The following is a 52,067-nucleotide window of genomic DNA, read 5'->3' as shown; positions in this document are numbered from 1 at the left end:
CCCCAGGGCCCTTGCGGTGTCGGGGCGGTACGGATCACCACGTCGGACAGGTTGTTGCAGTACATCACGAGGTACTGCTTGAGATAGGTGTTGTACTGCACCGACATCTCACCGACCGGGCCGGGAATGATCGGCGAGGCCGCAGCGGGGTTGTTGGGCACCCAGGACTGGCTCTCGTTGTTCCAGTACTCGTACTTGCTCATGTCCGGCAACAGGTTCTGCGGCACCCGGGACACGTAGGCGTTTCCGACTCGGCCAGAAGGGGTTCCGTAGGAATAGATGTAGCCGTCGCTGCCCTTCAGGAAGGCGCCCTGCTGGAAGTTCTCGTTCCCCGGCAGGTACGCCACGCGCGACACACTGTCGGGCGCCATCGGCCGGACGCTGCTGGGGTACACACCCCAGTTCTGGCCGTTGTCGTTGGAGACGGCGATCGCCGAGTAGTTCGTCGTCCACGCGCCGGCGCTGTCCCAGTTCTTGATCGACATGAAGCTGGCGTATTGCGTCTTGCCCACGGAGACGCCGGAAGTCGGGATGATGCCCTTCTCGACCGGCGCCCACCGGATGGTCGGGATGGTCTGCTTGGCCAGATTCGGCTGCCACTCGGGTGAGCCCGAATAGGGGTTGGTCACCGAGCCGGGTGGGATGTGGATGCCGTGCGACAACGTGCGGTCGTTGGTGCGGAACATGGTGTTGTAGCGCCATTGCTGATTCGGGGTGGCGCAGTAGCCGTAGGTGTCCCCGAACATCATCAGCACCTGGTTGTTCACCGGGTCGCCGTTGTCCCACATGATGCCGAGGTCGGTGCCGGAGATGCCGAACCGCTGCAGGGTGTCGCCACCCGCGCTCTGGTCGCCGGTCACCCAGCCCACCAACGACGTGGTGCCCGCGTCGATGGCGGGCGCCGGCTCCGCTCCGGGCTGAGGTTGCGCCGCGGCGGGGGCGGGTTGTGCCGCGCGCGGTTGGACCGGCGGCTGCGGCACGCGGGGCTTGCCGGGCAGTACGCCGGCCTGCTGTTGCACGGTGCCCTGGGTGAAGGCGCTGAGCAGCGACCGGGACAACTTGCCCAGGGTCGGCAGCGGGGCCTTGTCGTTCGCGTTGCTCGGTCGGTGGCCGCCCGATGGCGGCCGCATGACGCCGCTCGAGGGCACGCCGTTCGGCGGCAGGACGCCCGCATTCGGGCCGGTGCACGGTTCGGCGGCTGCGCGCGGCGGCGCGATGCCGACTGCTCCACCGAGAACGACGGCAGCCGTCAAAGCCACCGATGCAATGCGAGGACGCGGCGACACGGTCACACCTTTCGGATGGCAGGCGGCGCTCGGACGCCAGCGAGGGGCTGTTGTGACCATAGTTAGCAATGAGGCTGTTGAGGCCCCCGCTGTGCGGATGGGTACCCATCTGTAACCACGTCGCGATCGTTCACCTGGCGTTTGCCTGGCGAAGGTGACCCGCGTCGCAGCCTGAACGCAGCGCTGGTGCCGCGCCGCCTGGGCACCGGCCGACCTAGACTCCAGCCATGACTGTCGCCCAACGGGAACGCGCCGCACTCGTCGAATCGCTCCGCGAGCACGGCCCCGATGCACCCACATTGTGCGAGGGCTGGACCGCTCGTGATCTGGCCGCGCACCTGGTGGTACGGGAACGTCGGCTCGACGCTGCGCCCGGAATTCTGGTGCCGCAACTGGCCGGCTACACCGAACGAGTACAGGCGCAGGTGGCCGCATCCACCGACTGGGAGAAGCTGGTCGACATGATTGCGGCGGGCCCGCCGCTGTACTCGCCGTTCAAGCTGCTCGACCCGTTCGTCAACGTGGCCGAGATGTTCATTCACAACGAGGACGTGCGCCGGGCCCAGCCGACGTGGGAGCCGCGGGAGCTCGACGACCGGCTGGTGTCCGCGTTGGCGGGGCAGGTCGCGACCATGGCGCGCATGGGGATCAAGAACGCCCCGGCGCGGATCGTGCTGGTGACACCGGACGGTCGCCGCCTGGCCGCGGCCGGCCGCGGCGCCGAGGTGACGGTGACCGGCGCGCCCGGCGAGCTGCTGCTCTTCGCGGCAGGCCGCGGCCCGGCTCAGGTGGCCTTCACCGGACCTGACGACGCCGTCGCCGCGGTCCGGGGTTCGAACCGCGGATTCTGACGTTCAGCGTCCAGAAAGCACAACGCGGCTCGATCCCGAAGGATCGAGCCGCGTCGAGTTGGCTTCTGCTCAGAAGTTGTTGCAGGTGTTGGCCACGTTCAGCACCAGGTCGGTGTACTGAGCGGCACCCGGGGTGTTGTACGCCCGCGTGATCAGGGCCTTGCGCTGCTGCGGACCGGAGGCGATCAGCTGGTGCAGGTAACCGACGCCGATCGGGTTCGCCTGCAGCTCGGCGGCCGCACCCGGGTCGAGGGCGGTCAGAGCGGCGATCACCTGCGGGTAGGTGCAGGTCGAGTACATGATCGGGGTGGGGTCCGGCTGAGCGGTGGCGACTGCGCCGCTGGCCATGACAGCGACCAGTGCCGAGCCCGCGCCGACCATCATCCGAGTGGTGAAAGACATTGTGTATTCCCCTCCCGCACCAGCTAACCGATGCGACCAAAGTGATTGATGACTACGTTAGCAGTTCTATCGACCGTCTGTGGCTGAGCGTTACAGCGTCCGAACAAGCAGTCCGCACGGGTTCTGGATGTGTCGGCGGCCGTAGCGGTGACGTCCGGTGGGCAGGTAATCGACCAGGTGCCGACACCCTGATGTAGGCAAACCTAACCTAAACAAAATCGGGTAGGCTCCCCGCTGAAATGACCGAGATTGATCAGGGGCCGGTGCTACCGCGCGAGTTGACCTCACTGTCCGCTGAAGTGCGAGCGGTGGGCGCACCACCCGTGCCGCGGCTGGCAAGCCCGTGGGCGGTGCGCCTTGTCGACGCCGATGCCGACGCCGAGATGCTGTCCGAATGGATGAACCGGCCGCATCTGGCGGAGGCCTGGGAGTACGACCGACCGCCCGAGTGGTGGCGGCGGCACCTGCAGGCGCAACTCGACGGTGAGTACTCGCGGCCGCTACTGGTCAGCTACCAGGACAAGGCCATGGGCTACCTGGAGCTGTATTGGGCCGCCAAGGATTCCATCGCGCCTCGATACGATGCCGATCCCTACGATCTGGGGCTGCACGCCGCGATCGCGGACGAGCGCTTCGTCAATCGTGGGCTGGGACCGCTGTTGATGCCCCAGGTGTTGGCGAGTCTGTTCGAACTGGTGCCGTCGTGCCGTCGGGTGATGTTCGATCCCGACCATCGCAACACCGGCGCGCGACGGCTCGTCGAGCATGGCGGCGCCGAATTCCTCGGCGAACATGACATGGCCAACCGCAGGATGGCGCTGTACGCGTTGGCGCGCCCATCCAGCTGACGCCGAACCCGCCCTGTATATAGAGGGAGTGGCAAAAAGGCTTCTGCTGTTGCTGGCAGTGCTCGCCGTTGTGGGGGTGTGCGCGGGACCGTGGTTCTACCGAACCCAGATGGAAGGCGCACCGGCGCCGGCCCTGAGCCTGCCGTCCACGCACCGTCCGGCCAGCACGAACCTCGACGGTAAATGGATCGTTGCCGCGGGCCCCGACGACGAGGCCAACCGTTCCCAGGCGGGTTACCGCGCCCGGCAACAACTGCTGTGGGAAACCGTGACCGTGACCGGACGGACCAACTCGGTCAGGGGTGACGCCACGGTTACCGGTGGCACGCTGCAGGCGGCGAGCTTCGTCGTCGACGTGGCAACCATGCAGTCGCCGCACCGCGGCCGCGACGACAGGTTCCGCGGCACCGACGTGATGGATGCCGCCAAGTTCCCGACGGCCAAACTCGCGGTCCTCGATCCGGTCGATCTGTCGTCGGTCTCCGGCGACGGCATGCCCACGACAATGGAGGTTTCGGCGCAGCTGACGCTCAAGGGCGTCGCCCGCCAGGTCGCGGTACGGCTGGATGTGCAGCGGTCGGGCAACGGGGTTGTGGCCGTGGGCCAAATCCCCGTCACCTTCGCCGACTACGGCATCGTCCCGCCGGCGCCACCGGTGGGACTGCTCGCCGTCGATCCCATCGTCACCATCGAGTTCCTGGTGAATCTGGTCAAGCGATGAACGGTGACGACGTCACCGCGTCGTATCCCTCGTAGTCGGGCCGCATTCCCGCCGCCACGAGCTCCCAGAGCACCTCGTCGGTGCCGCCGCCGACCCGGGCGAGCTTCATGTCGCGCCACCACCGGCCCAACGGTGTCTCGTCCACCAGATATCCGGCCCCGCCGAAGATGTGCATGCATTCGTCGACGACCTCGACACCGAGCCTCGCCGCGGTGACCTTGATGGCCGCGGCCGCACGCAGATCCATGCGCCCCTGCGCGGCCAGGCCCGCCAGGCCGTAGCGCAGCAGATCGACCCGCGCGTGCAGGTCGGCCAGTCGCATCCGCAATGCTTGATGCTCGTACAAGGTATGGCCGAACTGGCGCCGTTTCATCATGCGGGCCAACGTGATTCCGATGATCCTGCGGCAGTTGGCCTCGATCTGACCGGCGACGGAAAGCCGCTCCTGCGCCAGTCCCCAGGAGATGGCGGCCAGGCCGGTACCCGCCCGCGCCACCAAAGCGTCGGCCGGCACCCAGGTGTCGATGTGGACCGCCGCGGTATCGAGGGGCCCGGCGCCCACCTTGCGATAGGGCGTGCGTACCTCGACCTGCGCCGTCGGCACGGAGATCACGACGACGCTGCCGTGGCGGCTCTCCGGATCATGGTCGACGCTCCGGGCGACCACCATGATGTGATCGGCGATGGGCGACAGCGACACGAACTTCTTGGTGCCGCGGACCTCGAAACCGCCACGCGCGGAGACGACTTCGGTCTCGACGATCTGCAGATCGGAACCTCCGGACTCTTCCGACGCGCCGATGCACAATACGGCATCGCCCCGGATGGCCTGCTCGGTGATATCGCGCAGATAGTCGGACTTGCCGAACCTGCGCAGGATGGCGATGGCCGAGTCGTGCAGGCTCACCCCGACGCCGATTCCCGCGGATCCGAGCTTGCCCAACTCCCCGGCGAGGGCGAACACTTTTGCCACGTCCGGATGTTGGCTATCGCCCCACTTGGCGGCGAAAACCTCTGACCGGCCCAGGTATTCGATGAGCTTGCGCGGAAAGCGGTCGGTTTCTTCGGCTTCCGCGGTCCAGTCGCGGACCCGGTCGTCGAAGACCTCGCCCAGCAGTTCGCGATAGGCCTCGATGGTGCACGACTCGACCGTGGTCATGATCCCACCGTTTCCAGGGTGCGTCGGACCTCGAGGCGACGGAGTTTCCCCGACGAGGTTCGCGGCAGGGCGCCCGGTTTGAGGAACACCACGTCTGCCGGCACGATGCCGCACTCGGAGGCGACCAGGGACACCACTTGGCTGCGGGCGGTCGACTCGTCGTCGCCCTTGAACTCCGCGGCGATCACCAAACCCTGTCGGGCGCCGGAGCCTTCGGTGCCCACCGCCACGACGGCGCCCTCGCGCACGCCGTCGGCGCGGGCGGCCACCTGCTCGACCTCGGTGGGGAAGATGTTGCGTCCGGCCACGGTGATGAGTTCTTTGCGCCGGCCGCACACCACCAGGCCGTCGGCGGTGAAGTAGCCGAGATCGCCCGTGGCGAACCATTCTTCGCGATCGATGCGGTCCTGTCCGAGATAGCCCGCCATCATCGAGGTGCCGCGCACCTGTACTTCGCCCACTTCGCGTCCGGTGAGCTCGTGGGGCACGTCGGTGGGGGCAATGCGGACTTCCATGCCGTCGATGGGCCGGCCGAGCACCGCGTACCTGCGCACCGCGGTGTCGCCGTCGATCGACACGGTGACATCGTCGCACCGCAGTCCGCCACCCGGGGCGGGAACGGTTACCGCACAGGTTGATTCGGCGAGCCCGTACGACGGGCACAGGGCGTTCGCGTCGAAGCCGAACTTGGCCATCTCGGTCGCGAACCGATCGGTGCCGTAGCAGTCGACGGGTTCGCCGCCGTTGAGAGCGAATCTCAGTGCGCCCAGGTCGACATCGGTGACCAGGCGGGCGTACTTGCCGAGCAGCCCGAACGCCATGTTGGGCGCCGCGGTCATGGTTGCCTTGCTCTCGGTCAACCACTTGAGCCAGTTGAACGGCGACGCGGAGAACGCGGTGGTCGGCGCCTGCCACAGCTCGCCGCCGCCGAGTGTCATGGTGAGCATGAACGCCAGGCCCATGTCGTGGTAGATCGGCAGCCACGAATGTCCACGATCGGCGTCGGTGACATTGATCCGCGCGACCAGTCCACGCAGGTTCGCCAACGCCGCGTCCGCGGGGATCTGCGCCGTGCGGGGCGTGCCGGTCGATCCCGCCGTGCCCTGCAGGATGCCGAAGTCGGCGGTGCGAGAAGGTACGAAGGTTGTCGAACGACGTTCGTGGGCAACGGCATTGACGTCGTGCAGTTCCACATCGGTGGCGCCCGTGCGCAACAGGTCGAGATGCTTGCCGTGGCTCAGCACTGTGCCGATGCCGATACCGGCGAACCTGTTCAGGGTGGTGGCGGCCCAGGTGGCCGTGTCGGCGCCGCGTACCGGCCCGGGCAGGATGGACACTGCGGCGCCGGCGAAGATCGCGCCGTAGATGGCTGCCAGGAATTCCGCCGTGGGCTCGCCGACCAGCCCGATGCGGCTTTGTCCGTCGATGTGTGCGGCGACGTTCTCGGCCCGGGCGTGCACCTCCTGCCAGGGATGCCGTTGCCAGTCACCGGTTTTCGGATCGAGCGTCACCAGGTCGCGCGTGGACCGCGTCATCACCGCGGACAGGGCGGAGGCGAGGCTGGAGGCGCTCATGAGCGTTGGGCGGTAGGGAGTTTCGCGGCGATCGCGTCTTCGAGGTCGCCGACGGTTTCGCTGCTGAGCAGGTCTTCCTCGGACAGTGCGACGCCGAAGCGGTCTTCGATTGCGACCATGCCCACGGCGAATGCCACCGAGTCCAAACCGACATCGTTGATGAGCCGTGATTCGCGGGTGACGCGTTTGATGTCCACGCCCATGTCGTCCCGCATGATCTTGGCCAAGCCACTGCTTACCGATTCAGTTGTCTCCATGTCGAGGGACCGTAGTCGACCGAAGGTGTTTAGGCTAGGCTTACCTTCTAAGTGGGGAAGTGGCCCAGACTGGTACCGCCGTCCCGGTTTCCGTTGTCGATGGAGACCAACGCCGGCACGCGTTCGCAGGTGACCACTCCGTGCTCGGCGGTCACTTCATCGATGAGATCGAAAGCGGTAGAGATGTTTTCCGGAGTATCGACCACGATGGTCGTGACGGGAACCTGACGGCCGAGCTGAAACAATCTGTCGCCATGCGGCTTGCGTCGGTCATGGAAGCCCCAGATACCGCGCAGGACGGTGACGCCGCGGCTGGCCTCGATGCCGCGCAGGCGGCGCACGATCTCGCGGTGCACCGGCTCGCCGCCGTGCAGCGTGTCCTCGGTGGTGTACACCATGAGCTTCTGCCACAGCGGAGTTCCGGCGGCGTCGTACGCCGGAAGCGCACCCGGGCGGGCCAGTAGCGCCCCCGCCTGCTTGCAGAGCTCGGCCCGCTCGACCGTCACCAACGGGTCGGGCAGCAGCCGCTCCAGCTCCGGCAGGACCGCGGCGGCGCGGTCGCCGTCGCCGACCGCGATGATCATGACAAGAACGTCCAGGTTGCGGTTCAGGAAGCGGGCGCGCTCACGGCGGCCACGGACCGTGCCGTCGACTCCGAGAAAGACCGAGGCGCAGGCGAATCCGTTCCGGTGGAGCAGGTCGCACACCGCGATGTGGGCCGGCCGGCCAGCGATCCGGTGCTGGCGGCCGACATAGACGGTGAGCTTGGTGTGGTGGGGCGAGCGAAGCGACGGGAATGAGCTCGCGCCGGACTTTGCGGTGGTGAGCAGGCGAGCGCGTTCGAGCGTGACCAGTCCGCGCGTCGTCAGTTCCGCTGTTTGCTCGGCCAGTGCGGCGATCTTGTCGGCGGTGTCCACCGCGGCGATGGCGACCGGCAGGTCCTCGGACTGACTCAAGGTCTGGTCGGTGCGCAGCTGGTGCCGCGGCCCGAATCCCGCGATGCCGCGCAGCACCACGCTGGTGGCGACGTTCTCGGCGGCGTACAGGTCGAGCAGCTCCTCGGCCAGGAACCGGCCGGAAATACGTTGCCGCTCACCGAAATACGTCGTGAGTTTCAGGTAGTCCGCAGCTTCGCTCACAGCAGGCCACCCATCCAGATTCCCAGCGCCGCGGCGGCCAGGCCCAGCACCACGCTCGCCACGATGTTGGCCAGGGCGAACCAGACCTGTCGCTCCTCGCCGAGGCGCTGGGTTTCCAGCATCCACGTCGAGAACGTCGTGTAGGCGCCGACGAACGCGGTGCCGGCCAGCAGTGCGACATTGGGACTCAACGCCAGGCCACCGAAGAAGCCGAGCAGCCAGGCGCCACTGAGGTTCACCACGAAGGTGCCGAACGGGAAACTGCTGCTCTTGCGTTTCGACACCGCGCGGTCCACGAGGAACCGCGACACGGCTCCCACGCCACCGATCAGCGCGACGCCCAGCCAGATGACCGCCGTCATGCCCGCACCCGAACCCGTCGCACCAGGACCGTGGCCAGGTACACCGCGGCCAGTCCGGCGACGATGCTGGCCACCGTGTAGCCCGCGGCCAGTCCGTAGGCGCCGTGCTGGAGCATCCGCACCGTCTCGACCTGCATGGTGCTGAATGTGGTCAGGCCACCGCACACGCCCGTGCCGAGCAGGGGGCGCTGGTAACTCGACACCGGCAACCGCTCCAGCAGCCGGGTGGTGAAGTAGCCGAGCAGGAAAGCGCCGACGATGTTGACGACGAACGTCGGCCAGGGCCAGTGCGCGGGATGGGGTGCAGCGAAGACGGCGAGTGCGGCGCGCGCGACGGTGCCGATGGCGCCCCCGACGAAGACGGCGGCCAATTCTCGGTTGTCGTGGCCGAACATAGGGCAAAAGTATGGTGGCCGAACGCCGACCGGTGCACACCGGGGGAGAAGCGGTAGCAGAATCGAGGCCATGACGGCCAACCCGCGCGCCGGCCAACCGGCCCAGCCAGATGACCTGATCGACGTGGCCCACGTGGTCACCGCCTACTACACCGTGGCGCCCGATCCTGAGAACGTCGACCAGCAGGTGGTCTTCGGTACGTCGGGCCACCGCGGTTCGAGCCTGGACGCGGCGTTCAACGAGCCGCACATCCTGGCCACCACACAGGCGATCGTCGAGTATCGCGCCGCGCAGGGCATCACCGGACCGTTGTTCATCGGACGTGACACGCACGCCCTGTCCGAGCCGGCCTGGGTCACGGCGCTCGAGGTGCTGGCCGGCAACGAGGTCGTCGCGATGATCGACGCGGCCGACCGCTACACGCCGACGCCGGCGGTCAGTCACGCGATCCTGACCTTCAACCGCGGCCGTGAAGGCGACCTCGCCGACGGCATCGTCGTCACCCCGTCGCACAACCCGCCGCGCGACGGTGGCTTCAAATACAACCCGCCCAACGGCGGTCCGGCAGACACCGATGCCACGAGTGTGATTGCCAAGCGCGCCAACGAGATTCTGCGCGACGGGCTGCGCGACGTGAAGCGGATACCGCTGGCCCGTGCGCTGGGCTCCACGGAGCGGCACGACTACCTCAATGCCTATGTCGAGGACCTGCCGAATGTGGTCGACCTGCACGCCATTCGCACCGAGGGCGTGCGCATCGGCGCGGACCCGCTCGGTGGCGCGAGCGTCGACTACTGGGCTGCCATCGCCGAGCGGCATCAGTTGGACCTCACGGTCGTGAACCCTCTGGTCGACGCGACGTGGCGGTTCATGACGCTCGACACCGACGGCAAGATCCGGATGGACTGCAGCTCGCCGAACGCCATGGCGTCACTGATCGCGAATCGGGACCGCTACCAGATCGCCACCGGCAACGACGCGGACTCCGACCGGCACGGCATCGTCACGCCCGACGGGGGCCTGCTCAACCCGAACCACTATCTCGCCGTGGCCATCGACTACCTCTACACGCATCGAGCGGGGTGGCCGGGTTCCACCGCGGTCGGCAAGACCGCGGTCAGCTCGTCGATCATCGACCGGGTGGTCGCCGGACTGGGGCGAAAGCTCGTGGAGGTGCCGGTCGGCTTCAAGTGGTTCGTCGACGGATTGCTCAGCGGCACAATCGGATTCGGCGGCGAGGAGAGTGCCGGGGCGTCGTTCCTGCGCACGGACGGGACCGTCTGGACCACCGACAAGGACGGCATCATCCTGGCGCTGCTGGCCTCGGAGATCCTGGCGGTCACCGGTAAGTCGCCGTCGCAGCGCTACGCCGAGCTGACGGAAAAGTACGGTGCTCCGACCTACGCTCGCATCGACGCGCCGGCCAGCCGCGAACAGAAGGCCCGCTTGGCGAAGCTGTCGGCCGAGCAGGTCACCGCGACCGAGTTGGCGGGCGAGCCGATCGTCGCCAAGCTGACCACTGCGCCGGGCAACGGCGCGCCGCTGGGCGGGCTCAAGGTGACCACCGAGAACGCCTGGTTCGCCGCGCGGCCCTCGGGGACCGAGGACGTCTACAAGATCTACGCCGAGTCGTTCAAGGGTCCGGAGCATCTGGCGCAGGTTCAGGCCGCGGCGCGGGAAGTGGTGAATACAGTCATAGCGTGAGCGCTGTCACGGAGGGCGACTGTCCGACCCCGACCCGACTGCCGGCCGAGATCTGGGTGCTGGCCGGCGCCAACATCGTCATCGCACTCGGCTACGGCGTGGTGGCCCCGGTACTGCCGGCGTACGCCCGCAATTTCGGTGTCAGTATCAGCGCGGCGACCTTCGTCATCACCGCGTTCGCCGCGATGCGGCTGATCTTCGCGCCGCCCAGCGGCCTGTTGGTGCAGAAGCTCGGTGAGCGGCGCGTCTATCTCACCGGCCTGCTGATCGTCGCGTTGTCGACGCTGGCCTGCGCGTTTGCGGAGACCTACTGGCAGCTGTTGGTGTTCCGATCCCTCGGTGGTGCGGGCTCGGCGATGTTCACGGTGTCGTCGCTGGCGCTGATGATCCGGCTGTCGCCGTTCGACGCCCGTGGCCGGGTGGCCGGGTTGTTCTCGAGCGCATTCATGATCGGTGGCGTGGCCGGGCCGGTGGTCGGCAGCCTGACTGCGGGGCTGGGTCTGTCCGTACCGTTCGCCATCTACGGCATGGCGCTTGTGGTCGCCGCGGTCGTCGTGTTCGTCAGCCTGCGGAACTCGACGCTGGCCGCTCGCGACGAGGAGGTGATCGGGCCGACGGTGTCGGTGCGAACCGTGCTGCGTAACCGTGCCTATCAGGCCGCCCTGCTGTCGAACCTGGCGGCCGGATGGGCGGCGCTGGGCCTGCGGGTGGCGCTGGTGCCGCTGTTCGTCGTCGATGTGCTGCACCGCAGCGCGGGCATGGCCGGCCTGGTGCTGGCGATGTTCGCGATCGGCAACGTCTGTGCCGTGATTCCCAGCGGGCACTTGTCCGACCGGGTGGGCCGCCGCAAATTGATGATCGTCGGCTTGACGGTGTCGGCCGCCTCGACGGCGCTGCTCGGCTGGACCACGTCGCTGCCGGTGTTCCTCGTGATCGCGTTCGTGACGGGTGCGGCGAGTGGCGTCTTCGTCTCGCCACAGCAGGCGGCTGTCGCGGACATCATCGGCAACCGGGCGCGCGGCGGCACCGCCGTGGCGACCTTTCAGATGATGTCGGACCTCGGCACGATCGTCGGCTCCCTGGCCGCCGGACAGATCGCCCAGCACGTGTCGTTCACCGCCGCCTTCGGCGTCGGCGGGGTGATCCTGCTGGCGGCTGCGGTGTGTTGGTCGCTGGCCCCGGAAACGCGTCATTCCGGTGACGAAGAGGAGACCCCGATCTGTCCACTGGGCCACGAGCCGGTGGAAGGGTCCCTCTGACCAGCCGTTTTGTCGACCGTGGTGCCAGTGGTGTAGCTTCATCAGGCACCACTTAAGGGGCTATGGCGCAGCTGGTAGCGCACCACACTGGCAGTGTGGGGGTCAGGGGTTCGAGTCCCCTTAGCTCCACCGATTGACCTGGGAAAACGCACGGGATTATCGCCCGTCATCAACCCTAGTCATCACGGACCGGGTTTATGCTGGTCACATGGACTCACACACTTGGGGTAAGTCATCGGGAAACCGCGATGGCCTGGGTTAAACAGAGAGCCAAGACTGACGGCACCCCCTATTGGTGCGTCTTCTTCCGCGAGCTCGACCACGGAACCGGCAAGACCCGCCAAGCCTCCCTGTCCTGGGACAACCCCGCCGACGCCGAACAAGCACGGCAACTCATCGACCAGCTCGGCCCCGAGAAAGCCCGCGAAATCCTCAAGATCGTGCAGGCGCCGGCACGTGCGCAGACACTCGCCGAATACCTCACCCAGCACATCCGCGAACTGACCGGCATCAAACCCGGCACCGCCGCCCGGTACAAGGCGTACATCAACAATGACCTGGCCGGCATCGGTGACATTCCATTGACCGCACTCACACGCAGTGACTTCGCCGCGTGGGTGGTCAGGCTCAGCGAGAAGAACGGCCCCAAGACCGTCAAAAACAAGCGCGATTTCGTTTCCGGAGCACTCAACACGGCCGTCAAGGCCGGCGCGATCAAAACCAACCCCGCCGAAGATGTGAAAAGTCCCCGGTGGGTGCGCGCCGAGATGGTATTCCTTACCCGCGATGAATTTCAGACGCTTCTCTCCGAGGTGCCGCCGTACTGGAAGCCGCTGGTGCAGTTCCTCGTCGCGTCCGGCTGCCGCTGGTCTGAGGCCACGGCATTGACTCCTGCCGACATTGACCTTGACGCGCGGACGGTGCGCGTCACCAAGGCGTGGGAGACCGGGGCTGGCGGTTACACCCTCGGGACACCCAAAACGGTCAGGAGCGTGCGCACTATCAACGTTCCCGCCGCGACACTCGACCTCCTGGACCTGTCGGGGGAGTGGGTGTTCACCAACAGTGGGCGCGGCAAGGGGCAGTTCGCCGACGGCATGATCCGCGACGACCCTGGACCGGTGCGGATCCACTCATTCCGTCCGAATGTGTGGGTGCCCGCGATTGATCGCGCCAAGAAATCCGGCCTCCGAAAAAGGCCGCGCGTTCACGACCTGCGGCACACCTGCGCATCTTGGTTGATCCAAGCCGGTCGGCCACTCCCTGCCGTCCAGGCGCACATGGGGCATGAGTCGATTCAGACCACCTCGGATGTGTACGGGCATCTGGACCGGTCGAGTGGGCAGGGCAACGCCGATGCCATCGACGCGATGCTGGCCTAGGGGCAGACGGGATATATCCGCATCGCTGTCGACACAAACTGGTTTGCCTTGGCGATGTCTGCGTCCGTCCATGGCGGCGGCGCCGCGTCGGAAAGCATGTGCTGTACCACTGCGGTCTTGGTCGCGCCCTGCTGGAGTGCGCCGCACACCTGGTGCGCCCGCAGGGTCATCACGGCTGGGTTGGACACAATCCAGCCTTGTTCCTGCATCGCGGATATGAATTCAGGGTCGGCCGCCACGGGGGTTCCGACAGGCACCTGCGAGGGTTTGGCTTCCTGCGTGACCGTGCTTGGCGGGGCCTGCACGATGACGGTGGTCACGGTCGGTGCAGCAAGGGTGGGCGCCACGGGCGGGGTGACTTGAGCCGTACTTGGAGCGGCCACCGGTGTTGGGTCCGCGTGCTTGAGGTGGCCGCCGATTAGGACGGCACCGACGCCCAATCCGGCTGTCGCGATAATGGCGGCCGCAATCAGCCCCACTCGCACCGGTGATGCCGATTCTGGGTAGTCGAGCGTCGGCAGCTCCTCGCTGTACGCGAGCTGCGGGCCGGTCTCGGGTATGACCACACCCAACTCTGTTGCGCCGCACTGCGTCAGCGCCTCGTGGTCGACTGGCTCGGTCATTTCGAGGCCGCGTTGATGATCTCGATGATGATTGCGAACGGTATCCATACGCCGCACGTCAGGAAGATCAGGACGATGTGCAGGAGGATTCGGCCGCCGTCACCGCCGCCGGTCCGGATGTTGTTGTACACGACGGCCGTCGCTTGGGGTGTGACGGCGGATCGGTGTTCAGTCCACTGCCAGCCGTCCCAGTAGCGCAGGATGCCAGGGGATTGCGGGTCGGGATGCCAGCCAGCGGGCGGTCCCGACTGGACGTAGGGCACGACCTGCTCGTAGTTGGCCGGTTGGAACACTTGTGGGTAGGTTTCTGCGGCTGGTGGCCGAGCATCCCCCTGGCTGCTGGACATGGGGCTGATCCTAATTGTCGCCAGGGTCACTGGCTGGTGGTTTCCCGAAGGTGGTTCGGTTGAACGTTCTGGTGGGTTTGTTCAGCGATGTAGCTACCTGGATAACGATTGCATAACGGCTGGGCAAACGCTGGCAATATAACCGACTGGTACGTAAATTACCGGGCAGGCCGGGGAGCCTTCATAACTCTGAAAACCGTAGGAACGCAATGGATTCCGCATGCCCGCATACCGCCATTTGGCACCTTCGTTGAACCTCAGCGCGGATGGACCCTCCAGACCTCGACCAGCTACGAAACGATGTAGCGCTCCGCTTTGAGCAACACCCACACATGCAGTGGTCGGCAGCGTTCCTACGCGTCCTTCGAGATGTCTTCGACTTGGAGTTTGGGCCTCCCCATGTCGACGGCGGCCCCGAGTCTGGCGGACGCAGATTGACCCTCGTCCGCTAGCTCGTCGGGGTTCTTCTCGTGCGGCGGCGCTTTGCTCGATGCAGCCTGTTCCTTCGCAGCTTCCAGTGCATTTCGTAGTCCTTTCATCCGTAATCCAATCGCCTCCAGTAGCTCACTGTCGGTGAAGTCGTCCACCCCTCGGTGAATCTCAATTGCCTGCCCCGCGTCGTCGGCGCTGAGGATGCCTGCCGCGACTAGCGCTTCTACCGCCGGGCGGCCGTAGGCTCGGGCGAATGCGATGACGTGCGGGGCCTCCGGCTTGTTGGTGCCGTTCTTCCACCGTGAGAACGCGGTCTCGCTGATGCCGGTGTCGGCAGCCATCTTCTTTTGCACCTCGGTCTTCGCGATGCGGACCACGTACTCCCACCAGATCGACATGTGCACATCGTATTGCGCCCACGCAATCATGCGACCCGACAAACGGTAGTTGCGTCTACGCAAGAGTCCTGTTGAGCAAGTTACAACCCTGTGTTTCTGCACTGCACAGGCGCAATTCTTGCCTGTTATCAAATCGTTACCAATAGTGATTGCGTTAGCGCTATCGCGGGCGTAGCGTCAATCGCGTTACCGCAAGGCAGCAGGCCAGGGGCACAACTAAGGAGGTGAGTGGTGTTGGCAACTCTCGAAGTCAATCGGCCAGGACTAGCCAAAATCCGCCGTCTCGCTGGCATCGAGCACGACCACCAGTTCGCGAGTCGCATTCACGTCGATGCGACAACCGTCTCTCGAGTCCTAACCGGCAAGAGCGCTCCCGGACCGAAATTCATCGCCGGATGCATCGAGGCGTTCGGAGCTGACTGCTTCACAGACCTATTCGTCGTCATCCCGAGCGACGACGAGAACCCAGCCGCATAAGAAAGGCCCGCCGGATCAGGGCGGGCCTACCGACAACCCGAGTTAGGAGCTCGAGATGCCAGACACCAAGGATACCGCGACGGTGGTGCTCACCACCAAGGAGCGGCACCTCATCACCCGGCTGCTGCTGGCTGATTGCCCGACCGAGGCGCAGATCGAGGTCGCCAAGAGCGGCAACAACGCCGAATACCTGGCCTACCTGGAGGGCGACTACCAACTGCACACCAGCCTGATCGCCAAGTTGGACGAGGCGTACCTCGCATCGGTGCGTGAGGCGGTTGCCCGATGAGAGCCAGCACTGAGCTTGAGCGCGCCGACGCGGCCGACGACGTGATGTCGTTCGCGTTCGACGGGCATGTCATCCGGGCCATCCTGGTCGACGGCGAGCCGTGGTTCGTGGCTGGCGACATCGCCCGCGCACTGGGCTACCGCGACGCGCACAACATGGGCCGTCGACTCGCGGCCGACGAGAAGGGTACTCACTCAGTGAGTACCCCTGGCGGAACTCAAGTAGTCGCCATTGTCAGTGAGCCAGGACTGTACGTCGCCATCCTGGGAAGCCAGGTCGAGGGCGCACAGAAGTTCAAGCGCTGGGTCACGCGCGAGGTACTGCCCGCGATCCGCCACACGGGAAGCTATGGCCGGTACCCCGCCGCGCCCGCATCGGCCGCACTGCCGTCCAAGCGTGAGCTTGCCCAGTGGGTGATCGAAGCTGAGGACCGCGCTGACCGAGCAGAGGCAAAGGTTGCGGAGCTTGAGCCTAAGGCCGAGTTCTACGACGAGCTGATGGAAGCCGATGGCACGTACTCGTTCCTGGCGGCATCGAAGATGCTCGGCTGGGGCCGCACGACGATGATGTCCCAGCTCCGTCGACTGGGAGTGCTGCAGGGCAACAACCTGCCCTATCAGCGGTACGCGCATCACTTCAAGGTGACGCCGGGAACGTACACGAATCGCAAGACCGGCGAGACGGTTCCGACTGCGACGACGACGGTCCGGCCGGCTGGTATCGACTTCCTGCGTAAGAAGCTCACTCGCTCAGCCGAATTGGTCGAGGTGAATTCATGAGCACTGAAGCAGAGTCGGTCTCGGAACCCAGTGTTGGCACTCAGTTGCGTGCGTTGGTTCGCCAGGTGATTGCGGACCATCCGGGCGCATCGGTCCGTGAACTCGCGGAGTATGTCGAGAAGCTGACGCCGAAGGAATTGGTCACCGACTTCTACGTCGAGGTCTTGTCTTGCTTTGTTGCTGATGTTCTGCGCGGTGATCGCAATCGCGCGCTCGATGGCGTCACGAATCCGACAGGCAAGAATAAGTCGCCGAAGTTGGAGCAGCGCCGCAAGTGGTGGGCTGATCTGCTCGCTTCCCGCGTTGCTGTCGCTGGCAAGTCGATGAGACTGGGCGATTGCACTGTTGACGACCTGCAACTGTGCATCGACGAACGCCGCGCCCACATCGCGCACGTTGAGGGTCAAATCCTGAACTACCAGAAGCTCATTCAGCTGATGACGAAGAACGGCGCGCGTCATGTCGCCGACCTCCCGGAGCAGTCCGCCTGGGGTGAATCATGACCACCAAAGACAACCGGACGCCCATAGTTGCCCCGCAGCCCACAGGACAAACGGCGTCCGGACAAAACTCGCAGCCGACCACAACCGCAACGGAGCCCATCCAGCCTTCGTCGGCTGCACCCAACCTCCCCGGCGGCCAAGTCACTACCGAAACCCATGGTGGTTGTGTCGCCGGGGACCAGACCACCAGCACCGACCATCTGACATTCGACTCCCAGGAGTTCGACGTCGGCGCTGGTTCCAACTTCCCCACCAGCCAACGTAGCAGCGAGCCCCAGGATGGAATCGCTGGCGGGGATCAGCCACCCGGACGCCATTTGAGCATCGAACCCCATGTTGCAGTCGCGTCCGGGCCAGACTTCACCAACACCCAACCTCGTAGCGATACCCAATGGGCCTGCGGTGTTGGTGACCAAACTCCCCAGGGCGACCAGCCACGATCCGAGACCCAACCTCTGTGTGTCGCCCTGGGACCAATCCTCGCGTCACCACTTCTCGGCATGGCAGCCGACGTTGTGGACGACCTCGAACGCGTGCGGATCGCGAACGAAAACCGTTACCGCACACTGACAGCCGCAGACGAGCATGGACACGGACTGTCACCCGACAACCCTGACGTAGCGCGACTATCGGCCATCGTGGATGCACTCACTGATGCCGAGAGGCAGGCCGTGAAGAACCTTCAAAAGGTGATGAAGGCGCACGCACTCGGGCCGTTCGTCAAAGCTCAAGCCGGGGTTGGGGAGAAGCAAGCCGCCCGACTCCTGGCTGTCATTCGAGACCCGTACTGGAACGACCTTCACGACCGGCCGCGCACCGTGTCCGAACTGTGGGCGTACTGCGGGTTCCATGTTCTCCACCCCGCCGGCCACACGCACGGCGATACCCAAGGAGTAGGCGCTGGCGGGGTGGCACCCAAACGTCAACGCGGACAAAAAGCCAACTGGTCAGAAGACGCTCGCAAACGCGTCTGGCTGATCGCCGCAAGCTGCGTCAAACAACCAGCCGAACGCAGCCGCTACCGACGCGTATACGACGCCACCCGCGCCAAATATGCCGACGCGGTCCACGCCGGCGAATGCGTCCGCTGCGGCCCCAAAGGCAAACCAGCACAACCCGGCTCACCGCTCTCACTCGGACACCAGCACGCACGGGGGCTCCGCGCCGTCGCCAAGGAAGTCCTGCGCGACCTCTGGATCGAAGCCAAACGACTGCATGCCGAATCCGCAGAGGAGATAGCCGCATGAACCACATCATCGAGGCAATCTCCCTGCCGCTGTTCATGTTCGCCATGTGCGTGCTCGGCGTGCTGTCCAGTATCCGTACCGAGAAGGGCCGCAATAAGTCTGGGAGGTTCCGGCCATGACGCAACACTTTTCGCCGCCTCCGAAGCTGCGGCACTTCACCCCGAAACCGAAACCCCCTGTATACGTGTCGAAACCGAGGAGCAAGCCGTGAAGACATTTTCGCTGGAGGAGTACGCGGACGCCGTTCGTGGCTCGCATGACCCGGTCGATGTGTTGTGGTTGGAGCGGCAGTTCCGTAAGGGTGGCCGGCTGGAGGGTCTGGCGTTCAAGTCGGGCCGTAAGTGGCGGGGGACTGCCGACCAGATCGACGCGGCTATCGAGCGGTTGACGCCGAAACCAGTTGCTGTTCCGAGCGTTCCGTCGACGTCGGGGATGTGCAAGACGACGCAGCGGAGGTTGTCCGCGTGAACTCGTCTGTGTTGCCGTGGATTAAGAAGACGGTGTTTGCGCACACGGAGTCGGATCAGTGTGTTGCTGATCGTGAGCGTCTTGAGCATGAGTGTGCGGTGTTGCGTGAGGAGAACGCTGAGTTGCGTTGCCGCATCGAGGAGCTTGAGGCGTCGGTTGAGTTTCATTCGGAGCAGCGGCTTCAGGCGATTGCGCGGGCTGGTATCGAGCGGGTGCGGTCATGAGCACTCTTCAGCAGGCGGTGTTCTGGTCGGCCGTTGTGGGTTTGTTCGTCCTGGCTGCGTTCTGTTTGGCGTCTGAGGCGTTGCGGGCGGCTAACTCTCAGCTTCGTCGGAGTTTGTCGGTTCTGGATGATCCGGGCGACGATCACCCCGAAGACGACTGGGCGGCATCATGAGCGAGGACGAATGGTTCGCTGAGCATCCGTGGCTGAATCGCGAGTGGTGGTTGTCGATCGATCACACCAACTGCGCCCAGTACCCCGATCAGTTCAACTTCAACTTCGACGCACCGGCATACCAGCGCTGCGGAAGTATGCATTGCCCTAAGTGCAACAAGGCAACTGGAGCGCAAGGGCATCGAGATTGCGCGGAGGCTGCATCATGAGCGCCGAGCTCACGCGCGGCGATTTGGTTGAGCGGATCATGTTCGCCGTTGATGGCTACCGGTTCGGCGAATGGTCACTCGCCGACGCAGGTGCCCGCATCCTCAAGCTGATTGAGCAGAACCCCGAGGCCGCATTATGATCCGCCGGCTTCGTTACGTCCTAACCATTGTCCGTGATCTGTCCATGATCCTTTGTCCTGCTTCGGCTTCGGTGCGTGCTGAGGTTGTTGCTCGTCGGGCTGCTGATCGTTTGACCGAGCGTGAGGCTGCCGTGGACGTCACGGAGCCGTGGAGTTTTCCTGCCGCTGGGGTTGCGGCGGGAAGTGGCCCCGAGGTGAGTGCACCCCCGATCGCGCCCACCTCGGGGCATCCCGTCGAGGAGCTGGTCGAGTTCCATCACGTCGCATCCATCACTGGTGACGGCATCTACTGCGCGTGTCATCGCCGGTCGAAGAGTTTCCATCAGCACGCGAAGCATGTGGCCGGGTTTGTCCTGGCGATGGTTGAGGCGGATGTGCGTATCGCTGCTGCCACCAACAAGTTTCAGAAGTAGCGGTTCGATCCCAAGGAGTCACGCGTGGCACTTCATCCGTCAACCCAGCACCTGATCGACCTGTTCGATTTCGACCACCTGCCGCCGCACCTGCAAGACGTCAGTAGAGAGCTCGCCGAGGTCGCTGCGTTCATGGTCGGCGTTCTCGGCGAGGGTCCCGAGCTGACCACCGGACTACGGAAGCTGCTGGAGGCCAAGGACTGCTTCGTTCGGCAAGCCGTAATCGACGCGCGCAAAAAGACCAGCTGATTCGGCAACGCCGACCACAAGTTTCAGAAGTAGGTCGGTCCGCGCCGGATTGCCCCCGACGCGGACCGGTTGACAAGAGAAAGAGATTCGCATGCCAGAGAGCAGTTTACCTGTAAAGCCAACCATTGAGGCAACTGTCGGCATAGACGCCGAGGGTTGCTACACGGAGTCTGCTGATTACCTACGTGGGGTGGATCGGCTTCGGGTGACGTACCGGCCCGGTCGCGTGTTCGATTGGGGTGGGCGGTCGCCGGCCACTGTGGTGGTGTGTATCGGTAACGCCTCGTGGGCCTTGACGCCAGAGGTGTGGGCCGCGATCAATAGCGCTGTCCAGCAGGTCGTTCCGGCTGAGGTGTCCGCATGAGCCTGCCCGATGGCGTCACCGTCTATGAGACGGACATCAACACCTACATCTGGGTGCGCGACGACGATGAACGTGTCCTGATCCATGCCGAGCTGTTCCCGATTCCTTGTTTTGGTTGGACGGTGCACGCGATCGACGAGGCGGGTGTCCAGTCGCGTCATTCCGTGCCTGAGGGTCGGATGGATCGGTTCGCGGCTGATTGGTGCGGCCGGGTGCTGGGGTCGGCGGTGACAGCATGACCACCACCAATCGTCTTCTCGCGTGTGTCGCTGCCGGTGCTGTCCTGGCTGCTGGTTCGTCTATCCCTGCTCGTGCTGAGACTGTGTTTGTTCCTGGTACTGGTGGAACTCGCCCTCATGCGGCGGCGACGATTGGTCTGGGTTGGTTGGATGGCGGCCGTTACGGTACGGACCCGGCGTTGTGCTTGTGTGACAGCTCGCAGTATCCGGCGCTTCTTGGTCCTGGTGTGGGTGATAAGTCTCTTGCGACGGGCCGTGATTCGTTGGTGGAGTTTCTGGTTGCGCATCCTGAGGTTGATCAGGTTACGGGTGGTTCTCAGGGCTCGATGGTGATTTACCGGGCACTGTCGGATCCGAGGTTGGCTGGCCGGCGGTTGTCGGTGCGGTTGTATTCGAATCCTGACACGCCTGGTACTGGTGGGACAGCTCGTTTCCCTGGTCAGCAGATACCCACGACGGGTGTCACGGGCGGCACACCACAGCAGCCGACGGATCCGAACATGGACATCACGTCGATCTCGCATGAGTGGGACCCGGTTGCGTACTTCCCGAAATACGCATGGACATGGGCGTTTACGTTGCCTGCCGCTGCTGCCGGGTTCATTGCGTATCACGGTGCGACTGGTGGCCCGTATGGCGCGATGGGCATCAACTATGACGGCGCTGAGGTGACGACAACCGGCAACCTGACGGTCATCAAACTGCGTGACCCGTTCACCCCGTACGGACAGCTCGCAGTCATCGCAGCCACCATGGTTGGTGGTCCACAAGCTGGGCATGTTGTCGGCACGTTGATCAAGCCGGTCGATGACATTGCTGCCGGGTTCCTCAAGTTGGGCGGCCAGGACGTACCGGGTGCGGCAACGTTCGCGCCGGCGCCACAGGTTGCGGTGAAACAGGTTCAGGGGCTGGTGGATTCGTTCGGTAAGGCGGCACGTGATTTCGCTGCGATTCCTCAGCGTCTTGCTGCTGGTCCGGTGAAGTCGCCGAAACCGACAGCTGTCCCGGCGATCAAACCAACCCTCGTTCCGGTCACCGCCACCAAACCGAAACCCCGCAAACCGTCCGCGAATCCGGTGCACGACACCATCAAAACCATCCAAGGTGCTGTCGCCAAAGCGCTGACTCCACCGAAACCCAAAGCCAAGCAACAGAAATCGGAGGGGGAGAAGTGAGCCAGACGACACGCGAAGAGCTGCTCGGTATCTGCCGCGACGGATTCGTTCCACAGGAGAAGTGGAACGATCGCGACTCGGCCCGTGCGCAGATGCAACTCGGACAGGCGTACGCACTCCTGAGTGCCGGGTGCGACTACTCGGTGCGACCTGAACGCGAAACACTTTGGGTCCGCATCGAGTACCGCGGATTCGACTGGTTCGAGGGCGGATACGACTACGACGAGCCCCGAGACGCGTACCTCGACCACAACGAGTTCTACCTGCCAACCCGCGAACGACTCACTCAGAATGCCGGAAGCGACTGGTACTGAACATGATCGATCCCCGCCTGATCTCCGTCGCCGATCAACTCGCAGCCCTCCACCGGATGACCGAAACCCAACGCGCCGACACCCTCGCCGCAATCCACCAGTCCTACACACCCGAGGTGCACGCATGAGAACCATCACCGCCATCGCCGCACTCACCGGCACACTCATGATCCCGGTCGTCGGGTTCTTCAACATCCCTGCCGCGCAGGCTGATTCGTTGACAGCGAAGGAGTACAGCTTCGTCACCGAATACGGCCAGTCGGTCATCTGCCCAGCCGTCGCGAAGTACCACAGCATCGGTGGTGTCGTCGGCGTCGTGAAAGGCGTCATGGACCAAGGGTTCACGGCCGAGGAATCGGTGACGGTGGTGAATTACAGCGTCGCCACGTTTTGTTCCGAGTGGTATCCGCTGCTGACGAAGACCGGCGAATACTTCCGCAACCAAGCCGGCGGGAGGGCGGTATGAGTAACAGAATCCCCAAGACCGTCCCACTGTCCGTCTATGTCGCAATGCTTCTCAGCACGCATCTCGGCTGGACCATCGGGACGCTGCTCTATCACTGGGTGGTGGGCAAATGAGCGGCGATGAGCGTCAGCGCGGTCTGTATGGGAAGTATCGCGTCGAGCGGGTTGACGGTAAGCAGAAGGGTCCGTACTTCGTTCTGGCGTACACCAGCGACCCGCACGCGGCGGCTGCACTTGAGTACTACGCCGCATCGTGCGCCGCCGAGTACCCGGAACTGGCTGCCGATCTGCGGAAAGCGTTGGGTATCAAGCCGTGTGACTGCGGCAATGAGGCGCATTCGTCGTGGTGTGATGACGACTGCGCGAGCCGATCACGAAACGCCGGTGCAGTCATGAGCGGCGATGTCGTAGCCAGAGCCAAAGCAGCACTCGATGCCACCAGATGCGCTGACGAGATGCAGGATTTCTTTCGGGTCGGCTTAGTGCGCGAGTTGATTGAAGAGCTGGAGATGCAGACAAGTCTTCAGGGGCTGTCCGTGCAAATCCCGGAGTATGGCGAGTGGGGGTCTGAGACCTTGCTGTGCCTGTTCCAAGACTTTGGGATTCAGCCAGGTGACGGCTACCAGGCTGCGTCGGCCAGGCAAGGTGACTTGCTCCGCTCACTCGCGGCCGCCAACGCCGAGGTCGAGAAGCTGCGCGGCGCACTCGAAACCATCAAGGCCATCACCACCGCAAGCGAACTGGCACACAAGATAGCGGTAGACCTGTGTGGCGGTACACCATCGCCTTTCACTGTTGTCGGAGCCGACATCTGGGCCGTCATCGAACGCACAGGGATCGAACCATGAGCGACCTCTGCCCAGGTTCGGGGACGCAACCCGCAGCAGCCGTTGATCGCGAGAAGACTTTCCGTCGCGGGAAGGTCATGATCGATTGCTACGGCACTTGCGGGTATTGCCGCCGCGACTACTACATCACCAGCAAGGGTGTTCTTCACGTTCACCGTGGTCTTCCGCTGCGTCCTGATGGCGGTTGCCCGTATCGCTGCTCGCCCGATTGTGATTTCAACTGCTACCACGAGCGAGAGGTTGAACCATGACCGCCGCCACAAGAGGCAACTACCAGCCTCCACACATCAGCGTCTCATTCACCCGACTCGCACCCATCCACGATCAGGAGTGGCGCGAGAACGCTGCCTGCCGAGGCAAAAACGTCAACAACTGGTACCCGCAAGCAACACCTGGGACTGGCCGGGAGGAACGTCAGCGGTCGTTGGAGGCCGGCGCGAAACTCGTCTGCCGTGGTTGCCCCGTGCGCCTCGAATGCCTACACCACGCCATCAACACGGGTGAGCGCTACGGCATCCACGGCGGCCTGAACTACCACGAACGCCTTGCACTGAAACGACGGGCAATCGCATGACCGAGACAACAACGTATTTCGATTCAATGCGCGCCAGTGTCGAACTGACTGAGTTGGATTCGCTGGACATCGTCACGACCGGTCGTGTGCGCGTGACATCAGATCACGACGCTGACGTTATCTGCTTGACGATCCCAGTCGACCTCGGCGTACTCGGCGGAGAAATCGCGGTCACGCTGCCACGCAAGGAAATCCGGGGCCACCTCACATGAATGACCCTTGCCCCGGATCGGGATACCAAATGTTCAAAACCGCACCCTCACGTGCTGGAGTCCGCTACCCATGCCCTCGCTGCCTACGCCTCCACGCCATCAACCGCGACGGGACTATCCGAGCCCACCAGAAGGTTACCCAATGACCGCGATAGCAACTGAACCGTGGCACGGCACACCAGGCGGCTACAGCAACCACAAGTGCCGATGCCCGAAATGCCGTGCAGCACAGAAGGCATATAGCTCCACCTGGTGGAAGAGAAGGGCCACAGAGGAAGGTGAGCTACCACCCGGCAGATGCGACCGTTGCGGCATCGACTACGACCGCTGCCCGCGATACCGCGGATCGGCAACATGCGTCGACTGCCACGACGTAGAGGTATCTATCGCCAAACTGGAGGCGTCGTGACAGACCGCACCGGCACTCTGTGGCCCGACGGATGGCACCTCGACAGCCGTCAGCTCGACGCACTCATGACCTACACCCAGCGCACCGGATCAACACTCGAATTCGAGGCCGCATGAGGTACATCCCGCCGCTCATCACCGTCCAATGCATCTGCGGCTGCTTCCTTGCCCACCACCACAACAGCACCCAGGCACCGTGCACCTACTGCGGATGCCGACAGTTCAACCCCGACTTCGCCCGCTATCCGATGGGAGCTATTCCGACCTCATGATGCACCCCAAAGTCGCAACAGCCATCGCCGAATTGGATGACGCGAGAACAACATTCCAGGACTTGGTCGATTCCGGTACCGCAACCCTCGAACAGACCGAACGCCTCAAGGATGTCGTCGCGCACATCAACGCCGCCATCATCGCCGCACCAGTCGTCATAGGAGCATCAGGGGTTGGCGCGTGAGTATCTACGCCTCCGAGACCGTCGCCGGTGCAGACGAAGACGACAACTACGACGGAACAGTCATCTCATACATCGAAGGCTGGTCCAACCACTACCCACACCAATTCCCAGATGGGGACGGTGCCGAAACGCCCGCCGCAATCTGTACAGGTTGGGTTGCCCCATTCTGCGTCCCCGGCAATCTCGAGCTGAGTGAGACCCCTGTCGATACCGACACCCACGTCGGCCCGTGGATGCGCTTGGACGTGTGCATGCAAACAGCGTCCGTATGGAACGGACCGCTTGAAATCGGGCCACGCAATGTGCATTCCGTTCTATTGGACGAGTCGGCTGTTTTGAAACTCCGAGACAACCTGAACGCGTGGCTGGATCGAACGAAGGTGCACCCCAAGTGATGAACGACACCTGGGAGCGTCACGAAGCCCGCATGGCACGAGACGCCGAATGGGAGCCCGGCTACTGGCAGAACAAGTCACCTGACGTCATAGGCGACCCCGAAGACGCACGCGACGAAGATCGGCCAGGGTGGAGATGAGCGCTCGACGAATCAACGGCCCCGCTGACGTGAGGTTTTGGGCCAAGGTCAACAAGTCCGGTCCGGTCCCGCAGTGCAACCCCCAATTACAGGAGTGCTGGGAGTGGACGGCATCAATCGCCGCCGATGGCTACGGCATGTTCCGGATGAATGGCAGGACCCACAAGGCACACAGAATTTCGTACGAGTTCACCCACGGTGCCATACCCGATGGCAAATGCATCGACCATCGCTGCCGGAACAGGGCTTGCGTCCGACCTGATCACCTGAGGCTCGTAAGCAAGCGGCAGAACAGCCAGCACCGCGACTTGGATGGACACAATTCATCCGGATATCGCGGGGTGTCCTGGCATAAAGCCAGCCAGAGGTGGTCGGTGTACGCCACCCGCGAGGGAAAGCGTTTCTACGGTGGCTATTTCGCAGACATTGGCGATGCCGAACAGGCAGCGCGTGCACTGAGGAACAGCATTTTCACGCACAACGACTTGGACAGGATCGTTCGATGACGCTAATCCACGACTGGGAAGACGACGCCCGAGAAGCCGACAGAGACGAACGGAGACAACACACATGGCACTGATCACCTTCCCGGACGTCGAACAGCGGTCGGACGAGTGGTACAACCAGCGTCGCGGCCTGGTCACCGCATCGGTTGTCGGCAACCTGCTTTCGATCGGCCGGCGGACTGCGATCGACTACGACTGCCCGAAGTGCGGCGCGAAGGCTACGAACGACTGCCTGAGCCTGCGCGACCCGAGCAAGACCGTCCAGTCGATGCACCCCGAACGCACAGCCTATGCCAAGAGCCAGCCGTCACCGCTCATCATCGAACCCGCGAGCAACGACACATCGCGAACCCTCACAATGCTTCTCGCGGCCGAACGCATCACCGGATACACCGAGCCCACGTTCGTCAACGATGACATGCAGAGGGGCATCGATGAAGAGCCTAGAGCGTGCGACAAGTACAGCGAGCACTACGCCGAGGTGTCGTACACGGGCTTCATGGTTCGCGACGACTGGGGATTCCGCATCGGGTACTCACCTGATGGGCTGGTCGGTGATGACGGCTTGATTGAAGTGAAGGCCCCACGCCAGAAATCGCACCTAGCAACGATTCTCGCTGACGGTGTGCCGACCGAGTACATGGCGCAAATCCAATGCGGCCTACTCGTATCCGGCCGCAAATGGTGTGACTTCATCAGCTGGTCCGGTGGTATGCCGATGCTGGTGAGACGTGTTCGCCCGTCGCTGAATTGGTCCGACGCCATCATCAAGGCCGTGCATCAATTCGAGGCCAACGCCATCGAGATCATGCGCCTGTACGACGAGGCAACCGTGAACATGCCGATGACCGAACGCAATCCGATGATCACGGGGGAGCTGAAACTCGCATGAATCACCCGGCTCACATATTTAAGTTCTCTCGCAATTGGTCTGGCGGCAAACGCCTCTGCGGAACATGCCATCTGACCTACGACCAGGGCGACCACATCCACTTCGCCGTCCTGGAGCCGTACACCTCCTACGTATGCCCAAAGGGTGGCGGCTACGGGCACAGCAGCGTGTGGTCAGGCAGCCAGGCCTGTCCCGAACTCCGTTCTCCCCTAGACGAGTTCTGCATCTGCGGCGAGAAATTCGTCAAAGAGGACACCGAGGAGTGGTTGCTGTCCTGGCAGATGAAAGACCCAATCACCGGATGTTGGCGGCCGGTACAACGTCGCGGCACTAAGCACTCGACTCATCAGCAACGCGACGGGCTGCTGACCATGCCGGACGAAATCTCGAATGTGCAGCTAGTGAAGGTGGGCGCAAAGTGAAGATCACCGCAGAACCACGCAGCGACCAGCTCAACGCTGATGATTTCGTCGGCAGCGCAATGACGTACACGATCACAGGCGTCAAAGTTGGTACAGCAGAACAGAAGTACGACATCGCCTTAGCAGAAGTGTCGGGTCGCGTGTGGCGTCCACCGTTGACTGTGCTGCGACTGCTGATCGCGGCTTGGGGTGACGAAGCCGCGAACTGGACGGGCAGGCGAGTCACCCTGTACCGCGATGAGACGGTTCGCTTCGGCTCCGATGCGGTCGGCGGAATCAGGGTGTCGCACATGAGTCATCTTCCGACCGGCGACAAACCGTTCACCGTGAAGCTGACATCTACGCGGGGGAGACGCGCAAGCCACACCGTCGAACCGCTTGTGACCCTGCCTGCGATCACTGATGACGATGCGCTGGATTTTGGGCGTGCGATCAGTGAGGCCGCAACAGTGGATGAGTTGAACAAGGTTGGGGCCGAGTTGAAGGCGCGTGATTTGGGTGGTCATCGGGGCGTGTTGCAGGCGGCGTGGACGGCCAGAAACAACGAACTGAAGGGGACGGCAGGGTGAGCGAGCAGTCGGCCCGCGATGTGATCTCTCAAGTGCTGCGATGCGCAGGTGTTCTCTTGCCCAACGACTACACACCCGCCTGGAACTATGACCGCAAGCTGGATGAGCTGGCCACCGAGATCGACACGGCGCTAGGTGGACTCACGGACCAATGGGGCGTGGTGATCGACTACCCGCCGCGACCAGAAGACGACTACCCCGGCGCGGTCGTAACCCTCGACACCTACACGCTCCGAGAGGCCGCCGAAATCGTAAAGCGCGACAAGTATTCCGAGGACTGCTACGAGGTGCGTCACCGTTGGGTGTCTGGATGGAACGAAGCGCCGCAATGAATCTCACCCATCCCGATAGTCCCGACGTCAAAGCCGCCCTCGAAACCAAATGCCGACACTGCAGCGTCGCGATCGTCTACCTCGAACAGATCGAACAGTGGTGGCACACGGTCGGACCAATCAAATACCGGGGCTGCCGAGACAAGACCGGACACCTCACCGGCAAAGGACACGCAGAACCCGAGGAGAAGCAATGAACGCAACAGAAGACGGCGATGAACCAGTCGGTGAAGCGCCCGAGGTTCAGCCCAGATTCACTGACGTGCACAAGGTCAGCGTCTACATGGCTCAGTGCACCCGATGCGGGCGTAATCATCCCTGCTCACACTCACACCCCGAGATCGCAATCACCTGTGCCATGATCCAACGCGGCTGGGCCAAAACTAGCTCCGAACTGGTTTGCGACATCTGCCTAGCCGGTGTCGCATGAACACTCCCTACCCGCGCACCCAACCCAACATCATCGGCAACTTCACCCACGCCCCCGAATGGATGACCGAAGCCGTCTGCGCACAAGTTGATCCCGAGTTGTTCCATCCCAAAAAGGGCGGCCTGACAAGCGAAGCCAAACGCATATGCGCCGGATGCCCCGTCGCCGCACAGTGCCTCGACTATGCACTGAACCTCGGCTACGGCGCCACCGGCATATGGGGCGGAACCTCAACCGCTGAGTGTCGGGAAATCCTAGGCCGCAAACAAGTTCCCCGACATCTGACCGAAGCTGAATCACAGGAAGTCGCCGACCTCGTCGCAGCGGGTGTGAGCTATTCCGAGATCGGGAGGCGGCTCGGCTTCCCACGCCAGACCATCCGCCAACACGCACTCCACCGAGTCGCCTCATGACCGTCTGGATCATCAACCAACGCACCGGCGGCAAAACCGGACCATTCGACACCTACGTCGAAGCCGCAGAGTTCCGCAAGAACGTCCTACGCCCACGCCTGGACCCCAACCAGCCATGCCCGTTCGCCATCCGCGGCGACCAGCCACCAGTGCTCGATGAGGACGCGCTATTCGAGGTGGCCCCATGAGCAACCCCTGCGGAGTACCCACCGGCGACACCCGACTAGACCACGGCAAGCGCGTCGAATGCGCTGACCTCGGCCACCCGGGCGTCACCTTCAACGACTGGCTCGACCGCACCTGGTGCCTATGCGGCGACACGTCCTACTCCGGCCGCCTCGACACCGTCGACAAGCACCTCGCCTGCTGCGGCGGACCACTCGACAGATACAAGGAGAAGCGAGATGCCTGACGATTCCGGCGTCGTCCCCGAATGGTGGACGACGCACGCGCACAATCCTGACCGCGGACTACCTGGTGGTGTCTTCGCTAGCACGGACTTCCGCGGCGATCCCATCACGACTCCAACGGATCACCGGATGCTCTGGAAAGTCCGCGATGACCTACTGGCCGCGCCACCGTATCTACGAGCCACGTTCGAGCTACTGAACGACTACCTCGACGCGAACTGCCAACACCACTGGGTCTACTACAAGGAAGAGGCCGGCTACTGCGAGGCCCATCGACAGTGCACCTGGTGCAACGACGTTGTGGTGATGGCTGATGACTGACGACCGCGACATCCTCGACCGGGCACGCGAATGGCTTGAGTCCTGGCCTGGACCGCTCAAGTTGGTTGGCGGAAGTCGGGCGCAACAGTCAGTGCCAGACGCCCACAATGCCGCCCCCGAACTGGTGCGTGAAATGGCCGAGGAGATCGGATTGCAGCGCGCCCAACTGGCGGTATGTCGTGACCAGTACAACCGCGTCGTCGCCGAAAACGAACGCCTGCGCGAGTCAGCCTCGCACTGGGAAGGACTCTGGCACCAAGACGTCGAAACCGCCGCCACAGCACTCAGGGAACGCGACCAAGCACTCGCCGAGGTGGAGCGGTTACGGGGGAATCAGCGCGTCGAGGAACTAGAGCCGTGGTTGGGCAAATGCAAAGGAAGTGACTAGGTGGCCCGGATCAGAAACATCAAGCCGAGATTCTGGGATTCGCCAGATACCGCGAAGGCCGATCTTGCCCCGCGCCTGTTGTTCATGGCGATGTGGAATTGGGCCGATGACTCTGGACGGGGGACTGCGAACCTCAAAGAGTTGGAGGCGTTCGCGTTTCCGAATGACACCGTCACATCACTGCCCAGGCGCATCTGCGCAAATTGCGCGGCAAGCGGCGCAAATTCCGCGGGTAGCTGCGGAACTTGGCGGAGCTTTGGACACGTCCTCGCGGAAGTGCAGAAATGCTACGGCGTCGTTTTCTACCGCGTTGTTTGCCGGAACTACTTCGTGATCCCCAGTTTTAAGGTCCATCAGTCGAAGGACTTTAAGCCCAACTCGGGTTTTCCCGGCCCTGACGAAGGTGAAATATGGGACCTGACTAGGGATTTCCCGGATTACATCTGCTCGCCCTGTGACTCGTCTGCGCAAATTGCGCAGCCAGTCGCGGAAGATCGGCTATTAGCTGCGGAGAATCGCCCCCTGGATAGGGATAAGGATGGGGATAGGGATTGGGATGAACCCCGTCCCCCAGTACGTACGGAACAACAGACCGCGCGCGCGAACGACGGCCGGGGGAAAGCGCTCGCGGTTATGCGGGAAGCCAACCTCACTGCGCGATCCGTCGACGCGTACCGCATCGCCGAAGCCTTCAGCGCATCGCTGCCCGTTCCAATCGAAGACGGACTCCTAGCGGGCATCGGGACGCAGATCGACAAGTGCCTCAAGCGAGATATCCCGCCGCAAGCCATCGCCGCCGGCCTCAAGGCATGGACAGACAGCGACTCCTGGTCACCCACCCAGATACCCAACTTCGTCCACAAGGCCAACAACCGAAGACCCGCCAACGGCGTGGGCAAGCCCACCGAAAAAGCCCTCGGCTACGACGCAGCCCTCAATGAACTACTCCAGGAAGTCCAAACACTGTGAACGTCAACGCAACACAGGAAGAACTCGAAGCCATCGCCGAAGTTCTCAAGCTGGCGGCCATCCTCGATGACCGCGCACCAAAGGCCGACAAGGCGCGAATCGTCGCATGGGCTGAGCAGATTCACCCACGCAAGCTCTGCACCGATGACCTCCTGGCGGGTCTTCAGTCGTACTACGACAGCCCGTCCGAGCGCGCTATGCAGATCGGTGACTTGATCCACCACGCCAAGACGGCACGCCAGATTCGTACCAGCCGGGAAAGCGCCGCCGAGCGCGAACGGCGTGAGGACGCTCGTGACGAAGCCCTGAAGCCACGTGCCGAAGAAACCCACGCCATCGCATCCGGTGTCGTGTTCGGGCCGGTGCCGCACACGGATCGCCTCGCCGCTGCACGGGATGGGCTTCACACGTGTGTCGACCGCAAGACGGCAATGGCAGCCATCCGCGAGTACCACGCCGCCAAGCGTGAGGCACGCAAAGAAGCCGCCCGGAGCCGCCGCTGAGCCACCAGAACTGCCACCCGCGATAGATGACACCCCACAACCCCCTGGAGGCGAAATGAGCCCGCAAAAAGACCTACCCGAACACAACGACGAACCAACGACTGAGGCGATCATCGCCTACGCACTCCGCGATCACGTCGGTCCCGGCCGAGACTGGATCGCGCCGCACGTCGTCGAAGCGCTCAAGGAAGCCGGATTCGAGATCACCAAGCGGTCCGAGCTCGGCGTCACGAAGGGCCTGCCGGGAATCGCAGCCGAGGCAGGTATCCGGGCGCTCAAGCAACTCACGACAGGGATGAAGTTCCCGCCCCCACCGGAGCCTGACCGAGTCTTGGCGTACCCAACTTGGGGGCTCGAGTACCTGGCACCCGGCGCATCGACTGCCGCGCAGACCGGCATGGACATCGCCAACCGGACCATCGCGTACGGCTCACTCAACCCGGACGAAGCGCTCAAACTCGCCTTGGAGTTGATCGGCCGGCGTAGTGATGTCGTCGCCGTCCAACTACCCGAACCGCTCCGGGAACGCATCTGGCCCATCGTCATCGGCGGCGAAACTGAAACCGTCTGGCTGAACCCCGCCGCGAATGAAGACCTGATCGTGGTGAGTGGCACGTGCACGCTCGACGCCACCGAGGCACGCAACCTTGCCGCCGCCCTCCTTGCCGCTGCTGCACGTGTTGACGCCGCCGAGGGTGAGGCGAAATGAGCGAGCAACCCGACGCACGCCCAGCAGCATTCCTCGCAGCGTGGGGACTGCTCCGAGAAGCCGGGGAAATCATGCAAGAGGCCAAGTTTGGGGCCGATCGCGCCGCTGAACTCTCCATCAGCATGGCCGCCGTCTATGCCCGTCTCGCCACAGCAACGAAAGACGTTGGGACGCAAGCGGGTCATCACATTGACGAGGCCGAGAAGGCGGCGCAACGCACGGACGACTTCATCGCCGAACAGGACGATGCCCGATGACTGCTGATTCCCTCACCTCGTGGCGCAACCGACGCAGATACCACCGAACAAGCTGGAGGAAACGATGAGCGACAACGACCGAATCCCTGTCGATCCGCGCCCGTACGAAAGAGCTACGGCGATCATCAACCTCATCCAGAGCATGCTCATCGCGATGGCTGTCATTGCCGCAATCGCTGGAATCGCCATCGTGGTGGATTGGGCGCTCGCTGCATTTGGGGCGGCGGTGTGCAAATGACTCGCGCCCGTCACCGCCTGTTCGACGCGAAACGCCGCGACGGATGGATGACATACATGCGCAACGGTGAAATGCGCGCCCGTGTAACCACATCCGTCTCAGGTTGGGCGCGACTAACAATCCACTGGGACAACCCCAATAGTCTCGAATCAACAGGCGTGACATGGGAGATTAGGTCATGAACACCAACCAGCCTCGCGTGTTCCAAGCGAATTGGCCTGGCGTGTGCCAAGAATGCAGCGATCCGATTCATGTTGGCGACTGGATTGAACGACACATCGACGGATACCAGCACACCGACTGTCGCGCCGCCACAAAGGAATACACACGCGCCGACGCCTGCACAAAATGCTTCCTAGTGCACGCAGGGGAGTGCTTCTAATGGTGATTCCTGAGCCGATACCCGACCCGCAAAACTGCCGACACCCCGAACTCGTCGCCATCGGTGACACAGAAGACGGCATGTGCTGCGCGTGCGGGGTAGTCATGAGCTTCAAAGCATGGGACGGGGAACGATGACCTGGACAACCAACGTCACCTGCCGCAGATGCCAACGATGCCACTGGATAGTCGTTGACGGCGTCTGGACATGCGTGTGCGGAAAACCCATGGACACAGGCGAGATTGAGGACAGCCGAAATGACTGACGTCCGCGCCATCATCAACCAACTCGCAGCCCGCAGAAAACAACTCGGCCTCACACAAACCGAAATCGCACGACGCTGCCACCTCACACCCAACGCCATCAGCCAACTCGAACGCCGAAACTTCGCAGGCACACGAGTCAGCACACTCCTCGCATACGCCAACGCCATCGGAGCACGCATCACCATCGAGACAGGAGACACCGCCGAATGATCGAATGCACTCGTTGCGCGCGCAAGACTGAGTTGTACCTGTGTTCAACATGCATCGGCGACCTACGCAAGATGCTGCACGAGCTGCCCTGGTGGATCGCGCGTCTGATCGAAACTGAGATCGGCCAGACGCGCATGGGCGACGGTGGCCGCAGAACCAAGCGCCGTGACGTGCTACATGGTGACGATGATCTGGCCGCGCACATCGAGCCATTCCCGCGAGACAGTGATCGGCCGGCGACTCCGAAAGATCGTGCCGCACGTCAGAAGATGGCGCTACGTCATGCTTTGGCGACCGGCCGCATCAATGGCCGCGCATCCGAGGAACTGCAGCGGGTGCACAACACACTCGCCTGGTGGATCAAGGATGTGTGCACGAGCCGTGGTGTTGAGCTGCCAGAGATTCACACGGCGGCAGGCATGGCTCGGTGGCTGCGGAACCACTGCGATGCTGCGGCGCATCAGGAGGATGGGCTGAACCTCATCGCCGACATCGAGGAGGTGCAGAAGTCCATCGCGCGCGTGGTGAACCGGCCAGTAGCGCCACTGGTGATCGGACCGTGTGTGACCGACCCTGCGCCCGAGAAGGTGATCGAAAAGCGCACGGAAGACGGCGATACGACCACTCGGTGCAACTACGCACTGCACGCCGGGAAGAAAGCCGACAAGGTCACCTGTCCGCAGTGCGAAGAGACGCATGACGTGTCGGACGTGCTCACCAAGAACCTGGCCGAACTAGATGCCGTGCTGGTGACCGTGCGAGACCTCGTCGACTGGGTATTGCCTCGATTGGATGAGCCGGTGCCGCAACGGACGATTGAGCGCTGGATCGTCAAGGGTTGGGTTGAAGTGCGAGGTCATGACGCCAGTGGTGCGAACATGGTGACCATTGGCGACGTGCGTAGGGCAAGAGCGTCGAGACCGCGGCACGGAAAGGCTGGCTGAGGTGTTCAAGGTCGGTGACCGGGTGGGCGCAAAAGCCGAAGTCCGAGCGCGATACACAGAGGATGGCAACACGAACCCGCTCTATGGACACGTCGTCGGATTTGGTCAATCACTCGTGTGGGTGCGAGACCATCTCGGCGGCGAATGGGGATTGCCTGAGCACTGTCTTGAGCACATCGACTAACTCGACACGCGGCCACGTAGTAGCAAAAGCGCTTGCCGATATGTCAAAATGGCGCTGACCGTGCCAGTAGTAGACGCTGCCCTGACACGGTTTTCGCGTGTTCGGAGGTGTTTCGTGCCCGACATTCAAGTGCAACTCACCACCTTGATCCGTATCGCACTCAACAAACTTCGGGACGCGCGCGCAAGCGGTGACGACGACCGAATTGAGGTCGCACAACGGCGATTCGACTACCTGTGCGACAAACTGCCCAGAACAGCCGAGGAGAAGCGATGATCAAGCAGAACGACGATCGCGGCACCTGGCACACCACCAGCAAGGGCGAGCGGTTCTTCATTCCTGCCACTGGCTGGCAGCGTCGTCTATTCGACGGACTCGCTGGCGCGCATCCCAAGCGATGAACCTCGACGACCTCGCCGAACAAGCAGCACCACTCCTCGCCACCCTCATCTACCCAGGCGACAACGACACGCCAGCATTCCCACTCAACGTCCCCGTCTTCCAACCACACACACTCCCCGAAGGCATGGCAGACGCAGAAGCCGAAGAACTCGGCCTACCCACCAACAACTTCGGCATTCTGTTCCTGAAGGCCCTGTTCCACACACTGACTACGCAGCTCGGCGTCACTATGGTCGACGCGGCAGAACTGGCCGACCTGCAAGCAGCGGCCGCCAAGAATGAGCACAAGCGCAACGAGGTCAAACGCTTCCAGTTCGCATGCGGCGAACCGGCATTCCGCGTCATGGTCAAAGACTTCGACAGCGACCACCCGATCATCCCGTGCGAAACCGACAACGTACAGGCGGCACACACCCATGGCTAACATCCGCATCGAAATCGATGAGCGAAAGCGGGAAGCCGATGTCCACCGGCGCATGACCAAGGGTCATAACTCCCGATGCCCAACCTGCGACGCCGCACCACGTAGCCCATGTGTCACCAAATCCGGTGCGGCATTACCAGGTTGGCGACTGTGGTCCAACGACCATTCCAGCTATGAGCGCATGCCAGGGTGGCATACCCGGAGGTGGTTCCTGTGACCTACGTCCAGGTGTTCACCGGTGGCCAGCCCATAGACCCCGTGGCCATCAAAGCCGCTGGTGTGCAACAGATGTTCTCGGATGACGTCACCGACTGGAACCCACCACCCACACCACCACGCATCAACGGCCCCATCAAAGCCGCCGACATGCCACCAACCATCAGAGCCGTGTTGGCCAAGGCAATGGCTAAGGCGCTTGAGCAGGCGACTGGGTTCAAGGTGGACGTCAAGGCCTGATGCCTAAGCAGGGCAGCACAACGGCCAGAGGCTATGGGTCCGGTCATCAAGCACTACGCAAGCGATGGGCCGAACGAGTAGTAGCCGGCGAGGTCAACTGCTGGCGGTGTGGACTGCCGATTCAACCCGGGCAGAACTGGGACCTCGGACACTCGGACACCGACCGACGAAAGTACGAAGGCCCGGAACACGCCAACGCCAAGGATTGTCCAGAAGGCGGCAATCGAGCCACCAAAGGCCGAGGCAAGCCAAAGTCCAAGCCGGCCAACATCTACATCGTCACCGGCCCGCCAGCATCCGGTAAGACGACCTGGGTCCGCGAGCACGCCAAGCCTGGCGACATCACCATCGACTTCGACGCACTCGCCAACGTCCTCACGCCACCAGATGGACAGCCGCACAAGCACACGTCCACAGTGCAGGCAGTGACCAAGGCGGCTAGACAAGCAGCCATCGACAGCGCACTGACCCAGTCCGACGTGGACGTGTACATCATCCACTCAGACCCAGGCGCATCCACTATCGCCAAGTACCAGGGCCTCGGCGCACACATCATCACCATCGACCCCGGTCAGGACGTGGTGCTCGCCAGGTGCAGGGCCGAACGACCATGGCAGATGCAGCAAGCGGCAAAGCGGTGGTACCAGCAAACACGTGCCGCCGCCCAGCAAACTTCTGGACACGCTGCCGCACTCGACTGGTTCGGATGACGAATCAGTGCATAACCGCAGGTCAGAGGCTCGCGGCAGACATGAGCGGATGGCACTCAATCCACTGATCAGCAAAAGCCCAGGTCAGGGGGGTGGGTAGGCATCGTAACCCCTGGCCGGCCTACTGACCCCATCGTTCCCGTCAAATCTCTCCCCGAACTTTTTCCGCCAAAACGCGCTACGCCAGCAAACTTTCGGGCAAACGTCGAGCGAAAGGGGCTGACGATGACCGTCGATTCGAAACCCCTGCGTGCAGTGGGTAAGGATGAGAAAGCTCCACCGAAGCCTCCGAAAGACGTGGCTGAAGCGGCAAAGAGTGGAACGCCGCGGGAGTTGTTGGTTGCGATGCGTGACCGGATTGCGGTCACGGTGACTGATCCTACTTGCCCCGCGCGGGAATTGGCATCCCTCACGAAGCGGTTGCAGGACATTGCGAATGCGATTGACGCGATGGACGCGCGGGAGAACTCGCAGCTGCGGGTGCGTGAGCTCGAGGTGGCGTTGCAGGAAGTGGCGCCGAATCATCCACTGATCAGTGATGCGGTAGATGACACGTACGACGCTTCCGTCGTCTAACCCGAAACTGTCGGAGGCGGCCCGGGAGTTGGTGATCCCCGAGGGGATTGTCACGTCGGTGTTCCCGCGGGTGCAGAAGCGGCTGAACGACGTTGGCGTGTTCTTTGATCCGTGGCAACAGGGTGCCGGAACAGTGGCGCTGGGCTGCCGGAAGGACGGCAAGTTCGCGGCCGGCGTCGGTGGCGCGTGTGGTTCGATTCCGCGGCAGGTCGGCAAAACGTTCTTTGTGAGCCGGCTCGAGCTCGGGTTGTGCTTGGAGTTCCCGGAGTGGAAGTGCGCGTGGACGTCGCACCATAACCGGACGACGACGAACACGTTCCGGTCAGTTCAGGGTCTGGTGCGGCGTAAGCAGATAGCACCGTTCCTGGCGCCGAACGGGATTCGGACGACGAACGGTGAGCAGGAAATCCGGTTCATCAACGGGTCGATCATGATGTTCGGCGCGCGGGAGCAGGGGTTCGGTCGCGGCCTGGATGAACTCGATTCTGAGGTGTTCGACGAGGCGCAGATTCTGACGCTGAAGGCGTTGGAGGATATGGTGCCGGCGACGAACCAGGCGCGTAATCCGCACGGCGGCCTGTTGTTCTTCATTGGTACGCCGCCGCGGCCCTCGGACCCGGGTGAGGCGTTCACCGCGAAGCGCGAGCAGGCGTTGTCGGGGAAGTCGAAGAACATCTTCTGGTTCGGGTTCAGCGCTGATCCCGAGTCGAAGCCTGACGACGTGTCGCAGTACCCGATCATGAATCCGTCTTTCCCGCACCGCACGCCGATGGAGGCGATGGAGCGGATGCGGGAGAACATCCCGGATGACGATTCGTGGAATCGTGAGGCGCGGGGCATTTGGCCGAAGGCTGGCATGGATGTCATCGACTTCAAGCAGTGGACCGATCTAGGTGATCCGTCGGCGCCGCCGCCCGATCGTGTGGTGCTGGTTGTTGCTGTGGCGCAGGATCGTTCGTGGTCTTGCATCGCGGTCGCCGGTGACGTGTTGGTCGGTGACGAAAAACGCACGCTAGTGATGTGCCAGTCGTTACCCGGTTTGGCTGGTGTCGCCGAGAAGGTCGCCGGGTTCAAGAAAGGCAAGAACGTCGCCGAGGTCGCACTGATTGGGGCGATGGCGAAGGCGTTGGCCCCTGACTTCACACAGGCGGGCATCGAGTTCGAAACCCTCACGGGCGCTGACGAGGCGGCGTCATGCGCAGCGTTTCAGGAGGCGGTGAAGTCAGCCGGCCTCGTGCATCTGAAGCAGGTGCAGTTGGACAAGGCGGTGAAGAACGCTCAGACGCGCATGTCGGGTGAGTCGGAGCGTTGGGACCGCAAGGACGTGAAGGTTGATGATTCGCCGTTGGTGGCGGTGTCTGGCGCTTTCTATCGGTGGGGTTTGCAGGCTGCGCCGGTTGAGGTTTGGGAGCCGCTGTGGACGTGATGGCGCAACAGGATTCGGGGGTGACGTGATGACTGCAGTTCGGTGGGTTGTCGCGGTGGCCCTGGGTTTTGTTGTGGCTGGTCTGGTGTTGGTGGTTACTGGTGTTGGGCTGTTGTGGGGTTCTGGCTGGGCGTTGATCGTCGGCGGCGTGTTGTTGGTTGCGTCGGCGGTTGGCGGGGCCGTGGCGTTGTTGTGGGGCTCTGAGAAGTGAGCTTGCTGGATCGACTGACCGGCAAATCGCCTGTGCGAGATCAGGTGTTGACGCTGGATCAATACGGCCAATTGCTGAATCAGTATCAGTACCAGTGGGGCGGCTTGGGCTACGCGGGTATTGGGTTGCAGCAGACGATCGCGGGGGCATCTACAGAGCGACCAGCGGATACGTTCGTTGGTTTGGCGTCGCAGGCGTACGCGGCGAACGGCGTGGTGTTCGCATGCATGTTGGTGCGGCAACTGGTGTTCTCGAGCATCCGGTTTCAGTGGCAGCGGATTCTGAACGGGAAGCCTTCGGAGACCTTCGGCGATCTGACGCTTGGGCTACTTGAGCAGCCGTGGCCTGGCGGCACGACGCAAGACTTGCTGGCACGTGCGGTTCAAGATGCCGACCTGGCGGGCAATTCCTATTGGTATCGGGATACTTCGCTGGCCAGGTTGGGTACGCAGTCGCCGAATTCCGAGATGGTGCGGTTGCGGCCAGATTGGGTGCAGGTCGTTGGCCAGGCGCGGCGCCTAGGGTCTGATGGTTCGCCGCGTGGCGGTGGGCAGGTTGGCTGGAAGAAGGCCGGCTACCTGTACACCGAGGGTGGCTACCATCCGGGCAACTCGAATACGGCCGTGGCGTTCACTGTCGACGAGGTTGCGCACTTCGCGCCGATTCCCGATCCGCTGGCCGTATTCACTGGAATGTCTTGGCTGACGCCGATTCTCCGCGAGATTCAGGCCGATCAGGCGATGACGCGGCACCAGCGGAAGTTCATGGATAACGGCGCGACGCCGAACATGGTGGTGAAGCACACGAGTTCGGATCGTGACGCGATCAAGAAGTGGGCCGAGGAACTTGATGGCAGCCATGCGGGTGTGGACAACGCGTACAAGACGCTGCACCTGTATCCGGGCGCTGAAGCGACCATCGTCGGGGCGAACCTCAAAGACATCGATTTCGCCGGTGTGCGTGAAGGTGGTGAGGTTCGGATCGCTGCGGCGGCCGGTGTGCCGCCCGTGATCGTGGGCCTGTCGAAGGGTCTCGACTCGGCGACGTATTCGAACTATGGGCAGGCTCGTCGACGGCTCGCTGACGGTACGGCGCATCCGTTGTGGCAGAACATGGCCGGCTCGATGCAGCAGATTCTTCCGCCACCGGGCAATGGCGTGCGGTTGTGGTACGACGCGACCGATGTGCCGTTCCTGCGTGAGGACGAGGCGGACGCGGCGAACATCGCGGCCGTCCGGGCATCGACCATCAATACCTACCTTGCCGCAGGCTTCACGGCCGAATCTGCGGTGAAGGCAGTCGATGCCGGAGATATCAACCTGTTGAAGCACACAGGGATGACGAGCGTCCAACTTCTACCGCCTGGGACGCCTAGCAAGTCGGCGCCCAGCGAAACGAATAATGCGCCACCACTTCAACTCATAAGGAGGAACAGTGACGGCAGCACAAGCCTCGAAAACACTTCCGCGTGAAGACCTTTGCCGGTCGGCGAAGTTCACACTCCTGCGGTCGGATAACAATGCCGATGGCGAGGACGACGGCCTGACCTTCGAGGGATACGGGGCGGTATTCGACTCGCCGACCCGCATCGACTCCTGGGAGGGCCTGTTTGACGAGCAGATCGCAGCAGGCGCGTTCCGGAAGTCAATCCGGGAACTCATTCCAAAGTTCCAGTTCGACCACGGCCGTTCGGTGTTTGGATCGCTGCCGTGCGGCGTCATCACCGACATTCACGAGGACGACAACGGGCTGTTCGTCCAGGCGCGTATGTCGTCGTCGTGGTTCTGGGAGCCGCTGCGTGAAGCGATCGCCTCGCAAGCCGTGGATGGAATGTCCTTCCGGTTCAGCGTCGTTCGCGATGAATGGCGCGACAACGCCGGGAAGCTCGTTAAGCCCGAAGAAGTCGACAAGATTCTGTACTACGGCGAGCAGCCCGAACGGACGCCACTGCTGCGCATTCTGAAGGAAGTGCGTGTCGCTGAGGTGGGGCCGGTCGTGTGGCCCGCCTACCCTGATACGACCGCGGGCCTGCGGTCCAAGGTGATCGACCTGGACCGGCTCCGCGATGGAGACCCCGAACACCGAAAGTTGTTCGCTGCTACCGCCCTGACGATCAGGACGGTAGAGGAATCCCGGGAAGACCCGGGTCAGTCCGATGCCGCGCCGCAAGGCACCACCCCTGACGGGGTCGCCGCCGAGCACCCGGGTGAGGACGACGACGCGCCGCGAAGCACCTGCCCCAATGGGCACGCCGCCGAGCACCCGTCGAATACACCCCAAGAAACCCCGCCGACCGATGAGATCGACGCCGCACGGGCCGCCGAAGAAGACAGGCTCTTCCGTGAGGCGCTGAACGAAGTCATGAATCAGCGGGACGCTCATCCCCCCATGAAAGGACTGTGACTGTGAAGCTCACGCATCAGCAGGCCGTCAACCGTGAGAAGGACATCCAGGAAGAGCTGGAGCGGCTGAACGGCAAGCAAGACAAGACCGCCGAGGACCGCGCCAAGGTCCCCGCACTGCTCACCGAGTTCCGTGAGGTGCACGCGCACCGCCTGGACCTCGAGCACGATGCCGCGCTGGCCGAGGTCCGCGCAGCAGCCAACCCCGGCGTCCCGGCCGCACCGGCTGTCGTGGACGGTGGCGAGACGCGCCAGTCGTACGACGTTGTCGACCGCCAGCGCATGGCCGGCGTTGACCTGGTCAACGGCAAGTTCAAGGACCCCTGGAACGTGTCCGAGCTCCGCTACGGCGCCAACAGTGAGCGTGAAATCCGCGCCCGCGCACTGGACGCCGTCGAGCGGATGGAGTTCGCCGACGACAAGGTCCGCGAGGCCGCAACCAAGCTGGTCGAGCGCGATCATGAGGGTAAGTCGAACAAGGCTCGCGATTTGGTGCTCGCCACCACCTCGCCCGCCTACTGCCGCGCCTTCATCAAGCTGATCCGCTCGCAGGGTCAGTTCGCTGTCCTCGACGGTGAAGAGATCGGCGCCATGCAGCGCGCGATGTCGCTGACTGACAACGCCGGCGGCTTCGCCGTGCCGTTCCAGCTGGACCCGACGGTCATCCTGACCGCCAACGGTTCGGTGAACCAGATTCGCCAGATTTCGCGGGTGGTGCAGGCCACCGGCGACACCTGGAACGGTGTGTCCTCGGCCGGTGTGACCGGCTCGTGGGACAACGAGGCCGACGAGGTTTCCGACGATGCGCCCACTCTGGCACAGCCGTCGATCCCGGTGTACAAGCTGCAGATTTTCGTGCCGCTGTCGCACGAAGTTCAGCAGGATGCGCCGAGCCTCGCCGACGACATCGCCAACATGATCGCGTTCGAGAAGGACGCGAAGGAGTCGGCGGCGTTCGCCACCGGCTCGGGCTCGAGCCAGCCGACGGGCATCGTCACCGCCCTCACCGGTGGCTCCTCGGTGGTCACGACCGGCACCAACGACACGTTCGCCGTCGGCGACGTGTACAAGACCGACTCGGCCCTGCCGGCTCGCTACGCGGCGAACGGTTCGTGGCTCGGCCACCGTGCGATCTACAACCTGATGCGCCAGTTCGACACCAACGGCGGTTCCGCGCTGTGGGGTCAGTTGGCTGACGCGCGTAAGCAGGAGCTGCTCGGTCGCCCGGACTACGTGTCGGAAGCGATGGCTTCGGCCGTCGCCGACGCTGCGAAGCTCCTGGTGTTCGGCGACTTCTCGAACTACGTGATCGCTGACCGCCTGGGGACGACCGTTTCCTACATCCCGCACCTCTTCGGCGCCAACGGTCGTCCGAAGGGCCAGGCCGGCTGGCACGCCTACATCCGGGTCGGTGCCGACTCGGTGAACGACGGCGCGTTCCGGATGCTGCAGGTTCAGTAGCGCGACGGGTTGGTGGCCCTGGGCTTGAAATAGGTTCAGGGCCACCACCCCTCAACCCCACCACCACACAACGATTGCGAGTTGCCTGATGAGTTACCGGTGCACCAACGCGTTCATCTCCGGACCCAACGTCTACGGCGGCGGCGCAGTCGTGACGGACGACGACCCGATCCTGAAGACCCATGCGGCGCACTTCGTGAAGGTCAGCGAGCCTCCGGCCGTCGTGGGCAGCGAAACCGCCTCGGCGGACGCGCCCCGGACGCCCGCGCCAGCCAAGAAGGTGCCCGCGAAGAAAGCCGCTCCGGCGAAAGTTGAACCCCGGCAGCAAGAACCGGTTCAGCCGAGCCCTGACTCCACAACGAAGAAGGAAACACTATGAGCTTCAACCTCGGAGCGCGTACGAAGGCCGTCAAGGCGCTGTCGTCGGGCACGGTGCAGACCGGCACCACCAACGGCGACGCGATCGACCTGGGGCAGAACAACTCCAACTTCCGCGATGTCCTGTTCATCATCACCTCGGGCACCCTCACTGACGGCACCTACACCGTGTCAGTCGAGGAGTCGGATGCCAGCGGTTCGGGCTACGCGGCCATCGGGTCGCACCGGCTCGTCACCGCAGCGCCCAGCTTCGCGGCCACCGACGACAACACCGTGAAGTCGGTTGCTTGCCGACCCACGAAGCGGTATGTGCGCGTGGTGATCACCGCAGCGACTGCTACCACTGGTGGCGTCCTGTCGGCGGTCGCAGTTCTCGCCAACGGCAGCGACAACCCGCCTGCCTAACAATGGCTGAGCTCACCGGCGCCGACTTGTCGGCGTACACCAATGGCCGGCTGCCCGATGATGAGGCAACCCAGGACTTACTGGGTGCTGCGTTGTCGGCGGCTCGGCGTTGGTGTGGGTGGTGGGTGTCGCCGGTTCAGACTGGTGTGACGGTTGAGGTCGACGGTCCGGGTGGTCGGGTGTTGTCTCTGCCGACACTGAATCTCGTTGCGCTGACTTCTGTGTCGGAATGTGGCGTGGCGTTGGATGTCGCCCGACTCGACAAGTCGAAGCGCAAGGGGACGGTCGAGAAGTACCCGTATGGGTGGTGGACGTCGCGTGCTGGTGCCATCAGCGTGACGATGACGCACGGGTTCACCGAGGTTGAGGCTGCGGATTGGCGGCGTGCGGTGTTGCGGCTCGCTGATCTGATGGACCGTGACGAGCAGGCCACGCAACGGAACTCGAGTGATCTGATTCGCAAGAAGATCGATGACGTCGAGTATCAGTGGGCGGCGGGGATCATCGACACGGATGAGCGGCTGCGGGCGTTGTTCTCGCAGTATCGGATTCTGCCGTCGCCGTGAGTGAGTCGTTTGGCGGCCAGGCGGTCGCTTTCGTGGCGGTCACTCAGTCTGGTGAGCCGGGTTGGGGTGGCTTGAAGCAGAAGTCGCGGACGGTGACTCGTCTTGCTGGCGTGCGGTTTCGGCCGGTGTCGGTGGATGAGACTCCGGTGACGCAGACGGACGCCACGACTGAGGTGTGGAAGCTGACTGCGCCGCCGGATGCTGTTGCGTTGGCGGCGAAGGGTAATGGTGAGCTGGTCTATGACGGCAGCCAGCATCCGGAACTGCTGGACCCCGAGGCCGATTCGACGCGGCAGTACGTGTTCCAGATCGATGGTCAGCGGATGCCGCGCCCGGACATGGATGGCGTGCTCCATCACGTGACGATCTATGCGAAGCGGCAGGTGGGCTGACATGGCGAATCCGTTCCGCGATCTCGGTGTTTCGGATGCTGAGGTGGAGAAGGCGATTCGCGAGTCGGTGGCTGTGAATCTCGGGATCGATGAGTTTGTTGAGAAAGAGTTGATCCCGTTCGCGCGCAGCATTAGCCCTGTCGATTCCGGCAAGTACGCGGCGTCGTGGAAGTTGAAGAAGAAGGCGAAGAACGGGAAGGCTGTTGCGGGGCCGACTGTTTGGTATGCGCACCTGATTGAGTTTGGGACTGGCGCGGACAAGAAGAACAAGCGCCATGTCAACAAGAAGCGTCCGAAGGAAGGCCGCAGGAACGTTCCGGGGCCTGGTGATTCGCGGATTATCGAGACTGGTGGCGAGTTTCTTGAGGTTGGTCCTGATACTCCGACGCCGGCGTTTGGTGTTGCGCAGAAGGTGGCTGAGCGGTTCGGCGGCACCTATAAGGGCGGCATAGGTACCGACTGATGTCTGATTCGCTGCTCGATGTTGATGCGCCGGATGACGAGGATTTCGTGTGCTGCTGGTTGCAGCCGGTGATCCGTGCGTCGGTGGAACGCGAGCTTGGTGATGAGTTGCCGTTCTGTACGGTGCAACGGATTTCGGGTGCCGACGACGAGAATGAAGGTGTCGACGACCCGACCACGCAGATCGATGTGTACGGCTACGGCGTAACTGCCGCGAAGGCTGCGTCAAAGACGATGCATCGCCGGATGAATCGCCTGTTCCGTGACTGCCCGAACGTAACCCTGTCGGACGGAACGATAGCCGCCCTGGACTACGGCGAGACGGTCATTAAGCCGTTCCGCATGACGTACGCGGACGACAAGATCGTCCGCTACACGGCCCGGTACAAACTGGGCTTCACACTCGTCCCCGTCGCCTGACGGGGCGCCGCGCCGCGGCACTTCAGCCCAATCCATTCGCCGGAACCCGTTCCGGTTCATTGCCATTCCCGAAAGAGGAGACATTTTCATGGCGATACCCGCAACCGGCAAGACGATGGCAGGTGCCGGCTATCTGGACAAGGACCCGCGGAAGCTCGAGCGCGGCAAGCCGATGGCGGTGTTCATCCGCGACAACCGTGGATCGGCCACCAACATCAGCCCGCACAACCCGGATGGGTCGATCAACTGGTCACCCCTGGCGACGGACGGCGCTCTCCGTGACGACCTCGGCCTGTTCAAGAAGGTCAACGGCGAGTACATCCTGAATCCCAGCCCGAACGAGGGGTTCCTGCGGTTCGTCTCCTTCAAGGAAGGTGACGGCCCGGAGTTCGATCAGTCGACGGACACCGACGAACTGATGATCGAGCAGGACGACGAGGTGTACGACTCGGTCACCACCAAGGAAGACCAGACGTTCACGTTCTCGTCGGTGGAGACGCTGGAGGATGCGTGGCGCCGGCTCCGTGACAACCTGCCGTTCAGCGATGCCGATGGCAACAACCTGGTGCAACTGCCGGGTGCGACGATCACCGGCTGGGGGCAGGCGAGCGGTTCGGAGCTCATTGACCGCCAGGCGCTGGTGGTGCGCGAATTCTCAAAGCCGGGCGGCGCCAAGGCGTACACCGTCAAGGCGTACTCGCTGTGCCGCCGGACCAAGGTCGACAAGATCAAGGCATCGAAGAAGGATGCCGAGACGGCCGCCTTCACGTTCCGGGCACTGCCCGATCCGTACTTCATGGCGAAGATCGACGGCGTGTATCAGCCGGTCAAGGGCCGGTATGAGTGGTCGTCGGTGAAGGGTGTGTACGCCTCTCCTGTCTCGCAGTACACGGTGTCGGTGGGTGCGGCTTCGGCTGGCACGTTCACCCTCGGCTACGGCGGTGTCAGCCCGACGTCGACGATCGCGTTCAACGCCAACAACACTGCGGTGAAGACCGCTCTGGTTGGTCTGGACGATGGCTACGTGGCCGCCGACTGGACCGTCAGTGGTTCGGCTCCGACGTGGACCGTCACCGTGCCGAACACCGGCAAGGTTCTGACGGGCGACGGCACCGGCCTGACCGGCGGCGCTCTCACCATCACCCCGGTGTAACAGACCTCGCGGGTGCGCGTTCGTTGGGCGGCGCGCACCCGCGAGCCATACAAGCAGGCGCCCAATGTGTTTCAGCTCAACAAAGCCCAAGGAAGGTAGCCCAGCCGTGCCCGAAAACGAAGAGAAGACCCCGATCGATCCCGAAGCCATCGAAGCTGCGCGTGAGCAAGCCGACGACTTCGAAAGCTTCCTGCGCCCACTGGAGATTCCCGTCAAGGACGGCGTGTTCAAGGTGACGCATCCGAACATGCTCGACGATGACCAGGACGAGCTCTACCAGCAGATGCGGTACGAGTTCAACCAGTGCGACCGCGCTGAAGAGGAAGTTCCGACATCGACCTTCGTGACGAAGGACGGCACCACCACGACGATCGAAGCGCATGTGGTTAAGGGCGGCTTCATCGACCCGTTCCAGAAGGACGGCAAGCGGATCACCCCGTCGTACAACGTCCAAATGGCGAAGATTCTGCTCGGCACCGAAGAGGAGTACGCGCGGTTCAAGGCCGCCGGCGGCACCTCGAATGCCATTGCGATCGCGCTCGCCAAGCGTTCTGAAGAGATGCGGAATCGGCGGGCCAGTGATCCCAAAAGTGGGGGCAGCACTGTGGTTCCTGAAGCGGTGGCCGAAACAGATTGAGGCTGATCTGCGGTTCGACCGCAGCATCCTCCGCGACTGGCACCGCGGCACGCGTGACGAGCACGGTCGGCTGAAGGTCACTAGCCGAGAACTGTTGGCAATCCTCGAATATCTGCCCGATGACGGCGCCCTGAAGATGGCGATGCACGGCCGCGAGGGCGACTGGGACGAGAAGACGCAGATTCTCGCTGGGATTCACAAAGAGCTGGCCTTCTATCACGCATGGAAGTACGGCGAAGACGAAGCGCGGACGTTCCTTTCGCCGAAGGAGCGCTGGGCTGCGTTCCAGGAGCAGGCCGACGAAGAGGCCGACCTTGAGTACGCGCTTGCGGCGGAAGACGACTACTGATGTGGAAGGTGGTGTGAGCGTTGGGGATTAGCCTTCCGATTGGGTCCCATCTTGATGAGTCCCAGGCGCGCCGCACCACCCGCCAGGCTGAGGATTACTTCTCGCAGGCTGGCCAGCGCGCCGGTAACGAGTTCTCCCGGCAGGTCAATCAGGGTCTTGGCCGTGTCGATACGGGCAAGGCGCGCGTCCAGGCTGCTGCGCTCGAGCGGGCTTACGACAAGGCGGCCGACGCTGCCGGACGGCTCCGTATCGAGGAAGCCAAGCTAGAGGCTGTTCAGGCGTCGGGCACGGCTACTCACGCGCAGCTCATCACCCACAGCGAGCGGGCAGAGCGAGCTCGCCGTGCTGAGGCTCGGGCGGTCCGTGAAGCCGCGAGTGCTTATCGGGAGATAGTTCAAGCGGGTTCTGGACTGACTTCGATCGGTAGAGCTGCGAGTGAATCCGCCGGCGGTGTCGCGAGGCTTGGCGCAGAGTCGGGCAGCCTGCTGCGCATTCTCGGCCCTGCTGGCATCGCCACGGCCGTGAACGGCGCCATCGAGGTCATTGGAACGCTCGGCAGCGCCGCCATGCAAACCTCCGGGGTCCTTGGCCTGCTGCCGGGTGTTGCGCTTGCGGTGGGCGCTGGCTTCGGGACGATGAAGATCGCCACGATGGGCTTCTCTGATGCGCTCGACAGCGTCGGAAAGTCGTTGCAGGACTTCAAGAACCCGAAGGCGTTCGCCGAGGATCAGAAGGCGTTCGCCGAGAGCATCCAGTCTCTTTCCCCAAATGCGCAGCAGGCCGCCCTGGCGATCAATGCGATGGTCCCTGCGTTTTACGACCTCAAGAACGCAACTCAGAACGCACTGTTCGACGGTGTGGGCCAGGAGTTGAATCGGCTCGCGTCCACGTATCTTCCGTCGATTCAGACGATGCTGTCGAGCATTGCCGGTTCGTTCAACTCGATGTTCAAGGGTGTTGCGAATCAGTTGATGACGCCGGAGACGCAGACGCAGCTCCAGCAGATGATGCAGAACATTAGCCAGGCGTTCCAAAATCTTGCTCCTGCAATGGGTCCGGTAACTCGGGCGTTCGCGGAGTTGGCGAATGTGTCCTCCAGCTTCCTGCCGGGTCTGGCGACGTCGATTGCGAACGTGGCGACGCAGTTCTCGAACTTCATCACCAACGCCGCTCAGTCAGGCCAGCTGCGCCAGTGGATTCAGGACGGCATCGACGCGGTCAAGGAGCTAGGCTCCACGATCCCTCCGCTGATCGACGGAATTAAGACACTCTTCGGCAAAGACGGCAAGGAAGCCGTTGACACCGTGAAGGATTCGGTGCTGCTCCTGGCTGGCACGTTCAAGCTCCTGAAGGGTGACGTCGAGGGCTTCAAGGACGTCTGGCCAAGCTTCGGTGATGCCGTGGTGAAGGTGTTCAACGACATCAACAGCACCATCAACAATCTGCTCATCGCGCCGTTGAACTTCGCGATCGACGCCCTGAACAAGATCGGCGCAGGCATTCCGAAGATTCCGACGATCGGCATGGGTACGACGCTACCGCCTGGCTCGAGCGGCGGCGGCTCTCCCGGATTTTCGGGCGGGGGTGGAAACTTTGGCCCTTCAGCCACTGTCGCTCCATCGGCGGGCGTAGGCAGCATTCCGGGATTGCGTTTGGCTACCGGCACTTCCGCGTGGTGGCCGACTGTTCCGAACTACCCGAATGGCGGCTACACAGTTCCTGGCTTGCCGGCTGATGATGCCAAGGGTAAGAAGCAGCCGTTGCCGACGGTTCCGATAGGCAACAACGACCCGATGTCGCTGTTGCAGGGTTTCCCGGCTACAGCATCGTTGTATTCGGCGGCTGGGACGGTTCTGGATAACCAGCAGAAGGTTGCGCAAGCCAAGTCGGATTTGAACACGCTGGAGAAGGCGAATGTTCGCGATGAGGACGCGATCCTCGCCAAGCGTAACGAGCTTGCCCGGGCGCAGCGTGAGGAACATGAGTCCGAGCTGCGGCTGAACGAAGCCAAGCAGCAGGCCGTCCAGCAGTCACTCAAGGGTATGCAGACTGCGCAGGGGGATTTGCAGCAGCTCGGCGCGCAGATCGACAAGGACTTCGGCGTCTCGAAGGGTCTCGGCGGGATTGTCGAGAACATGGTCAAGGCGCTCGGCAACATCGTCGCGGCACCGTTCTTGCAGGCGTTGGGTTTTGTGGCGAAGGCGAACCCGAACGAGGGCTCTGGTCTGGTGGGGATCATGGCCGCGAATGGTGCGTTCGGGTCTCAGTACACCCCGGGTGCGATCGCGATGATGCAGGCGTCTCAGCGAGGCGGTGGCGGCGGATACCCGGGCGGCTATGCCCCAGTGGCGGCAGCCGTGGGTGGTGGTCAGCCTTATGGACTGCCGAATGGTACCGATATTCGACAGGGCGCCCCAGGCTTCCCTAGTTGGGTTTACCAGGTGGCCAACGCTTTCGGGTTGCAGGCGAGCACCTATGCGGGCCACCAGGAGGATAAGGGCCAGGGCAATCAGGGCATTGACTGGTGGGGACCGGTTGAGAATCGGCAGCGGTTCGCCGAATGGCTCGCGCAGAACCGTGGCATGCCAGGGCTCGAGGACGTCATCTTCGAGAACCCGAACACCGGTCAGGACATCGGCGTCAACAACGGTCGCCTTGTTGGAACGCCGGGTAGCGCGGACCCGGGCTACTTCCGGCGCGGGAAGAACGACTTCGCCGACCACCGGGATCACGTTCACACGACGCAGAGCGAGTCACTCGGCCTGCCTGGAGCTCCGCAGGCGACAGATTCACTGAATGGTCTTGCGAGCGCTGCGAACTCGGCTGCCAACGCCCTCGGTGGACCTGGTGGCGGCTGGAACGCCGACTGGAACACCATGGCGCAGAAGGGGGCCAGTGGGAACTGGTCGGCGAACACCGGCAACGGGTTCTATGGCGGTCTGCAGTTCACTCAGCCGAGTTGGGATGCAGCCGGTGGTACGCAGTACGCGCCGCGCGCCGACCTGGCATCTCCTTATCAGCAGGCATTGACGGCCGAGCAGTTACTGCAGATGCAGGGTCCGGGTGCGTGGCCGAACACCTTCACGCCCGGATCGGCTGGACCTCCCGCACCCGGCGGTGGACCTATGTACCCCGGTATTGGCCCGTCGCAGGCACTTCCGGGCATGTCTCCGCTTGGCCCGGTGACGCCGGCGGTTGGTGGCGGCACTGCGTACCCGTCGCAGGGTGGCAACTCAGGCAACATCCTCGGCGGTATGGCGATGGACGGCATCATGGCCGCGACGTCCGGTTTGGACATGATGGCGCCGGGTGCTGGTGCTGCGGCGAAGATCGGTATCCAGGTCGCGAATCGGACCATCGGGTACGCCGCGCAGAACGCCGGCATCCTCGCGAACGGTATCGGAGAGTTCTTCTCGGTCGGCGACAATCCCAAGGGCAGCATCGGCGCCGGATGGCTCGGGAAGCTCGCCGGCGGTATCGCCGGTGCTGGCATGGCTCTGCCGAACATCGCGGGCCAGAAGGCACCTCAGCAGCAGCAGGGCGACCAGCAGCAAGGTGGCGGCGGAAACACCACGAACAACATCATGGTGCAGTCGCGCGAGGGCGCGAGCGGCCAGGAGCACGGTGAGCAGATCGCCGCCGAAACCAGCCGTATGTATGCGCCGGCGGGACGTCAATGACCGCGCCAGTGTTGCGCTACCCGAGTAACCCGGTTACGCCGGCGGGTGCCTACCACTTCCTGAATGGCACCTCTCCGCGCGTTCGGCTCACGGCGTTCGACGGCTCGGCGATCTTCGAGATCATGGGCGGCGGTTCAATTCCTGACCGGCATGTCTCGCCGGAATGCGTCCGTCTCGCTGCGCCGCCGAAAGGTGTTGCGGGGGCGTGGAAGATGGTGGATCAGCAGGGCGCGAACGAAGACGGTGTGACGTTCCTGTTCGCGGTCAATGAGGCGATGGAAACAACCTTGCCGCTCCATTTGATCGCGCG

Annotated in this window: 76 protein-coding genes, 1 tRNA gene and 2 pseudogenes (2 of these 79 cut by a window edge); 68 read left to right on the top strand and 11 right to left on the bottom strand. The window is 63.2% G+C overall.

The features are described 5' to 3' along the window. Positions 1-1,286 carry the 5' portion of a DUF4185 domain-containing protein gene (locus ACJH6I_RS03940; RefSeq protein WP_406783803.1) on the bottom strand. Its footprint begins 151 nt before the window's first position, so only the first 1,286 of its 1,437 coding nucleotides appear in the window; the start codon lies at positions 1,284-1,286; the stop codon falls past the left edge of the window. 227 nt (positions 1,287-1,513) lie between these two features. On the opposite strand from ACJH6I_RS03940, the gene ACJH6I_RS03935 reads away from it, so the two are divergent. Beyond that, on the top strand, positions 1,514-2,137 hold the full coding sequence (locus ACJH6I_RS03935) for a TIGR03085 family metal-binding protein (RefSeq protein WP_318986042.1): 624 nt from the start codon (positions 1,514-1,516) through the stop codon (positions 2,135-2,137). A gap of 69 nt (positions 2,138-2,206) precedes the next feature. On the opposite strand, the gene ACJH6I_RS03930 is transcribed toward ACJH6I_RS03935, so the two are convergent. Next, entirely contained in the window at positions 2,207-2,539 is a 333-nt protein-coding gene (locus tag ACJH6I_RS03930; protein ID WP_020102663.1) for a hemophore-related protein, read from the bottom strand. A gap of 239 nt (positions 2,540-2,778) precedes the next feature. Between ACJH6I_RS03930 and ACJH6I_RS03925 the strand changes: the two genes are divergently transcribed. Together ACJH6I_RS03925 and ACJH6I_RS03920 are read left to right on the top strand one after the other, a co-directional pair. Further along, entirely contained in the window at positions 2,779-3,387 is a 609-nt protein-coding gene (locus ACJH6I_RS03925; RefSeq protein ID WP_318986043.1) for a GNAT family N-acetyltransferase, read from the top strand. Positions 3,388-3,415: 28 nt separating this feature from the next. Continuing rightward, positions 3,416-4,108: a YceI family protein gene (locus ACJH6I_RS03920; protein ID WP_318986044.1), complete on the top strand. Its 693-nt coding sequence runs from the start codon at positions 3,416-3,418 to the stop codon at positions 4,106-4,108. Here the strand turns inward: ACJH6I_RS03920 and mbtN are convergent. From mbtN to crcB (ACJH6I_RS03890), 6 genes and pseudogenes are all read right to left on the bottom strand, one after another. Beyond that, on the bottom strand, positions 4,098-5,267 hold the full coding sequence (gene mbtN / locus ACJH6I_RS03915; protein WP_318986045.1) for a mycobactin biosynthesis acyl-ACP dehydrogenase MbtN: 1,170 nt from the start codon (positions 5,265-5,267) through the stop codon (positions 4,098-4,100). The genes ACJH6I_RS03920 and mbtN overlap by 11 nt on opposite strands. Next, a complete protein-coding gene (gene mbtM, locus ACJH6I_RS03910; protein ID WP_318986046.1) occupies positions 5,264-6,841 on the bottom strand; it encodes a long-chain-fatty acid--ACP ligase MbtM in 1,578 nt (525 codons plus the stop codon). The genes mbtN and mbtM overlap by 4 nt, the downstream gene beginning before the upstream one ends. Further along, positions 6,838-7,104: pseudogene (locus ACJH6I_RS03905) on the bottom strand (acyl carrier protein); the annotation flags it as partial. The pseudogene ACJH6I_RS03905 and the gene mbtM, both read right to left, overlap by 4 nt. Before the next feature lie 41 nt (positions 7,105-7,145). Further along, a complete protein-coding gene (locus tag ACJH6I_RS03900; RefSeq protein ID WP_318986047.1) occupies positions 7,146-8,237 on the bottom strand; it encodes a DUF190 domain-containing protein in 1,092 nt (363 codons plus the stop codon). Continuing rightward, complete coding sequence (gene crcB / locus ACJH6I_RS03895) at positions 8,234-8,599, bottom strand: fluoride efflux transporter CrcB (RefSeq protein ID WP_318986048.1); 366 nt, start codon at positions 8,597-8,599, stop codon at positions 8,234-8,236. Before crcB (ACJH6I_RS03895) ends, ACJH6I_RS03900 begins: the two co-directional genes overlap by 4 nt. Then, a complete protein-coding gene (gene crcB / locus ACJH6I_RS03890; protein WP_226518952.1) occupies positions 8,596-8,994 on the bottom strand; it encodes a fluoride efflux transporter CrcB in 399 nt (132 codons plus the stop codon). Before crcB (ACJH6I_RS03890) ends, crcB (ACJH6I_RS03895) begins: the two co-directional genes overlap by 4 nt. 70 nt (positions 8,995-9,064) lie before the next feature. Here crcB (ACJH6I_RS03890) and pgm point away from each other — a divergent pair, with 70 nt between their 5' ends. The 4 genes and pseudogenes from pgm to ACJH6I_RS03870 all read left to right on the top strand — a co-directional run bounded on the left by pgm (position 9,065) and on the right by ACJH6I_RS03870 (position 13,340). Continuing rightward, positions 9,065-10,699 (top strand): phosphoglucomutase (alpha-D-glucose-1,6-bisphosphate-dependent), encoded by a 1,635-nt coding sequence (gene pgm / locus ACJH6I_RS03885; protein WP_318986049.1) that lies wholly within the window; start codon positions 9,065-9,067, stop codon positions 10,697-10,699. Beyond that, positions 10,696-11,954: pseudogene (locus ACJH6I_RS03880) on the top strand (MFS transporter); the annotation flags it as partial. The gene pgm and the pseudogene ACJH6I_RS03880, both read left to right, overlap by 4 nt. 60 nt (positions 11,955-12,014) lie before the next feature. After that, a tRNA-Ala gene (locus tag ACJH6I_RS03875) sits at positions 12,015-12,087 on the top strand. A 68-nt stretch (positions 12,088-12,155) separates the two neighbouring features. Beyond that, positions 12,156-13,340: a tyrosine-type recombinase/integrase gene (locus ACJH6I_RS03870; RefSeq protein WP_406783802.1), complete on the top strand. Its 1,185-nt coding sequence runs from the start codon at positions 12,156-12,158 to the stop codon at positions 13,338-13,340. Here the strand turns inward: ACJH6I_RS03870 and ACJH6I_RS03865 are convergent. The 3 genes from ACJH6I_RS03865 to ACJH6I_RS03855 all read right to left on the bottom strand — a co-directional run bounded on the left by ACJH6I_RS03865 (position 13,337) and on the right by ACJH6I_RS03855 (position 15,140). After that, on the bottom strand, positions 13,337-14,011 hold the full coding sequence (locus ACJH6I_RS03865) for a DUF732 domain-containing protein (RefSeq protein ID WP_406783801.1): 675 nt from the start codon (positions 14,009-14,011) through the stop codon (positions 13,337-13,339). The two genes, ACJH6I_RS03870 and ACJH6I_RS03865, sit on opposite strands and share 4 nt — an antisense overlap. Next, positions 13,960-14,310 (bottom strand): DUF2510 domain-containing protein, encoded by a 351-nt coding sequence (locus ACJH6I_RS03860; protein WP_406783800.1) that lies wholly within the window; start codon positions 14,308-14,310, stop codon positions 13,960-13,962. Before ACJH6I_RS03860 ends, ACJH6I_RS03865 begins: the two co-directional genes overlap by 52 nt. A 353-nt stretch (positions 14,311-14,663) precedes the next feature. After that, positions 14,664-15,140 carry a helix-turn-helix domain-containing protein gene (locus ACJH6I_RS03855; protein WP_406783799.1) on the bottom strand — a complete coding sequence of 159 codons (477 nt, stop codon included), beginning with the start codon at positions 15,138-15,140 and terminating at the stop codon, positions 14,664-14,666. Between the two features lie 532 nt (positions 15,141-15,672). Here ACJH6I_RS03855 and ACJH6I_RS03850 point away from each other — a divergent pair. The 61 genes from ACJH6I_RS03850 to ACJH6I_RS03550 form a co-directional block, all read left to right on the top strand. After that, positions 15,673-15,906 carry a hypothetical protein gene (locus ACJH6I_RS03850; RefSeq protein WP_406783798.1) on the top strand — a complete coding sequence of 78 codons (234 nt, stop codon included), beginning with the start codon at positions 15,673-15,675 and terminating at the stop codon, positions 15,904-15,906. Beyond that, on the top strand, positions 15,903-16,685 hold the full coding sequence (locus ACJH6I_RS03845) for a phage antirepressor (protein WP_406783797.1): 783 nt from the start codon (positions 15,903-15,905) through the stop codon (positions 16,683-16,685). Before ACJH6I_RS03850 ends, ACJH6I_RS03845 begins: the two co-directional genes overlap by 4 nt. Further along, positions 16,682-17,188: a hypothetical protein gene (locus ACJH6I_RS03840; protein WP_406783796.1), complete on the top strand. Its 507-nt coding sequence runs from the start codon at positions 16,682-16,684 to the stop codon at positions 17,186-17,188. The genes ACJH6I_RS03845 and ACJH6I_RS03840 overlap by 4 nt, the downstream gene beginning before the upstream one ends. Next, positions 17,185-18,435, top strand: coding sequence for a hypothetical protein (locus tag ACJH6I_RS03835; protein WP_406783795.1), 1,251 nt, complete (start codon positions 17,185-17,187; stop codon positions 18,433-18,435). The genes ACJH6I_RS03840 and ACJH6I_RS03835 overlap by 4 nt, the downstream gene beginning before the upstream one ends. Continuing rightward, on the top strand, positions 18,432-18,554 hold the full coding sequence (locus ACJH6I_RS03830; RefSeq protein ID WP_406783794.1) for a hypothetical protein: 123 nt from the start codon (positions 18,432-18,434) through the stop codon (positions 18,552-18,554). Before ACJH6I_RS03835 ends, ACJH6I_RS03830 begins: the two co-directional genes overlap by 4 nt. Positions 18,555-18,642: 88 nt before the next feature. Beyond that, the gene (locus tag ACJH6I_RS03825; RefSeq protein WP_406783793.1) at positions 18,643-18,903 is read left to right on the top strand and encodes a hypothetical protein; all 261 of its coding nucleotides are present in this window, start codon (positions 18,643-18,645) and stop codon (positions 18,901-18,903) included. Beyond that, positions 18,900-19,127 (top strand): hypothetical protein, encoded by a 228-nt coding sequence (locus ACJH6I_RS03820; protein ID WP_406783792.1) that lies wholly within the window; start codon positions 18,900-18,902, stop codon positions 19,125-19,127. The genes ACJH6I_RS03825 and ACJH6I_RS03820 overlap by 4 nt, the downstream gene beginning before the upstream one ends. Continuing rightward, on the top strand, positions 19,124-19,300 hold the full coding sequence (locus ACJH6I_RS03815) for a hypothetical protein (protein WP_226518938.1): 177 nt from the start codon (positions 19,124-19,126) through the stop codon (positions 19,298-19,300). The genes ACJH6I_RS03820 and ACJH6I_RS03815 overlap by 4 nt, the downstream gene beginning before the upstream one ends. Further along, complete coding sequence (locus ACJH6I_RS03810) at positions 19,297-19,509, top strand: hypothetical protein (protein ID WP_406783791.1); 213 nt, start codon at positions 19,297-19,299, stop codon at positions 19,507-19,509. The genes ACJH6I_RS03815 and ACJH6I_RS03810 overlap by 4 nt, the downstream gene beginning before the upstream one ends. Next, the gene (locus tag ACJH6I_RS03805; protein ID WP_406783790.1) at positions 19,506-19,649 is read left to right on the top strand and encodes a hypothetical protein; all 144 of its coding nucleotides are present in this window, start codon (positions 19,506-19,508) and stop codon (positions 19,647-19,649) included. Before ACJH6I_RS03810 ends, ACJH6I_RS03805 begins: the two co-directional genes overlap by 4 nt. A gap of 194 nt (positions 19,650-19,843) precedes the next feature. After that, positions 19,844-20,062: a hypothetical protein gene (locus tag ACJH6I_RS03800; protein WP_406783789.1), complete on the top strand. Its 219-nt coding sequence runs from the start codon at positions 19,844-19,846 to the stop codon at positions 20,060-20,062. Between the two features lie 24 nt (positions 20,063-20,086). Continuing rightward, positions 20,087-20,311 carry a hypothetical protein gene (locus tag ACJH6I_RS03795; protein WP_043984944.1) on the top strand — a complete coding sequence of 75 codons (225 nt, stop codon included), beginning with the start codon at positions 20,087-20,089 and terminating at the stop codon, positions 20,309-20,311. A 360-nt stretch (positions 20,312-20,671) separates the two neighbouring features. Then, entirely contained in the window at positions 20,672-20,914 is a 243-nt protein-coding gene (locus ACJH6I_RS03790; protein ID WP_406783788.1) for a hypothetical protein, read from the top strand. Then, a complete protein-coding gene (locus tag ACJH6I_RS03785) occupies positions 20,911-22,089 on the top strand; it encodes a PE-PPE domain-containing protein (protein ID WP_406783787.1) in 1,179 nt (392 codons plus the stop codon). The genes ACJH6I_RS03790 and ACJH6I_RS03785 overlap by 4 nt, the downstream gene beginning before the upstream one ends. Next, positions 22,086-22,403 (top strand): hypothetical protein, encoded by a 318-nt coding sequence (locus ACJH6I_RS03780; protein WP_406783786.1) that lies wholly within the window; start codon positions 22,086-22,088, stop codon positions 22,401-22,403. Before ACJH6I_RS03785 ends, ACJH6I_RS03780 begins: the two co-directional genes overlap by 4 nt. A 2-nt stretch (positions 22,404-22,405) precedes the next feature. Next, on the top strand, positions 22,406-22,531 hold the full coding sequence (locus ACJH6I_RS03775) for a hypothetical protein (protein WP_406783785.1): 126 nt from the start codon (positions 22,406-22,408) through the stop codon (positions 22,529-22,531). After that, positions 22,528-22,869, top strand: coding sequence for a hypothetical protein (locus ACJH6I_RS03770; protein ID WP_406783784.1), 342 nt, complete (start codon positions 22,528-22,530; stop codon positions 22,867-22,869). The genes ACJH6I_RS03775 and ACJH6I_RS03770 overlap by 4 nt, the downstream gene beginning before the upstream one ends. A 109-nt stretch (positions 22,870-22,978) precedes the next feature. Further along, on the top strand, positions 22,979-23,716 hold the full coding sequence (locus tag ACJH6I_RS03765) for a hypothetical protein (RefSeq protein WP_406783783.1): 738 nt from the start codon (positions 22,979-22,981) through the stop codon (positions 23,714-23,716). A 247-nt stretch (positions 23,717-23,963) separates the two neighbouring features. Beyond that, positions 23,964-24,290, top strand: a complete 327-nt coding sequence (locus ACJH6I_RS03760) for a WhiB family transcriptional regulator (RefSeq protein ID WP_406783782.1) — start codon at positions 23,964-23,966, stop codon at positions 24,288-24,290. Beyond that, complete coding sequence (locus tag ACJH6I_RS03755) at positions 24,287-24,502, top strand: hypothetical protein (protein ID WP_406783781.1); 216 nt, start codon at positions 24,287-24,289, stop codon at positions 24,500-24,502. The genes ACJH6I_RS03760 and ACJH6I_RS03755 overlap by 4 nt, the downstream gene beginning before the upstream one ends. Before the next feature lie 676 nt (positions 24,503-25,178). Beyond that, the gene (locus ACJH6I_RS03750; RefSeq protein WP_406783780.1) at positions 25,179-25,367 is read left to right on the top strand and encodes a hypothetical protein; all 189 of its coding nucleotides are present in this window, start codon (positions 25,179-25,181) and stop codon (positions 25,365-25,367) included. Beyond that, positions 25,364-25,762 carry a hypothetical protein gene (locus tag ACJH6I_RS03745; RefSeq protein ID WP_406783779.1) on the top strand — a complete coding sequence of 133 codons (399 nt, stop codon included), beginning with the start codon at positions 25,364-25,366 and terminating at the stop codon, positions 25,760-25,762. The genes ACJH6I_RS03750 and ACJH6I_RS03745 overlap by 4 nt, the downstream gene beginning before the upstream one ends. Positions 25,763-25,898: 136 nt before the next feature. Next, positions 25,899-26,408: an HNH endonuclease signature motif containing protein gene (locus ACJH6I_RS03740; RefSeq protein WP_406783844.1), complete on the top strand. Its 510-nt coding sequence runs from the start codon at positions 25,899-25,901 to the stop codon at positions 26,406-26,408. Between the two features lie 64 nt (positions 26,409-26,472). Continuing rightward, entirely contained in the window at positions 26,473-27,300 is an 828-nt protein-coding gene (locus ACJH6I_RS03735; protein ID WP_406783778.1) for a lambda exonuclease family protein, read from the top strand. After that, positions 27,297-27,722 carry a hypothetical protein gene (locus ACJH6I_RS03730; protein WP_406783777.1) on the top strand — a complete coding sequence of 142 codons (426 nt, stop codon included), beginning with the start codon at positions 27,297-27,299 and terminating at the stop codon, positions 27,720-27,722. The genes ACJH6I_RS03735 and ACJH6I_RS03730 overlap by 4 nt, the downstream gene beginning before the upstream one ends. Continuing rightward, positions 27,719-28,291, top strand: coding sequence for a hypothetical protein (locus ACJH6I_RS03725; protein WP_406783776.1), 573 nt, complete (start codon positions 27,719-27,721; stop codon positions 28,289-28,291). The genes ACJH6I_RS03730 and ACJH6I_RS03725 overlap by 4 nt, the downstream gene beginning before the upstream one ends. Continuing rightward, positions 28,288-28,623, top strand: coding sequence for a hypothetical protein (locus tag ACJH6I_RS03720; RefSeq protein ID WP_406783775.1), 336 nt, complete (start codon positions 28,288-28,290; stop codon positions 28,621-28,623). The genes ACJH6I_RS03725 and ACJH6I_RS03720 overlap by 4 nt, the downstream gene beginning before the upstream one ends. After that, complete coding sequence (locus ACJH6I_RS03715) at positions 28,620-28,820, top strand: hypothetical protein (protein WP_406783774.1); 201 nt, start codon at positions 28,620-28,622, stop codon at positions 28,818-28,820. Before ACJH6I_RS03720 ends, ACJH6I_RS03715 begins: the two co-directional genes overlap by 4 nt. A gap of 229 nt (positions 28,821-29,049) precedes the next feature. Beyond that, positions 29,050-29,466: a WhiB family transcriptional regulator gene (locus ACJH6I_RS03710; protein ID WP_406783773.1), complete on the top strand. Its 417-nt coding sequence runs from the start codon at positions 29,050-29,052 to the stop codon at positions 29,464-29,466. Then, complete coding sequence (locus ACJH6I_RS03705) at positions 29,463-29,654, top strand: hypothetical protein (RefSeq protein WP_406783772.1); 192 nt, start codon at positions 29,463-29,465, stop codon at positions 29,652-29,654. Before ACJH6I_RS03710 ends, ACJH6I_RS03705 begins: the two co-directional genes overlap by 4 nt. Further along, on the top strand, positions 29,651-29,878 hold the full coding sequence (locus ACJH6I_RS03700; protein ID WP_406783771.1) for a hypothetical protein: 228 nt from the start codon (positions 29,651-29,653) through the stop codon (positions 29,876-29,878). Before ACJH6I_RS03705 ends, ACJH6I_RS03700 begins: the two co-directional genes overlap by 4 nt. Continuing rightward, on the top strand, positions 29,871-30,197 hold the full coding sequence (locus tag ACJH6I_RS03695; protein WP_406783770.1) for a hypothetical protein: 327 nt from the start codon (positions 29,871-29,873) through the stop codon (positions 30,195-30,197). Before ACJH6I_RS03700 ends, ACJH6I_RS03695 begins: the two co-directional genes overlap by 8 nt. Then, positions 30,190-30,585 (top strand): hypothetical protein, encoded by a 396-nt coding sequence (locus tag ACJH6I_RS03690; protein ID WP_406783769.1) that lies wholly within the window; start codon positions 30,190-30,192, stop codon positions 30,583-30,585. The genes ACJH6I_RS03695 and ACJH6I_RS03690 overlap by 8 nt, the downstream gene beginning before the upstream one ends. Then, on the top strand, positions 30,586-31,554 hold the full coding sequence (locus tag ACJH6I_RS03685) for a hypothetical protein (RefSeq protein WP_406783768.1): 969 nt from the start codon (positions 30,586-30,588) through the stop codon (positions 31,552-31,554). It abuts the gene before it with no gap. Further along, positions 31,551-32,057 (top strand): hypothetical protein, encoded by a 507-nt coding sequence (locus ACJH6I_RS03680; RefSeq protein ID WP_406783767.1) that lies wholly within the window; start codon positions 31,551-31,553, stop codon positions 32,055-32,057. The genes ACJH6I_RS03685 and ACJH6I_RS03680 overlap by 4 nt, the downstream gene beginning before the upstream one ends. 55 nt (positions 32,058-32,112) lie before the next feature. Next, on the top strand, positions 32,113-32,766 hold the full coding sequence (locus ACJH6I_RS03675; protein ID WP_406783766.1) for a hypothetical protein: 654 nt from the start codon (positions 32,113-32,115) through the stop codon (positions 32,764-32,766). Next, positions 32,763-33,023, top strand: coding sequence for a hypothetical protein (locus ACJH6I_RS03670; protein ID WP_406783765.1), 261 nt, complete (start codon positions 32,763-32,765; stop codon positions 33,021-33,023). The genes ACJH6I_RS03675 and ACJH6I_RS03670 overlap by 4 nt, the downstream gene beginning before the upstream one ends. A 64-nt stretch (positions 33,024-33,087) precedes the next feature. Next, on the top strand, positions 33,088-33,261 hold the full coding sequence (locus tag ACJH6I_RS03665) for a hypothetical protein (RefSeq protein ID WP_406783764.1): 174 nt from the start codon (positions 33,088-33,090) through the stop codon (positions 33,259-33,261). A gap of 639 nt (positions 33,262-33,900) precedes the next feature. After that, the gene (locus ACJH6I_RS03660; protein WP_406783763.1) at positions 33,901-34,119 is read left to right on the top strand and encodes a helix-turn-helix domain-containing protein; all 219 of its coding nucleotides are present in this window, start codon (positions 33,901-33,903) and stop codon (positions 34,117-34,119) included. Then, positions 34,116-35,063 (top strand): hypothetical protein, encoded by a 948-nt coding sequence (locus tag ACJH6I_RS03655; RefSeq protein WP_406783762.1) that lies wholly within the window; start codon positions 34,116-34,118, stop codon positions 35,061-35,063. The genes ACJH6I_RS03660 and ACJH6I_RS03655 overlap by 4 nt, the downstream gene beginning before the upstream one ends. A gap of 456 nt (positions 35,064-35,519) precedes the next feature. Next, complete coding sequence (locus ACJH6I_RS03650) at positions 35,520-35,648, top strand: hypothetical protein (protein WP_406783761.1); 129 nt, start codon at positions 35,520-35,522, stop codon at positions 35,646-35,648. Further along, positions 35,645-36,073, top strand: coding sequence for a hypothetical protein (locus ACJH6I_RS03645; protein ID WP_406783760.1), 429 nt, complete (start codon positions 35,645-35,647; stop codon positions 36,071-36,073). Before ACJH6I_RS03650 ends, ACJH6I_RS03645 begins: the two co-directional genes overlap by 4 nt. A gap of 213 nt (positions 36,074-36,286) precedes the next feature. Continuing rightward, positions 36,287-36,529 carry a hypothetical protein gene (locus tag ACJH6I_RS03640; RefSeq protein WP_406783759.1) on the top strand — a complete coding sequence of 81 codons (243 nt, stop codon included), beginning with the start codon at positions 36,287-36,289 and terminating at the stop codon, positions 36,527-36,529. A gap of 269 nt (positions 36,530-36,798) precedes the next feature. Beyond that, positions 36,799-37,239, top strand: a complete 441-nt coding sequence (locus ACJH6I_RS03635) for an AAA family ATPase (protein ID WP_406783843.1) — start codon at positions 36,799-36,801, stop codon at positions 37,237-37,239. A gap of 225 nt (positions 37,240-37,464) precedes the next feature. Further along, positions 37,465-37,815 carry a hypothetical protein gene (locus ACJH6I_RS03630; protein ID WP_406783758.1) on the top strand — a complete coding sequence of 117 codons (351 nt, stop codon included), beginning with the start codon at positions 37,465-37,467 and terminating at the stop codon, positions 37,813-37,815. A gap of 31 nt (positions 37,816-37,846) precedes the next feature. Beyond that, positions 37,847-39,241, top strand: a complete 1,395-nt coding sequence (locus ACJH6I_RS03625) for a terminase (RefSeq protein WP_406783842.1) — start codon at positions 37,847-37,849, stop codon at positions 39,239-39,241. 28 nt (positions 39,242-39,269) lie between these two features. After that, positions 39,270-39,452, top strand: a complete 183-nt coding sequence (locus tag ACJH6I_RS03620; protein WP_406783757.1) for a hypothetical protein — start codon at positions 39,270-39,272, stop codon at positions 39,450-39,452. Continuing rightward, on the top strand, positions 39,449-40,924 hold the full coding sequence (locus ACJH6I_RS03615) for a phage portal protein (RefSeq protein WP_406783756.1): 1,476 nt from the start codon (positions 39,449-39,451) through the stop codon (positions 40,922-40,924). The genes ACJH6I_RS03620 and ACJH6I_RS03615 overlap by 4 nt, the downstream gene beginning before the upstream one ends. Further along, entirely contained in the window at positions 40,887-41,855 is a 969-nt protein-coding gene (locus ACJH6I_RS03610) for an HK97 family phage prohead protease (protein ID WP_406783755.1), read from the top strand. The genes ACJH6I_RS03615 and ACJH6I_RS03610 overlap by 38 nt, the downstream gene beginning before the upstream one ends. Positions 41,856-41,857: 2 nt before the next feature. Next, positions 41,858-43,315 carry a phage major capsid protein gene (locus tag ACJH6I_RS03605; protein WP_406783754.1) on the top strand — a complete coding sequence of 486 codons (1,458 nt, stop codon included), beginning with the start codon at positions 41,858-41,860 and terminating at the stop codon, positions 43,313-43,315. Between the two features lie 88 nt (positions 43,316-43,403). Further along, positions 43,404-43,694, top strand: coding sequence for a hypothetical protein (locus tag ACJH6I_RS03600; protein WP_406783753.1), 291 nt, complete (start codon positions 43,404-43,406; stop codon positions 43,692-43,694). Next, entirely contained in the window at positions 43,691-44,098 is a 408-nt protein-coding gene (locus ACJH6I_RS03595; protein WP_406783752.1) for a hypothetical protein, read from the top strand. The genes ACJH6I_RS03600 and ACJH6I_RS03595 overlap by 4 nt, the downstream gene beginning before the upstream one ends. Before the next feature lie 2 nt (positions 44,099-44,100). Next, positions 44,101-44,664: a hypothetical protein gene (locus tag ACJH6I_RS03590; RefSeq protein ID WP_406783751.1), complete on the top strand. Its 564-nt coding sequence runs from the start codon at positions 44,101-44,103 to the stop codon at positions 44,662-44,664. Further along, positions 44,661-45,056 (top strand): hypothetical protein, encoded by a 396-nt coding sequence (locus ACJH6I_RS03585; RefSeq protein ID WP_406783750.1) that lies wholly within the window; start codon positions 44,661-44,663, stop codon positions 45,054-45,056. The genes ACJH6I_RS03590 and ACJH6I_RS03585 overlap by 4 nt, the downstream gene beginning before the upstream one ends. 1 nt (position 45,057) lies before the next feature. After that, on the top strand, positions 45,058-45,519 hold the full coding sequence (locus ACJH6I_RS03580; RefSeq protein ID WP_406783749.1) for an HK97 gp10 family phage protein: 462 nt from the start codon (positions 45,058-45,060) through the stop codon (positions 45,517-45,519). Then, complete coding sequence (locus tag ACJH6I_RS03575; protein ID WP_406783748.1) at positions 45,519-45,938, top strand: hypothetical protein; 420 nt, start codon at positions 45,519-45,521, stop codon at positions 45,936-45,938. The genes ACJH6I_RS03580 and ACJH6I_RS03575 overlap by 1 nt, the downstream gene beginning before the upstream one ends. Positions 45,939-46,026: 88 nt before the next feature. Continuing rightward, the gene (locus ACJH6I_RS03570; RefSeq protein ID WP_406783747.1) at positions 46,027-47,091 is read left to right on the top strand and encodes a hypothetical protein; all 1,065 of its coding nucleotides are present in this window, start codon (positions 46,027-46,029) and stop codon (positions 47,089-47,091) included. Between the two features lie 106 nt (positions 47,092-47,197). Beyond that, positions 47,198-47,728, top strand: a complete 531-nt coding sequence (locus ACJH6I_RS03565) for a hypothetical protein (protein WP_226518888.1) — start codon at positions 47,198-47,200, stop codon at positions 47,726-47,728. Next, positions 47,682-48,077, top strand: coding sequence for a hypothetical protein (locus ACJH6I_RS03560; protein WP_226518887.1), 396 nt, complete (start codon positions 47,682-47,684; stop codon positions 48,075-48,077). Before ACJH6I_RS03565 ends, ACJH6I_RS03560 begins: the two co-directional genes overlap by 47 nt. A 20-nt stretch (positions 48,078-48,097) precedes the next feature. Further along, positions 48,098-51,757 (top strand): transglycosylase family protein, encoded by a 3,660-nt coding sequence (locus ACJH6I_RS03555; RefSeq protein WP_406783746.1) that lies wholly within the window; start codon positions 48,098-48,100, stop codon positions 51,755-51,757. Then, positions 51,754-52,067 carry the beginning of a hypothetical protein gene (locus ACJH6I_RS03550; protein WP_406783745.1) on the top strand. It continues 1,411 nt past the right edge of the window, so only the first 314 of its 1,725 coding nucleotides appear in the window; it begins with the start codon at positions 51,754-51,756; the stop codon falls past the right edge of the window. The genes ACJH6I_RS03555 and ACJH6I_RS03550 overlap by 4 nt, the downstream gene beginning before the upstream one ends.

Source organism: Mycobacterium sp. SMC-13 (assembly GCF_045311035.1).
GTDB lineage: Bacteria > Actinomycetota > Actinomycetes > Mycobacteriales > Mycobacteriaceae > Mycobacterium.
This window is presented reverse-complemented; position numbering and strand designations above follow the sequence as displayed.

What these genes read in the sequence shown, in the direction of transcription:
- ACJH6I_RS03840 (WP_406783796.1), top strand. Translation starts at nt 16,682, where the DNA reads ATGAGCACTGAAGCAGAGTCGGTCTCGGAACCCAGTGTTGGCACTCAG.
- ACJH6I_RS03870 (WP_406783802.1), top strand. Translation starts at nt 12,156, where the DNA reads ATGCTGGTCACATGGACTCACACACTTGGGGTAAGTCATCGGGAAACC.
- ACJH6I_RS03770 (WP_406783784.1), top strand. Translation starts at nt 22,528, where the DNA reads ATGAGAACCATCACCGCCATCGCCGCACTCACCGGCACACTCATGATC.
- ACJH6I_RS03835 (WP_406783795.1), top strand. Translation starts at nt 17,185, where the DNA reads ATGACCACCAAAGACAACCGGACGCCCATAGTTGCCCCGCAGCCCACA.
- ACJH6I_RS03630 (WP_406783758.1), top strand. Translation starts at nt 37,465, where the DNA reads ATGACCGTCGATTCGAAACCCCTGCGTGCAGTGGGTAAGGATGAGAAA.
- ACJH6I_RS03850 (WP_406783798.1), top strand. Translation starts at nt 15,673, where the DNA reads ATGCCAGACACCAAGGATACCGCGACGGTGGTGCTCACCACCAAGGAG.
- ACJH6I_RS03860 (WP_406783800.1), bottom strand. Translation starts at nt 14,310, where the DNA reads ATGTCCAGCAGCCAGGGGGATGCTCGGCCACCAGCCGCAGAAACCTAC.
- ACJH6I_RS03830 (WP_406783794.1), top strand. Translation starts at nt 18,432, where the DNA reads ATGAACCACATCATCGAGGCAATCTCCCTGCCGCTGTTCATGTTCGCC.
- ACJH6I_RS03865 (WP_406783801.1), bottom strand. Translation starts at nt 14,011, where the DNA reads ATGGATACCGTTCGCAATCATCATCGAGATCATCAACGCGGCCTCGAA.
- ACJH6I_RS03575 (WP_406783748.1), top strand. Translation starts at nt 45,519, where the DNA reads ATGTCTGATTCGCTGCTCGATGTTGATGCGCCGGATGACGAGGATTTC.
- crcB (WP_318986048.1), bottom strand. Translation starts at nt 8,599, where the DNA reads ATGACGGCGGTCATCTGGCTGGGCGTCGCGCTGATCGGTGGCGTGGGA.
- ACJH6I_RS03815 (WP_226518938.1), top strand. Translation starts at nt 19,124, where the DNA reads ATGAGCACTCTTCAGCAGGCGGTGTTCTGGTCGGCCGTTGTGGGTTTG.
- ACJH6I_RS03775 (WP_406783785.1), top strand. Translation starts at nt 22,406, where the DNA reads ATGATCGATCCCCGCCTGATCTCCGTCGCCGATCAACTCGCAGCCCTC.
- ACJH6I_RS03735 (WP_406783778.1), top strand. Translation starts at nt 26,473, where the DNA reads ATGGCACTGATCACCTTCCCGGACGTCGAACAGCGGTCGGACGAGTGG.
- ACJH6I_RS03785 (WP_406783787.1), top strand. Translation starts at nt 20,911, where the DNA reads ATGACCACCACCAATCGTCTTCTCGCGTGTGTCGCTGCCGGTGCTGTC.
- ACJH6I_RS03705 (WP_406783772.1), top strand. Translation starts at nt 29,463, where the DNA reads ATGACCGTCTGGATCATCAACCAACGCACCGGCGGCAAAACCGGACCA.
- ACJH6I_RS03655 (WP_406783762.1), top strand. Translation starts at nt 34,116, where the DNA reads ATGATCGAATGCACTCGTTGCGCGCGCAAGACTGAGTTGTACCTGTGT.
- ACJH6I_RS03675 (WP_406783766.1), top strand. Translation starts at nt 32,113, where the DNA reads ATGAGCCCGCAAAAAGACCTACCCGAACACAACGACGAACCAACGACT.
- ACJH6I_RS03760 (WP_406783782.1), top strand. Translation starts at nt 23,964, where the DNA reads ATGACCGCCGCCACAAGAGGCAACTACCAGCCTCCACACATCAGCGTC.
- ACJH6I_RS03590 (WP_406783751.1), top strand. Translation starts at nt 44,101, where the DNA reads ATGGCTGAGCTCACCGGCGCCGACTTGTCGGCGTACACCAATGGCCGG.
- ACJH6I_RS03600 (WP_406783753.1), top strand. Translation starts at nt 43,404, where the DNA reads ATGAGTTACCGGTGCACCAACGCGTTCATCTCCGGACCCAACGTCTAC.
- ACJH6I_RS03700 (WP_406783771.1), top strand. Translation starts at nt 29,651, where the DNA reads ATGAGCAACCCCTGCGGAGTACCCACCGGCGACACCCGACTAGACCAC.
- ACJH6I_RS03855 (WP_406783799.1), bottom strand. Translation starts at nt 15,140, where the DNA reads ATGTCGATCTGGTGGGAGTACGTGGTCCGCATCGCGAAGACCGAGGTG.
- ACJH6I_RS03645 (WP_406783760.1), top strand. Translation starts at nt 35,645, where the DNA reads ATGAACCTCGACGACCTCGCCGAACAAGCAGCACCACTCCTCGCCACC.
- ACJH6I_RS03570 (WP_406783747.1), top strand. Translation starts at nt 46,027, where the DNA reads ATGGCGATACCCGCAACCGGCAAGACGATGGCAGGTGCCGGCTATCTG.
- pgm (WP_318986049.1), top strand. Translation starts at nt 9,065, where the DNA reads ATGACGGCCAACCCGCGCGCCGGCCAACCGGCCCAGCCAGATGACCTG.
- ACJH6I_RS03930 (WP_020102663.1), bottom strand. Translation starts at nt 2,539, where the DNA reads ATGTCTTTCACCACTCGGATGATGGTCGGCGCGGGCTCGGCACTGGTC.
- crcB (WP_226518952.1), bottom strand. Translation starts at nt 8,994, where the DNA reads ATGTTCGGCCACGACAACCGAGAATTGGCCGCCGTCTTCGTCGGGGGC.
- ACJH6I_RS03765 (WP_406783783.1), top strand. Translation starts at nt 22,979, where the DNA reads ATGAGCGGCGATGAGCGTCAGCGCGGTCTGTATGGGAAGTATCGCGTC.
- ACJH6I_RS03620 (WP_406783757.1), top strand. Translation starts at nt 39,270, where the DNA reads ATGACTGCAGTTCGGTGGGTTGTCGCGGTGGCCCTGGGTTTTGTTGTG.
- ACJH6I_RS03755 (WP_406783781.1), top strand. Translation starts at nt 24,287, where the DNA reads ATGACCGAGACAACAACGTATTTCGATTCAATGCGCGCCAGTGTCGAA.
- ACJH6I_RS03740 (WP_406783844.1), top strand. Translation starts at nt 25,899, where the DNA reads ATGAGCGCTCGACGAATCAACGGCCCCGCTGACGTGAGGTTTTGGGCC.
- ACJH6I_RS03670 (WP_406783765.1), top strand. Translation starts at nt 32,763, where the DNA reads ATGAGCGAGCAACCCGACGCACGCCCAGCAGCATTCCTCGCAGCGTGG.
- ACJH6I_RS03715 (WP_406783774.1), top strand. Translation starts at nt 28,620, where the DNA reads ATGAATCTCACCCATCCCGATAGTCCCGACGTCAAAGCCGCCCTCGAA.
- ACJH6I_RS03925 (WP_318986043.1), top strand. Translation starts at nt 2,779, where the DNA reads ATGACCGAGATTGATCAGGGGCCGGTGCTACCGCGCGAGTTGACCTCA.
- ACJH6I_RS03665 (WP_406783764.1), top strand. Translation starts at nt 33,088, where the DNA reads ATGAGCGACAACGACCGAATCCCTGTCGATCCGCGCCCGTACGAAAGA.
- ACJH6I_RS03595 (WP_406783752.1), top strand. Translation starts at nt 43,691, where the DNA reads ATGAGCTTCAACCTCGGAGCGCGTACGAAGGCCGTCAAGGCGCTGTCG.
- ACJH6I_RS03710 (WP_406783773.1), top strand. Translation starts at nt 29,050, where the DNA reads ATGAACACTCCCTACCCGCGCACCCAACCCAACATCATCGGCAACTTC.
- ACJH6I_RS03845 (WP_406783797.1), top strand. Translation starts at nt 15,903, where the DNA reads ATGAGAGCCAGCACTGAGCTTGAGCGCGCCGACGCGGCCGACGACGTG.
- ACJH6I_RS03790 (WP_406783788.1), top strand. Translation starts at nt 20,672, where the DNA reads ATGAGCCTGCCCGATGGCGTCACCGTCTATGAGACGGACATCAACACC.
- ACJH6I_RS03810 (WP_406783791.1), top strand. Translation starts at nt 19,297, where the DNA reads ATGAGCGAGGACGAATGGTTCGCTGAGCATCCGTGGCTGAATCGCGAG.
- ACJH6I_RS03650 (WP_406783761.1), top strand. Translation starts at nt 35,520, where the DNA reads ATGATCAAGCAGAACGACGATCGCGGCACCTGGCACACCACCAGCAAG.
- ACJH6I_RS03580 (WP_406783749.1), top strand. Translation starts at nt 45,058, where the DNA reads ATGGCGAATCCGTTCCGCGATCTCGGTGTTTCGGATGCTGAGGTGGAG.
- ACJH6I_RS03695 (WP_406783770.1), top strand. Translation starts at nt 29,871, where the DNA reads ATGCCTGACGATTCCGGCGTCGTCCCCGAATGGTGGACGACGCACGCG.
- ACJH6I_RS03935 (WP_318986042.1), top strand. Translation starts at nt 1,514, where the DNA reads ATGACTGTCGCCCAACGGGAACGCGCCGCACTCGTCGAATCGCTCCGC.
- mbtM (WP_318986046.1), bottom strand. Translation starts at nt 6,841, where the DNA reads ATGAGCGCCTCCAGCCTCGCCTCCGCCCTGTCCGCGGTGATGACGCGG.
- ACJH6I_RS03690 (WP_406783769.1), top strand. Translation starts at nt 30,190, where the DNA reads ATGACTGACGACCGCGACATCCTCGACCGGGCACGCGAATGGCTTGAG.
- ACJH6I_RS03805 (WP_406783790.1), top strand. Translation starts at nt 19,506, where the DNA reads ATGAGCGCCGAGCTCACGCGCGGCGATTTGGTTGAGCGGATCATGTTC.
- mbtN (WP_318986045.1), bottom strand. Translation starts at nt 5,267, where the DNA reads ATGACCACGGTCGAGTCGTGCACCATCGAGGCCTATCGCGAACTGCTG.
- ACJH6I_RS03750 (WP_406783780.1), top strand. Translation starts at nt 25,179, where the DNA reads ATGATGCACCCCAAAGTCGCAACAGCCATCGCCGAATTGGATGACGCG.
- ACJH6I_RS03660 (WP_406783763.1), top strand. Translation starts at nt 33,901, where the DNA reads ATGACTGACGTCCGCGCCATCATCAACCAACTCGCAGCCCGCAGAAAA.
- ACJH6I_RS03730 (WP_406783777.1), top strand. Translation starts at nt 27,297, where the DNA reads ATGAATCACCCGGCTCACATATTTAAGTTCTCTCGCAATTGGTCTGGC.